Annotated in this window: 42 protein-coding genes and 1 pseudogene (1 of these 43 cut by a window edge); 33 read left to right on the plus strand and 10 right to left on the minus strand. The window is 71.1% G+C overall.

Translation table 11 applies throughout. The features are described 5' to 3' along the window. Window positions 1-191: 191 nt before the first annotated feature. Together ACIBEF_RS17155 and ACIBEF_RS17160 are read right to left on the minus strand one after the other, a co-directional pair. Window positions 192-539 (minus strand): Lsr2 family protein, encoded by a 348-nt coding sequence (locus tag ACIBEF_RS17155; protein ID WP_396794246.1) that lies wholly within the window; start codon window positions 537-539, stop codon window positions 192-194. Between the two features lie 144 nt (window positions 540-683). Further along, entirely contained in the window at window positions 684-1,295 is a 612-nt protein-coding gene (locus tag ACIBEF_RS17160; protein ID WP_396794247.1) for a response regulator, read from the minus strand. 98 nt (window positions 1,296-1,393) lie between these two features. Here ACIBEF_RS17160 and ACIBEF_RS17165 point away from each other — a divergent pair, with 98 nt between their 5' ends. The 5 genes from ACIBEF_RS17165 (at window position 1,394) to ACIBEF_RS17185 (ending at window position 7,263) form a co-directional block, all read left to right on the plus strand. Beyond that, window positions 1,394-2,125 carry a sensor histidine kinase gene (locus ACIBEF_RS17165; protein ID WP_396794248.1) on the plus strand — a complete coding sequence of 244 codons (732 nt, stop codon included), beginning with the start codon at window positions 1,394-1,396 and terminating at the stop codon, window positions 2,123-2,125. Between the two features lie 84 nt (window positions 2,126-2,209). Next, window positions 2,210-3,040 carry a manganese catalase family protein gene (locus ACIBEF_RS17170; RefSeq protein WP_396794249.1) on the plus strand — a complete coding sequence of 277 codons (831 nt, stop codon included), beginning with the start codon at window positions 2,210-2,212 and terminating at the stop codon, window positions 3,038-3,040. Window positions 3,041-3,110: 70 nt separating this feature from the next. Beyond that, window positions 3,111-5,441: an endopeptidase La gene (gene lon, locus ACIBEF_RS17175; protein ID WP_396794250.1), complete on the plus strand. Its 2,331-nt coding sequence runs from the start codon at window positions 3,111-3,113 to the stop codon at window positions 5,439-5,441. A gap of 129 nt (window positions 5,442-5,570) precedes the next feature. Continuing rightward, window positions 5,571-5,975, plus strand: coding sequence for a DoxX family protein (locus ACIBEF_RS17180; protein ID WP_396794251.1), 405 nt, complete (start codon window positions 5,571-5,573; stop codon window positions 5,973-5,975). An 88-nt stretch (window positions 5,976-6,063) separates the two neighbouring features. Then, complete coding sequence (locus ACIBEF_RS17185; protein ID WP_396794252.1) at window positions 6,064-7,263, plus strand: right-handed parallel beta-helix repeat-containing protein; 1,200 nt, start codon at window positions 6,064-6,066, stop codon at window positions 7,261-7,263. Between the two features lie 104 nt (window positions 7,264-7,367). On the opposite strand, the gene ACIBEF_RS17190 is transcribed toward ACIBEF_RS17185, so the two are convergent. Together ACIBEF_RS17190 and ACIBEF_RS17195 are read right to left on the minus strand one after the other, a co-directional pair. After that, window positions 7,368-9,101 (minus strand): DEAD/DEAH box helicase, encoded by a 1,734-nt coding sequence (locus ACIBEF_RS17190; RefSeq protein ID WP_396794253.1) that lies wholly within the window; start codon window positions 9,099-9,101, stop codon window positions 7,368-7,370. A gap of 104 nt (window positions 9,102-9,205) precedes the next feature. Then, complete coding sequence (locus tag ACIBEF_RS17195; RefSeq protein WP_396794254.1) at window positions 9,206-10,135, minus strand: hypothetical protein; 930 nt, start codon at window positions 10,133-10,135, stop codon at window positions 9,206-9,208. Between the two features lie 132 nt (window positions 10,136-10,267). Between ACIBEF_RS17195 and ACIBEF_RS17200 the strand changes: the two genes are divergently transcribed. The 3 genes from ACIBEF_RS17200 (at window position 10,268) to ACIBEF_RS17210 (ending at window position 12,647) form a co-directional block, all read left to right on the plus strand. Beyond that, the gene (locus tag ACIBEF_RS17200; protein ID WP_396794255.1) at window positions 10,268-11,422 is read left to right on the plus strand and encodes a sensor histidine kinase; all 1,155 of its coding nucleotides are present in this window, start codon (window positions 10,268-10,270) and stop codon (window positions 11,420-11,422) included. Next, entirely contained in the window at window positions 11,419-12,024 is a 606-nt protein-coding gene (locus ACIBEF_RS17205) for a DNA-binding response regulator (protein WP_396794256.1), read from the plus strand. Before ACIBEF_RS17200 ends, ACIBEF_RS17205 begins: the two co-directional genes overlap by 4 nt. Before the next feature lie 104 nt (window positions 12,025-12,128). Then, the gene (locus tag ACIBEF_RS17210) at window positions 12,129-12,647 is read left to right on the plus strand and encodes a 2'-5' RNA ligase family protein (RefSeq protein WP_396794257.1); all 519 of its coding nucleotides are present in this window, start codon (window positions 12,129-12,131) and stop codon (window positions 12,645-12,647) included. A 124-nt stretch (window positions 12,648-12,771) separates the two neighbouring features. Here ACIBEF_RS17210 and ACIBEF_RS17215 read toward each other — a convergent pair whose 3' ends face one another. Then, window positions 12,772-14,802, minus strand: coding sequence for a tachylectin-related carbohydrate-binding protein (locus ACIBEF_RS17215; RefSeq protein WP_396794258.1), 2,031 nt, complete (start codon window positions 14,800-14,802; stop codon window positions 12,772-12,774). A gap of 660 nt (window positions 14,803-15,462) precedes the next feature. On the opposite strand from ACIBEF_RS17215, the gene ACIBEF_RS17220 reads away from it, so the two are divergent. The 10 genes from ACIBEF_RS17220 (at window position 15,463) to ACIBEF_RS17265 (ending at window position 36,610) form a co-directional block, all read left to right on the plus strand. After that, window positions 15,463-25,386: a LamG-like jellyroll fold domain-containing protein gene (locus ACIBEF_RS17220; protein WP_396794259.1), complete on the plus strand. Its 9,924-nt coding sequence runs from the start codon at window positions 15,463-15,465 to the stop codon at window positions 25,384-25,386. Continuing rightward, on the plus strand, window positions 25,386-25,685 hold the full coding sequence (locus tag ACIBEF_RS17225; RefSeq protein ID WP_396794260.1) for a hypothetical protein: 300 nt from the start codon (window positions 25,386-25,388) through the stop codon (window positions 25,683-25,685). The genes ACIBEF_RS17220 and ACIBEF_RS17225 overlap by 1 nt, the downstream gene beginning before the upstream one ends. Window positions 25,686-26,029: 344 nt before the next feature. Continuing rightward, on the plus strand, window positions 26,030-28,243 hold the full coding sequence (locus ACIBEF_RS17230) for a hypothetical protein (RefSeq protein WP_396794261.1): 2,214 nt from the start codon (window positions 26,030-26,032) through the stop codon (window positions 28,241-28,243). A gap of 261 nt (window positions 28,244-28,504) precedes the next feature. Then, window positions 28,505-30,802, plus strand: a complete 2,298-nt coding sequence (locus ACIBEF_RS17235; protein ID WP_396794262.1) for a hypothetical protein — start codon at window positions 28,505-28,507, stop codon at window positions 30,800-30,802. Window positions 30,803-30,897: 95 nt separating this feature from the next. Beyond that, complete coding sequence (locus ACIBEF_RS17240; RefSeq protein WP_396794263.1) at window positions 30,898-31,641, plus strand: ArsR/SmtB family transcription factor; 744 nt, start codon at window positions 30,898-30,900, stop codon at window positions 31,639-31,641. Window positions 31,642-31,713: 72 nt separating this feature from the next. Next, entirely contained in the window at window positions 31,714-31,971 is a 258-nt protein-coding gene (locus tag ACIBEF_RS17245; protein WP_396794264.1) for a hypothetical protein, read from the plus strand. A gap of 55 nt (window positions 31,972-32,026) precedes the next feature. Beyond that, the gene (locus tag ACIBEF_RS17250; RefSeq protein WP_396794265.1) at window positions 32,027-32,824 is read left to right on the plus strand and encodes an isocitrate lyase/phosphoenolpyruvate mutase family protein; all 798 of its coding nucleotides are present in this window, start codon (window positions 32,027-32,029) and stop codon (window positions 32,822-32,824) included. A gap of 335 nt (window positions 32,825-33,159) precedes the next feature. After that, the gene (locus ACIBEF_RS17255) at window positions 33,160-34,128 is read left to right on the plus strand and encodes a DUF5715 family protein (protein ID WP_396794266.1); all 969 of its coding nucleotides are present in this window, start codon (window positions 33,160-33,162) and stop codon (window positions 34,126-34,128) included. A gap of 4 nt (window positions 34,129-34,132) precedes the next feature. Next, on the plus strand, window positions 34,133-35,722 hold the full coding sequence (locus ACIBEF_RS17260) for an asparagine synthetase B family protein (RefSeq protein WP_396794267.1): 1,590 nt from the start codon (window positions 34,133-34,135) through the stop codon (window positions 35,720-35,722). A 60-nt stretch (window positions 35,723-35,782) separates the two neighbouring features. Next, complete coding sequence (locus ACIBEF_RS17265; RefSeq protein ID WP_396794268.1) at window positions 35,783-36,610, plus strand: MerR family transcriptional regulator; 828 nt, start codon at window positions 35,783-35,785, stop codon at window positions 36,608-36,610. Between the two features lie 4 nt (window positions 36,611-36,614). On the opposite strand, the gene ACIBEF_RS17270 is transcribed toward ACIBEF_RS17265, so the two are convergent. Both ACIBEF_RS17270 and ACIBEF_RS17275 read right to left on the minus strand, forming a co-directional pair. Continuing rightward, entirely contained in the window at window positions 36,615-37,826 is a 1,212-nt protein-coding gene (locus tag ACIBEF_RS17270) for an SLC13 family permease (protein WP_396794269.1), read from the minus strand. Window positions 37,827-37,972: 146 nt separating this feature from the next. Beyond that, window positions 37,973-39,418 carry an LVIVD repeat-containing protein gene (locus ACIBEF_RS17275; RefSeq protein WP_396794270.1) on the minus strand — a complete coding sequence of 482 codons (1,446 nt, stop codon included), beginning with the start codon at window positions 39,416-39,418 and terminating at the stop codon, window positions 37,973-37,975. A gap of 138 nt (window positions 39,419-39,556) precedes the next feature. On the opposite strand from ACIBEF_RS17275, the gene ACIBEF_RS17280 reads away from it, so the two are divergent. The 4 genes from ACIBEF_RS17280 to ACIBEF_RS17295 all read left to right on the plus strand — a co-directional run bounded on the left by ACIBEF_RS17280 (window position 39,557) and on the right by ACIBEF_RS17295 (window position 44,601). After that, window positions 39,557-40,264, plus strand: coding sequence for a DUF305 domain-containing protein (locus ACIBEF_RS17280; RefSeq protein WP_396794271.1), 708 nt, complete (start codon window positions 39,557-39,559; stop codon window positions 40,262-40,264). A 27-nt stretch (window positions 40,265-40,291) separates the two neighbouring features. Further along, a complete protein-coding gene (locus ACIBEF_RS17285) occupies window positions 40,292-41,512 on the plus strand; it encodes a sensor histidine kinase (RefSeq protein ID WP_396794272.1) in 1,221 nt (406 codons plus the stop codon). After that, window positions 41,509-42,174, plus strand: a complete 666-nt coding sequence (locus ACIBEF_RS17290) for a response regulator transcription factor (RefSeq protein ID WP_357197819.1) — start codon at window positions 41,509-41,511, stop codon at window positions 42,172-42,174. The genes ACIBEF_RS17285 and ACIBEF_RS17290 overlap by 4 nt, the downstream gene beginning before the upstream one ends. A gap of 147 nt (window positions 42,175-42,321) precedes the next feature. Further along, complete coding sequence (locus tag ACIBEF_RS17295) at window positions 42,322-44,601, plus strand: ABC transporter permease (RefSeq protein WP_396794273.1); 2,280 nt, start codon at window positions 42,322-42,324, stop codon at window positions 44,599-44,601. Between the two features lie 106 nt (window positions 44,602-44,707). On the opposite strand, the gene ACIBEF_RS17300 is transcribed toward ACIBEF_RS17295, so the two are convergent. Next, on the minus strand, window positions 44,708-45,970 hold the full coding sequence (locus tag ACIBEF_RS17300; RefSeq protein WP_396794274.1) for a nucleotide sugar dehydrogenase: 1,263 nt from the start codon (window positions 45,968-45,970) through the stop codon (window positions 44,708-44,710). 124 nt (window positions 45,971-46,094) lie between these two features. After that, window positions 46,095-47,462, minus strand: coding sequence for a serine/threonine-protein kinase (locus tag ACIBEF_RS17305; RefSeq protein WP_396794275.1), 1,368 nt, complete (start codon window positions 47,460-47,462; stop codon window positions 46,095-46,097). A gap of 542 nt (window positions 47,463-48,004) precedes the next feature. Here ACIBEF_RS17305 and ACIBEF_RS17310 point away from each other — a divergent pair. The 10 genes and pseudogenes from ACIBEF_RS17310 (at window position 48,005) to ACIBEF_RS17355 (ending at window position 55,754) form a co-directional block, all read left to right on the plus strand. After that, window positions 48,005-48,637 (plus strand): RNA polymerase sigma factor, encoded by a 633-nt coding sequence (locus ACIBEF_RS17310; protein WP_396794276.1) that lies wholly within the window; start codon window positions 48,005-48,007, stop codon window positions 48,635-48,637. Between the two features lie 16 nt (window positions 48,638-48,653). Beyond that, window positions 48,654-49,469, plus strand: coding sequence for a hypothetical protein (locus ACIBEF_RS17315; protein ID WP_396794277.1), 816 nt, complete (start codon window positions 48,654-48,656; stop codon window positions 49,467-49,469). A 157-nt stretch (window positions 49,470-49,626) separates the two neighbouring features. Continuing rightward, window positions 49,627-50,862, plus strand: coding sequence for an ergothioneine biosynthesis glutamate--cysteine ligase EgtA (egtA, locus tag ACIBEF_RS17320; protein ID WP_396794278.1), 1,236 nt, complete (start codon window positions 49,627-49,629; stop codon window positions 50,860-50,862). A gap of 20 nt (window positions 50,863-50,882) precedes the next feature. Next, window positions 50,883-52,220 carry an ergothioneine biosynthesis protein EgtB gene (gene egtB / locus ACIBEF_RS17325; RefSeq protein ID WP_396794289.1) on the plus strand — a complete coding sequence of 446 codons (1,338 nt, stop codon included), beginning with the start codon at window positions 50,883-50,885 and terminating at the stop codon, window positions 52,218-52,220. Window positions 52,221-52,263: 43 nt separating this feature from the next. Further along, window positions 52,264-53,025: an ergothioneine biosynthesis protein EgtC gene (egtC, locus tag ACIBEF_RS17330; RefSeq protein WP_396794279.1), complete on the plus strand. Its 762-nt coding sequence runs from the start codon at window positions 52,264-52,266 to the stop codon at window positions 53,023-53,025. 35 nt (window positions 53,026-53,060) lie between these two features. Beyond that, window positions 53,061-54,026: an L-histidine N(alpha)-methyltransferase gene (gene egtD / locus ACIBEF_RS17335; protein ID WP_396794280.1), complete on the plus strand. Its 966-nt coding sequence runs from the start codon at window positions 53,061-53,063 to the stop codon at window positions 54,024-54,026. 216 nt (window positions 54,027-54,242) lie between these two features. Beyond that, the gene (locus tag ACIBEF_RS17340) at window positions 54,243-54,830 is read left to right on the plus strand and encodes a TMEM165/GDT1 family protein (RefSeq protein ID WP_030338044.1); all 588 of its coding nucleotides are present in this window, start codon (window positions 54,243-54,245) and stop codon (window positions 54,828-54,830) included. A 39-nt stretch (window positions 54,831-54,869) separates the two neighbouring features. Beyond that, window positions 54,870-55,214 (plus strand): annotated as a pseudogene (locus tag ACIBEF_RS17345) (DUF1622 domain-containing protein); the annotation flags it as partial. A gap of 17 nt (window positions 55,215-55,231) precedes the next feature. Beyond that, complete coding sequence (locus tag ACIBEF_RS17350) at window positions 55,232-55,552, plus strand: hypothetical protein (RefSeq protein ID WP_396794290.1); 321 nt, start codon at window positions 55,232-55,234, stop codon at window positions 55,550-55,552. A gap of 4 nt (window positions 55,553-55,556) precedes the next feature. After that, window positions 55,557-55,754 carry a hypothetical protein gene (locus tag ACIBEF_RS17355; protein ID WP_355009870.1) on the plus strand — a complete coding sequence of 66 codons (198 nt, stop codon included), beginning with the start codon at window positions 55,557-55,559 and terminating at the stop codon, window positions 55,752-55,754. A 96-nt stretch (window positions 55,755-55,850) separates the two neighbouring features. Here the strand turns inward: ACIBEF_RS17355 and nhaA are convergent, their stop codons facing one another. Next, the gene (gene nhaA, locus ACIBEF_RS17360) at window positions 55,851-57,209 is read right to left on the minus strand and encodes a Na+/H+ antiporter NhaA (protein WP_396794281.1); all 1,359 of its coding nucleotides are present in this window, start codon (window positions 57,207-57,209) and stop codon (window positions 55,851-55,853) included. A 338-nt stretch (window positions 57,210-57,547) separates the two neighbouring features. On the opposite strand from nhaA, the gene ACIBEF_RS17365 reads away from it, so the two are divergent. After that, window positions 57,548-57,671, plus strand: partial view of a polysaccharide biosynthesis tyrosine autokinase gene (locus tag ACIBEF_RS17365; RefSeq protein ID WP_396794282.1) — the start only. 1,340 nt of this gene lie beyond the right edge of the window; 124 of the gene's 1,464 nt are visible here — the first part of the coding sequence; it begins with the start codon at window positions 57,548-57,550; its stop codon lies beyond the right edge, outside the window.

Genomic DNA, 57,671 nt, shown 5'->3' on the forward strand with positions numbered 1-57,671 from the left:
CCGGCTCGCGTGGGGGGGGCGGCCCACACCCCCCCCCCCCCCGCGGGGGGGGCCCCCCGCCCCCCCCCCCCCCCCGGGGCGGGGGGGGGCCCCCCCCCCGGGCCCCCCGGGGGGGGCCCCCCCCCCCCGCTTCGGGTTCCCGGGCAAACGACGGGGCCCCACCGTTTCCGGCGGGGCCCCGTCGAGTCGCGTCAGCGGCTCTTGTACGCCTCGACGACCTCAACCGGGATCCGGCCGCGCTCGGAAATCTTGTAGCCGTTCTTGACGGCCCATTCCCGGATGGCCCGGTTCTGCTCCCGATCCATTCCCGCGCCGGCGGGTCGCCCCGGCCGCCGGATCGAACGGGCGCTCTCCACCGGGCCGCGCCCGATCCGCCGACCCGCATTGATGTACGGATCGAGCGCCTTGCGCAGGACGCCGGCATTCTCGTCGGAGACGTCGATCGTGTAGGCCACGCCGTCGAGACTGAACTCAACCGTCCGGTCGGCCTTCCCACCGTCGAGGTCGTCGGTCAGGACCGTGATTACTTTTCTCGCCATTGCCGATTACTCCCTGTGTGCGGCGGGATGTGTCCAAAGTCTGACCTATCACCCCGGTAATCCGCAACAATATGCCTTCCATTCATTCGGCGCGTCGCGATTCCGTTACCGAGCAAAACCATGAATCGCTTCGGTGGCGAGGCTTCATTCCCCGAGGATGCCGCTGTGACCGGCGATGGCGGCCGCCTCGGCCCGGTTCGAGACCCGCAACTTGCGCAGCAGCGCGGCGGTCATCCGTTTCACCGTCCGTTCGGAGACGTGCAGTTCTTCGGCGATGTCGACGGTGTTGCGGCCGGCGGCGATCGCCCGCAGCAGCCGCCGTTCCTCGCCATCCAGGTCGACGGGCGCGCAGCGGTTGGGCCCCAGCAGCATGGCGCGCAGCAGTTCGGCCGGCAGCACCGCCCAGCCGTCGAGGATCGCCAGCAGTGGGGGCAGCAGCTCCTCCGGTTCGCTGGTCTTGGGCAGGAACCCCTCGGCACCGGCCCGCAGCGCCTCCACCGCTGGCCCGGGTTCGACGGAACCGGACATCGCGACCACCCGTACCCGTGGGGTGGTCCGCCGGATCGCGGCCACCGCCCGGATGCCGCCGGGCGGCGGCATGTGCAGGTCGACCAGGGCCAGGTCGGGGCGGAAGCTGCTGACCAGGGCCGCCGCCGCGGCGGCGTCGCCGGTCGAGGCGGCCACCTCGACGCGGCCGTTGGTGGTGATCGGGAGCAGCAACTCCAGTCCGCGGACGAAAAGGGGGTGATCGTCCACGACGACGAGTCGCAAGGTGGAGGCTCCCGGCATGTCTGCGCCGTTCCCCAGCGGGTACCGATCATGCGGGATCGCACCGAACGAGAGGACTCGGGTGGATGCGCGTACGCCACGGTTTGCGGGACCTGCTGCGAGGGTTGCGCCCCATTGAGCCGACACCGGGCGAGAAACGACCGACGGCGGCCGATTCGGAGCTGCTGCTGCGGGTGCTGTGTCACGAGTTCCGGACGCCGATCAGCACCCTGACCTCGCTGACCCGCGCGTTGGCCGACGAGCGTCGGGAGCTGACCGGGGACGACCGGCGGGCACTCAGCGCGCTGGCCCGCGACCAGGCCGCCCACCTGCAGAGCCTGCTGCGCGACGCGACCGCCGGCACCGGTGTGCTGACGCCGACTCCGCAGCCGGATCCGGCCGTCGCGCTGGCGGGCATCCTGCGGGAGGCCGCCGCGCTGGTGCCGCTCGCCCGTCGGCGGGCGCGAGCCACCCGGGAAGCGGCCTCCTGCCCGGTGCCGGCCGGACGAACCCGACAGGTACTGGTCAACCTGGTGCAGAACGCGTTGCGGCACGGGCCGCCGGACGGACAGGTCGGGCTCTACGCCACTGTGCGGGGCCCCCACCTGAGCATCCTGGTCACCGACGAGGGCCGGGTCGACGATGCGCTGCTGGTCGCGCTGCGGCGTCCGGCGCCGGCCGTCGGGATGTCCGGTCTGGGCCTGTGGATCGCGCGGCAGCTCGTCGCGACGGACGGGGGAGCGTTGCGGGCACACCGGCTACGGCCGCGTGGAGTGGCGTTGGAGGTGCTGCTGCCGATGGCCCGCCCGGTGCGCTGACCCGGCCGGGACACCGGTTGGCCCGCTCGGGTCATCGGGACGGGAACGACCTCGCTACCTGTTTTCCGGTACCGAGGAGGTTGGATGTTCAGCCACGTGAAGGATCTGCAGTTCGAAGCCAAGCCGGACGGCCCGGATGCGGTGTTCGCCCGCCGCCTGCAGGAGGTGCTGGGCGGCAAGTGGGGCGAGATGACGGTCGCCAACCAGTATCTCTTCCAGGGTTGGAACTGCCGACTGCCCGGCAAGTACAAGGACCTGCTGCTCGACGTCGGCACGGAGGAGATGGGCCACGTCGAGATGATCGTCACGATGATCACCCGGCTGTTGGACAACGCGCCGCTGTCACTGACCGAGGGGATCGCGGAGGATCCCGGAGGTGCCGCGACCTACGCCGGTGAGAATCCGGCGCACTTCATCCACGGCGGAGGTGGCGCCCTGCCCACCGACTCCAACGGGGTGCCCTGGAACGGCGCGTTCATCACCGCCAGCGGCAACCTGTTGGCCGATTTCCAGCTCAACGTCACCGCCGAGGCGCAGGGTCGGCTCCAGGTCGCCCGGTTGTTCCACATGACCGACGACCCGGGCGTCAAGCAGATGCTGCGCTTCCTGCTGGCCCGCGACACGATGCACCAGAACATGTGGCTGGCGGCGATCGAGCAGCTCAAGGAGGACGGCCTGGAGGAGATGCCGGTGCCGGAGGCGTTTCCGGACTCGGGCGAGTTCACCGAGGAGTACGGCTACACCTACCTGGGTTTCTCCTCGGGCACCGACGCCGCCCAGGGGCGCTGGGCGTCCGGGCCCTCGCCGGACGGCAAGGGCGAGTTCCGGTACGACGACAACCCACGGGCGAACGCGCCGGAACCGGTGCTGCCCCCGGGTGACCCTCGCCTGTACGGCACCGCTCCAGTGGCCTAGCTCACACGCCGGAACAAGGGGAACGCTTTGTTACTTGAGTGAGACACGCTCAACTAACGCGAGGTGTTCGATGGCAACTCTTCCGGTACTTCCCCTGACCGACGCCGTGCTGCTGCCCGGCATGGTCATCCCGGTGACCCTCGACCCCACCACCCAGGCCGCGATCGACGCGGCGCGGGCGACCGGCGACCGCAAGCTGCTGGCCGTGCCGCGCATCGACGGCGAGTACGGCCCGGTGGGCGTGGTCGCCACCATCGAGAAGGTCGGCCGCCTGCCCGAGGGCGAGCCCGCCGCCGTCATCCGTGGCCTGTCTCGGGCCCGGATCGGCTCCGGCGTGCCCGGCCCCGGCGCCGCCCTCTGGGTCGAGGCGACCGAACTCGACGAACCCGCCCACGCCGGTCGGGCCCGCGAACTCGCCCGTGAGTACCGCGCCCTGGTGACCTCCGTGCTCCAGCAGCGGGGCGCCTGGCAGGTCATCGACGCGGTGGAGCGGATGACCGACCTCTCCGAACTGGCCGACTCGGCCGGTTACGCGCCCTGGCTGACCCTCGAACAGAAGACCGAGCTGCTCGCCGCGCCGGACGTCACCGCCCGGCTGGAGCTGCTGGTCGGCTGGGTGAAGGACTACCTGGCCGAGCAGGAGGTCACCGAGCAGATCAACAGTGACGTCCGCGAGGGGCTGGAGAAGTCCCAGCGCGAGTTCCTGCTGCGCCAGCAGCTCGCCGCGATCCGCAAGGAGCTGGGCGAGGACGAGCCGGACGGCTCCGCCGACTACCGGTCCCGCGTCGAGTCCGCCGAGCTGCCGGAGAAGGTCCGCGAGGCGGCCATGCGCGAGGTCGGCAAGCTGGAGCGGGCCAGCGACGCCTCCCCGGAGGCGGGCTGGATCCGTACCTGGTTGGACACCGTGCTCGAGATGCCCTGGGGCGCGCGTACCGACGACAACACCGACCTGACCGCGGCCCGCGCGGTGCTCGACGCCGACCACGCCGGCCTGGCCGACGTCAAGGACCGCATCCTGGAGTACCTGGCGGTGCGCAACCGGCGCGCCGAGCGCAACCTCGGTGTGGTGGGCGGTCGCGGCTCCGGCGCGGTGCTCGCCCTCGCCGGTCCTCCCGGAGTGGGTAAGACCAGCCTCGGCGAGTCCGTGGCGCGGGCGCTCGGGCGCAACTTCGTCCGGGTCTCGCTCGGTGGCGTCCGCGACGAGGCGGAGATCCGCGGGCACCGGCGCACCTACGTGGGGGCGCTGCCCGGTCGGATCGTCCGCGCGCTGCGCGAGGCCGGTTCGATGAACCCCGTCGTGCTCCTCGACGAGGTGGACAAGCTGGCCGCCGGCTACGCCGGTGACCCGGCCGCCGCCCTGCTGGAGGTGCTCGACCCGGCCCAGAACCACACCTTCCGGGACCACTACCTGGAGGTCGACCTCGACCTGTCCGACGTGCTCTTCCTGGCCACCGCCAACGTGGTGGAGTCCATCCCCGGCCCCCTGCTGGACCGGATGGAACTGGTCACCCTGGACGGGTACACCGAGGACGAGAAGGTCTCCATCGCCCGTGACCACCTGCTGCCCCGGCAGCGGGAGCGGGCCGGGCTGACCGCCGACGAGGTGGAGATCGCCGACGAGGCGCTGGCGCTGATCGCGGGGGAGTACACCCGGGAGGCCGGGGTCCGGCAGCTCGAACGTGGCCTCGCCAAGATCCTGCGCAAGGTGGCGGTGACGCTGGCGACCGACCCGTCGCCGGTACGCGTCGACACCGACAACCTCACCCGCTACCTGGGGCGGCCGAAGTTCACCCCGGAGTCGGCCGAGCGCACCGCGGTGCCCGGCGTGGCAACCGGCCTCGCCGTCACCGGCGCCGGCGGGGACGTGCTCTTCATCGAGGCGACCAGCATGGAGGGCGAGCCGGGGCTGACCCTGACCGGCCAGCTCGGTGACGTGATGAAGGAGTCGGCGCAGATCGCGCTCTCCTACCTGCGCTCCAACGGGCGGCGGTTCGGCATCGACCCGAACGCTCTCGCGGGACGCCGGATCCACGTCCACTTCCCGGCGGGCGCGGTACCCAAGGACGGTCCGAGCGCCGGCATCACCATGGTCACGGCCCTGGCGTCGCTGGTCACCGGCCGCCCGGTCCGTCCGGAGTTCGGGATGACCGGTGAGGTGACGCTCTCCGGTCGGGTGCTGCCGATCGGTGGGGTGAAGCAGAAGCTGCTCGCCGCGCACCGGGCCGGCCTCACCGAGGTGATCATCCCGGCGCGCAACGAGCCCGACCTGGACGACCTGCCGACCGAGGTGCGCGAGGCGCTGACCGTGCACACCCTGGCCGACGTGGCCGACGTGCTCGCCCTGGCGCTGCGCCCGGCCGACGTGAAGACGCTTGACGGGCCGGCGCTCTTCGCGGTCTGACGCTCCGACGATCCGGGCCCCCGCCGTCTTCCGACGGTGGGGGCCCTTTCGGTACGCGGGGAGGTCTACTGTCTCGTCTGCACCGTCAACCACCTCTCCGCCGCGAGGCGGCCCCTGGAGGAACCCCCCGTGAACGTGGTGCTCTGGATCATTCAGTCCCTGCTCGCCGCCGTCTTCGCCGGCGCCGGGCTGGCCAAGCTGAGCCAGCCCAAGGAGAAGTTGCGCGACGTGATGCGGTGGGTGGACCCCGTCCCACCGTCGCAGGTCAAGTCGCTCGGCGCGGTCGAGCTGCTGGCCGCCGTCGGGCTCGTGCTGCCCGCTGCCACCGGCATCGCCACGGTGCTCACCCCGCTCGCCGCCGTCGGGCTGGTCATCGTCATGATCGGCGGCCTCCTGGTGCACCTGCGCGCCGGCAAGCAGGAGACCACCCAGCAGGGGCGTCGCACCGAGATCCAGGGCGCGGTGACCTGCGCGGTGCTGCTCGTCCTCGCCGCCGTGGTGGCCTGGGGCCGTTTCGGCCCGTACGCCCTCTGATCCGCGTCGGCGAGCACGCGACAATGCACAGTAGAGTCTGCCCGCCGCTCGAGGTGGCACTCAACGGGGGAGAGGCATGGAACCGATCGTGAGCGCACCTGGTGCGGTACCGCCGGCAGCGCCACAACGGTCGGATCCACCGAGCCGACGGTTGGGACGGCGGGTGCTCTTCGCCGGCGGCGCGGGCGCGGCGGTGGCGACCACGGTGGCCACCCTCGCCGGTGCGGAACAGGCGGGATCGCCGCCCGTCACGACCGTGCGGGAGGCCCCGCTCAGCCTCCGGGACCCCCGGGTCGGCTGCCGCCTCGACGGCAGTGACGAGTCGGACAAGGTCACCACGGCGCTGAACCTGCTGCCGGCCGGTGGCGGGGAGATCTTCCAACCGGTGGGCGCGCTCGGTCTCGGATCGGAGGTCCGCTTTCCGACGAGTGTGACCTGGACCGGCGAGAACATCGGCGCCGCGATCATCCAGCCGGCCCCGGGCTACACCGGTCGTCTGGTCTCCAGCGGTAAGTACAACCAGATCTCCAACGTGCACTTCTACGGCATGCGGACCTCCAACGTGCTGTTGACCGTCCGCGGCCCCCGATCGACCTTCCACCACCTGCACTTCGGCAACTCGGGCAGCCACGCGATCGAGTTCCTCGGCAAGGACGCGGACACCAGCGCCCACGCCAACAAGATCACCGATATCAACATCGAGGACTGCCTCGGCGTCGGCATCCTCGTGAACAAGGTCGCGTACGACAACGAGTTCCTCAACGTCTGGGTCGGTGAGTGCCAGACCGGGATACGGCTGCTGGACAGCGCCTGTTTCTTCGACAACCTGCATGTCTGGGGTTGCCGGGGCAACGGGGTGGAAGTGCGCGAACCCGCCCACCGGAACATCTTCCAGAACGTCTACCTGGAGTCGAACGGCACGAGTGGCACCGGCAGCGGCGCCGACCTGCGGCAGGTCTGGGGGACCCAGTTCATCGGCGGGCGGCTCTGGCGCAACGCCAGCAACGGCATCGAGGTCTCCTCATCCGGACGTACCCGGATCATGGGGCTCGACATCCACGACAACGGTGCGAACGGGATTCTCGGCCGCGACGCCGACCTGTGCCAGGTGATCGGCAACCAGTTCTACGACGACGCGACGCCCCGCCGCCAGGACCGACCGATCGTGACGGTCGGCACCAGCAACAACTGGATCGTCACCAACAACGTGATGCGGGCGTACGACCACCGCTCCGGTGGCGCGTCGCTGGCCGGGGCCAACAACGTCGTCGACGGCAACATCGGCTAGCACCGGCGGGGCGGCGGGGCGGCGGGTGCCCATGGTTCTCCCGCCGCCTCGCCGGGCCGGGTCGTCGGCGACCGTCGTACTCCGCCGCCTCGCCGACCGCGTTCTCAGCGCTCGTCGCCGCCGCGGTCGCGGCGCACGGTGGCCTTGCGGCCCTTGATCGTGCTGGAGCGCAAGCCGGAGATGACCTCGTCGGCCACCCCCTGCGGCACCTCCACCAGTGAGAACCGGTCGGCGATCTCGATCGAGCCGATGTCCCGGCCGCGGATACCGGTCTCCCCGGTGATGGCGCCGACCAGATCCTGCGGGCGCACCCCGGCGCGTCGACCCAGGCCGACGAAGACCTGGACGGTGTTGCCGCCGCCGGAGCGTGGCCGGCCCCCGCCGCGCCGGTCGCCGCCCCGGCCGCCGGCCTCCGGTCGGCCCTCGCGCGACCCACGGACCGGAGCCTGCGGGATCTCCTCCTCGTCGTCGGAGCCCGGCGACGTCACCTCGTGGGCCAGCTTCACGGCGGCGAGGGCGACCTCCATCAGGTCGAACTCGTCGGTCAGCGTCTCCACGATCACCCGGAACGGGTCGAGGTCGTCCTCCAGCAGGCTCTCCCGCAGGGCCGCCTGGGTCAGCTCCAGCCGCCGGGTACGCATGTCGGCCACGGTGGGGATCTTGTCGATGGTGATCCGCTGGCCGGTCACCCTCTCGATGGTCTTGAGCATCCGGTGCTCACGCGGCTCGGCGAGGGTGATCGCCACGCCCTCGCGGCCAGCCCGACCCACCCGACCGATCCGGTGCACGTACGACTCCGGGGCGGACGGCACGTCGTAGTTGACCACGTGGGTCAACTGCTCGACGTCCAGCCCACGCGCCGCCACGTCGGTGGCCACCAGCAGGTCGGCGGTGCCCGCCCGCAGCCGGCCCATGACCCGGTCGCGCTGCTCCTGGCTCATCCCACCGTGCAGCGCTTCGGAGCGGTAGCCCCGACCGTTCATCGTCTCGGTCAACCGGTCGACCTCTTCCCGGCTGCGGCAGAACACGATCGCCGCCGTCGGGGATTCCACGTCCAACACCCGTCCCAGCGCGGCCGGCTTGTGCGCCCGGGTCACGATGTACGCGCTCTGCCGCACCCGGGGCGCCTCACCCGCGACCGGCTGCTCCCGGCCGATCTCGATCCGCACCGGTTCGCGCAGGTGCTGGCGGGCCATCCCGTCGATGCGCGAGGGCATGGTCGCCGAGAAGAGCACAGTCTGACGCTGCGCCGGAGCGTGCTCCAGGATCGCCTCGATGTCCTCGGCGAAGCCCATGTCGAGCATCTCGTCGGCCTCGTCGAGCACCACCGTGGCCAACCCGCCGAGGCGCAGGGTGCCCCGGGCGATGTGGTCGAGGGCCCGGCCCGGGGTGGCGACCACCACGTCGACACCGCTGTCCAGTGCCCGCAACTGCCGCCCGATCGGCTGCCCACCGTAGATCGGCAGCACCCGCGCGCCCAGGTCCTTGCCGTAGCGGTGGAACGCCTCGGAGACCTGTACCGCCAGCTCCCGGGTCGGCACCAGCACCAGCGCCACCGGGTCGCCGCCCTGGCGGTGCGCCGTCATGAGGTTCAGCAGCGGCAGCGCGAACGCGGCCGTCTTGCCGGTGCCGGTGGCCGCCTGCCCCAGCAGGTCCCGACCCTCCAGCAGCGGTGGGATAGCCTCCCGCTGGATGGGGGTCGGCTCCTCGTACCCGAGCGCGGCGAGCGCGCCGAGCAGCTCGGCGCGGAGCCCGAGCTCGGCGAAGGCGCTCACCTCGTCGGTGCCGTCGGGGGTGGCGTCGATCGGTGCGTCGTGCTGTGCAGGTGCGGAACTCATGTGCCAAGCCTTTCATCACGCCGTCCGGGCCGTTGCGGCGACCGCCACAAGAGCTGTCCCGAGCCCGTGCTGCGGCTGTTCCGCGAGCCCGCCGGCGGCCCGGATCAGGCGTCGGTGGTCAGGATGGCCAGCACCATCACCGCGGCGAGGGCCGCGTCGAGCACCGCGCAGAACTCGGCGTAGCCGCGCGGCACCACCCGGCGGTTGCGGTGGTGCACGATGTCCCAGCCGGCGTGGGCGAACCACCCGAGGGCCACCAGCCAGGCGGCGGTCCGCCCACCGGCCAGCACCGCGACCAGCGTCAGGGCGACCCAGATGGCCAGACCGGCGAGTTGGGTGGCGAGCACGCCCCGCCCGCCCAGCGTGCGGCGGGCCATGCCGATCACCAGGTAGCCGCCGGGCAGCACCAGCATCGTCCACGGGCTGAGCACGCCCGGGTCGACCCACATGTCCGCGGTCAGCAACAGCGCCAACCCGGCCGGCCAGCGGTGGGCGAGCGCCACCACGACCCGGTTTCGGCGTACCGGCACGGAGGCTTCGTGCCGGTGCCGGAGAGCCACCAGCACCATCGCGGGGATCATCAGCAGGTGACCGCCGAGCATCAGCGCGTCGGCGTCGATCAGCCCGGCCCGAAACGGCACGAGCAGCAGCAGGAACGGGACGTACATCGCCGCGGCCATCTCAGCGACCGCGTGCCAGCGGTGCGCCCGGTAGCGCATCACCACCGTCATCCCGACGGTCATGTTCGTGGCCATCACCAGCGCCGCGACCTCCGGCCGGGCCAGCGTGTCGCCGACGGACAGGGCGACGCCGGCCAGCTCCCACAACGGCCCGAGCAGCAGCATCCCGGCGATCATCGCCAGGGCCATCTCGCCCAGGTGCCACAGCAGCCGCCGCCTGCTGCTCGCCGGTGCCGCGGCGGTCGGTGCCGCCGCACTCGGCGGCGCAGTCGAGGGGGTCGGCTCGTCGGTGGGCAGGGGCGCGGGCGACGGTACGGCGGTGAGGCCGTCCGCGTACAACCGGGTGTCTTCCATGTCTCGACCCTGCCGGTGCGCCCGGTGTGGCCGGCAGACCCGTTCGTCACGGAAAAACCGTGTTGACCGCGCGGCTCGACCGTGACAGTTCGCATGGGTGGACCATGCGCCGGGCGGTCCTAGGATCGGTGCGTGGCGAGCGAGGCGGTGACTACCCGGGCGGACCGGCGGCTGCGTCGCGCCCGACGGGCGACGCTGGTGTCGCTGGCCACCGGCGTGTGGGCGAGCGTCCTGCTGCCGGCGGTCGGCCTGACCCGCGAGCCCGACCGGGGCCGGGTGACGCTCGGCGCGGTCGGCATCCTCGCCTTCGTGATCGCGCAGACCGTCGTCCTGTACGCGGCCGTGACGCCGTGGCTCGACCCGCGCTGGCGGCGTCGGGCCGAGCTGAGCCTGATCGGGGTGGCGGTGCTGACCGTCCCGCTGGTGGGCCCGGTGGCGGCCGGCAGGTGGCCGACCTGGGCCTGGCTCGGCGCGGCGCTGATCGGCATGACGCCGCTGCTGGTGCGGTGGCGGGCCGCGCTGGCGGTCGCGGTCGGCGTCCTGGCGGTGTCGGTCGCGGTGGCCTGGTGGACCGGTGGTTCCGTTGCGCGTCACCTCGCCGTGACCGGCGCAATCGGCGCGGCGGTCGCCGCCGTCAACGGGTTCCAGGTCTGGTTCTGGGACCTGCTCGTGGAGGCCCGGCAGGGCCAGGCCGCCCAGGCCCGGCTGGCCGCCGCCGAGGAACGGCTGCGCTTCGCCCGCGACGTGCACGACGTCCTGGGGCACCACCTCACGGTGATCGCGTTGAAGGCCGAACTCGCCGCCCGGCTCGCACCGGTCGACCCGGAACGGGCCGGGCGGGAGGCCGCCGAGGTGCAACGGTTGGCTGCCTCCGCGCTGGGCGAGGTACGCGAGACCGTACACGGCTATCGGGCCGTCGACCTCGACGAACAGCTCGCCGCGGTGGTGGGGGTGCTGCGCTCCTGCGGGGTGCGGTGCACGGTTCTGCCGCTGCCGGCGGACCTGCCGCAGCCCGCCGCCGTCGAGCTGGCGGCGGTGCTGCGCGAGGCGAGCACCAACGTGTTGCGGCACAGCCGGGCCGACTGGTGCCGGATCCGCATCGACCGGGAGGATGACGTGGCCAGGATGACGGTGGCCAACGACGGCGCCGACGACCGCGGCCCGGACGCGCACAGCCACGGCCTGCGTGGGCTGGCCGACCGGCTCGCCGCCGCCGGGGGCGAGTTGCGGGTACGCCGGGAGGACGCGATCTTCACCCTCGAAGCCACAGTGCCGGTGCCGTCGTGATCCGCGTCCTGCTCGCCGACGACGAGGACCTCATCCGGGTCGCCGTCGCCGCGCTGCTCGCCCTGGAACCGGACATCAAGGTGGTGGCACACGCCGCCGACGGGACGGCAGCCGTCACCGCGGTGCTGGCGCACCGCCCGGACGTGGCAGTGGTGGACCTGGAGATGCCGGGCCTGGACGGCATCGCGGTGGCCGCCGAGCTGACCCGGGTCCGACCCGAGTGCGCGGTGGTCGTGCTGACCGGGCACGGTCGTCCCGGACACCTGCGCCAGGCGTTGACCGCCGGTGCCCGTGGGTTCCTGCCCAAGGGCTCACCGGGTGGGGCGCTCGCCGACGTGATCCGCCGGGTGCACACCGGAGGGCGCTACGTCGACCCGACGCTGGCCGCCGACGCGTTGACCCTGCCCCCGTGCCCGCTGACCCCTCGGGAACTGGAGACGCTGCGGCTGGTGGAGGTCGGCGCCCCGGTCGCGGTGATCGCCCGTCGGGTTCACCTGTCCACCGGGACCGTGCGCAACCACCTCTCCGCTGCCGTGCAGAAGCTCGGTGCCGCCGACCGGGCCGAGGCCGTCCGCACCGCCCGGGACAACGGCTGGCTCTGACCAGCGGTGCCTAGCCTGATCCACTCGGCTCGACGGAAATCGGGGTGTCCGGTGCGTGGGGACACGAGGCGTGAAGGGATGGGCTTCCCCGGTAGCGTGGGCTCGTGCGTACGGTGGAACTGGTCTGCCCGCCCGGCCTGGAGGTCGCGGTCCGGGCGGTCTGGGGCCGCCTGGCCGCCGCCGGGCTGCCCAGCCTGGCCCGCAACATCCACCCCACCAACCGGCCGCACCTCACCCTCGCCGCCGTCGACGAGTTCGCGCCGGGGGTCGAGCACCGCCTGGCCGAGTTGTTCGACGCCGCGCTGCCGGTGCCGGTGACGCTCGACCGGGTCGTCGTCCTGGACGGCAGTGCGCCACTGGTCTGGCTCGTCCGACCCACGCCGGCGCTGACCGCGCTGCACGCCGCCGTCTGGGACGTTCTCGCCGATGCCGACGGACACCGCCCGTGGCACGCGCCCGACGCGTGGGTGCCGCACCTGAGCCTGGCCCTGCGGTTCCGCGACGCCGACCTGCGGTTGGCGCGTGCCGTGGCCGGTGGGCAGCGCCCGACGGGCGACTTCGACGCCGCCCGCAGTTACGACGGCACGGACCGCTCGGTGACCGCGCTGACCCGGCTCCGCTGAGGCCGTCGCGCGCTGAGGCCCGACGTGCCGAAGTGGCATCGCGGCCGCCTTCACGTAGGGGCAGCAGTCAGGCCGAGGCGGCCGTCGGAGCGTGTCGCCCCGACGGCCGCCGGCCCCGTCCTGGTCAGGTGTCGCGCGGCTGCGGGATCTCCTGCCTGGTGAACGGAATACCCGCCGCCGGGGCGGCCCGGGTGGCGAGCGACGCAGCCGACTCGTCGGTGTCGTAGAGCCGAACCGAACCGTTGGCGGTCCGGCTCACGAAACCGAGTCGGATGCCGTTGGAGTTCTGGAAGACGAATGCCGTCGGGTCGGTCGGATAGGTCTCGTCCGGCACCGTCGCCGTGGCCCAGTTGCCCCAGGCGGTGGAGCCCGCGGCGGTCTGTCGGCTGTGCTGGATGGTGTCGTCGGTCGTCCGGGTGAACACCGAGACGCGGCCGGTGTTGGGGCTCAGGACCGCGCTCGGGGAGCCGACCGGCGTGATCCCGCTGGCCCCCACCGCGTTCCAGGTGCCGGGCCAGGTGCCGTCGATGTTCTGCAACTGGCTCTTGACCACTCCGTCGGTGTGGCGGGCGAACACCATCAGGCGACGGCCGGGCAGTGTCACCACGCTCGGCGTGTCCACGAAGCCCGCGCCACCCAGCCCCGTCCAGGCGGAGGACAGCGCGCCACCCCTGTACGTGGCGGCCTGCAGGGTGCCGGCGGCGTTGGCCACCAGAAGTGTGGCGGTGCCGTCAGCGCCCGGCACGGCGACCGGCGTCCCGGTCAGGCCGGTGCCACCGAGCGGCGTCCACGGAAACAGGTCGCCGGCCGTACCGTCCTGCCGCCGGTGCCAGAGTGCACCGTCGGCGTCCAGGGCGAAGAGCACGCGGGTGTCGTCGGAGAGCCGGACGGCGGTCGGCTCCGAGCGCATCGCCCCACCGAGGGCGAGCCACGGGTTCCAGTCCGGCATGGCCGGCGTCTTCTGGGTCAACGAACCCACGTTGCTGGTGGTCTCGTGGGCAACGATGGTGACCCTGTTCTGGGCGTCCGAGACCAGCGACGGCTTGCCGGTGTACGCCTCGGTGCCGGGAACCGGTGACCACTGGATCGAATACAGCGAGTCCGGGTTCGCGCGTCCGTGCCGCAGTTGACCGATGTTGTCGGTGTAGGCGATCTCCAGGCTGCCGAGCGCGGTGCCGGCGGGCGGGGCCTGCACGACCGCCAACGGGGCGTTCTGCCGCGCCGGAGTGACGGGCAGCGCGGGGCTGGTGATCGCCCCCTGCCGGCAGGTGTTGGTGGTGGTGAAGACGTTCGGGAAGCCCTCCCAGCCGTTGCCGATCTGGTCCGCGGTCAGTGCCCAGGACAGGTTGTCCTCGCGGAAGCGGTACTGGAACAGATCACCGTCGGCCTGAATGCCGAAGAGCGTGTCTCCGCCGGCGGAGAAGAGCCCCTTGGTGAACCCCTGCCAGTCGCTCGAACCGACCTGACGGTCCCGCAGGAGCCACCGCTGACTCGCCGGGTCGAACCGGTGTCGGTAGAGCTTGCCGTCGGACGTGCGGCCGTAGAGGGTGCCGGGGGCACCGGCCACGATCAGGTTGTACCGGTCCCAGCCGGAGTCGATGACACGTGCGTCGATGGTCCATTTCCGCGTCGGCTCGTCGAACCGGTACCAGCGCAGTTTGCCCTGGGCGTCGACGGCGTAGAAGTCGCCGATCTGGTCCACAGTGATCTTGTTGCGGAAGGCGGCTGTCGCGTAGTTCGTGAAGCTCGAACTGATGATCAGGTTCTGCTTGCCATCGATGGTCTCCCAGTTGCTGCCTGTCCATCGGTAGCGGTTCAGCCCGGTCGAGTTGATGCCGTAGACCCGGCCGTCCGGCCCACCCAGCAGGCGGCCGAACGTCTGCCAGCCACCGGGGCCGACGGTGGTGGCGGCGGTGAACACGCCGCCGTCGCGGCCCGGGGTGCTGTACTGGCGGCGGGCGAGCGTGCCGGCCGTTGTCGAGTTGAAGAACGCCGCCGCTCCGGTACAGCTGAAGGCGTCGGTTGCCGCCTGCGCGGGAGACGCCGGCAGTGGTGCCACGAGGCCGGCGGCGCCGATGAGCGCTGCGGCGGTCAACGCCAGCGGCCGACGCCGGGAAGGCGTCCGTGGTGTGGATTCTTTGGTGAACTGGGACACGTTTGTGTGATCCTCCCCCGAGAAGAATAAGAATGACCGCAGTGAATTGATTAGTCTGTGGTGATCGCCACATTCACAGATGGTCCACTGTGCGCGGTGAGTGATCCATCGGCCACGGTCGCGGCCCATCATGCACGACCGTGGGTCGCCTGCCAAGCGCGGAAGCTCAGCCCGGCTCGTGGGCTCCGGGAGCATCCATGATGGACATTCGGGGCGGGTCGGAGCAGGGAGTAAACGGACTTAAGGCTCCAAATGGTCGAAGTCTTAACGGAAAGTAGTCTCCCCAGGTCGTAGCGCAAATGAGGACGGTTGCCGCCACTGTGGCTTGACAGCCGATCGAGCGTGCTGCAACCTACAGCGGCATATCGATGAGTAGCAGCACACGGGGGTGTGAAGCTGTGACCGCTGACTTGGCGGCATTCTGCCGTGCCGAGGCGACGCGAATATTGTTGGGCGCTCCGCTCCCGCGTGAATTCCGTCCACCCAAGTTGTCTCTTTCTCTTTTCTGACATTCTCGTCGACCGATGAGTCGACGTCGTAACGCCGTGCCCGTCAAGAGGTAGCGGCGATCGACACCCGGCTTCGTGGGGCCCTCGCAGGTCTCGCGGCCGGCACGTGCCTGTCTCCGCCTCGTAGCCCGTCCTCGATCCAGGGGTGACCATGTCCTTCAGCATTCGCCGTCTGCCCGACCCGCGCGGTCGGCTGACCGATCTGCGTGGTCGGCTGACCGATCTGCGTGGTCGGCTACCCCGGCAACGTTCGATGTTCGGCTCCGGCACCACCCGGTCGGTCCTGGCCGCCGCCCTGGCCGGCGTGCTGATGCTCAACCTGGGCGGCAGCGGGGTGACGGCGTTGCCAGCGGGCGGTGCCCGCGACCGGGACGGTGTCGCCTCCGCCGGTCGGGGTGGCGGCGGCGCGAAGCCGAACCAGGCATGGGGCTCGGCGGCCGGCAAGGCACACGTGACACCCGGGCGCCCCAACCGTGACCTGCCGAAGTCCATGCGCGGGCAGTACCCGCTGCACAAGCTCGCCGACAAGCCCGCCCCGGGGCGCAACAAGGCGTCCGTGGCGGCCGCACCTGTCGACGACACCCCAGGCTTCGACAAGCGAACCAGCCGGGAACGACCGGCCGAGCGCGACGTCAACCAGCGGGTGTTCGACAACGCGGACGGCACCCAGACCACAGAGTTCTCCTCCTCCCCGATCAACTACCGCAAGCCGGACGGCACGTGGGCGCCCATCGACCACACCCTGGTGCCCGCCGCCGACGGATGGGGGACGGCCGCCGACGCGGTCGGCCTGCACCTCGCCGGGAACGGAGCCGCGAGCCAGGTGGCCCGGGTGAGCTTCGACGGTGACACGGAGTTCGGCTTCGGTCTGGCCGAGGCGACCAACGCGCCCGGCCGGGTGAACGGGAACGCCGTCACCTACCCCGGCGTACGCCCCGACGTCGACCTGCGTCTGGAGCCCCGGGCCGGCGGCGTGAAGGAGACCCTGGTCCTGCACTCGGCCAAGGCGCCCGCGTCGTACGTGTTCCCGCTGAACCTGCGCAACCTCACCGCGAAGCTGGTCGACGGTCAGGTCGTTCTCAGCGACCGCGACGGGCGTGAACGCGGCGTGATCCCGGCGGGTTACATGGTGGACGCCGGCACCGGCACGGCCGGTCCCGCCACCTCCACCAAGGTCGCGTACGAACTGGTCACCACCGGTGGGCAGACGGCGCTGAAGGTCACTCCCGACCGGGCGTGGTTGGCCGACCCGGCCCGGCGGTACCCGGTCGAGGTCGACCCGACCGTCGGCCCGCCGGTCGCTGCGATCAACGCCGACAGCAGCATGTACGTGCACGGAGACAGCTCCACGTCCGGCAGCAGCGAGTTGCTCGTCGGTCGCTCCGGCGGGTCCAACGCGGCGGCCTACCTCAAGTTCGGCAACCTGGTCAGCCGACTCCAGAACCACACCATCCACGGGGCGGCGCTCTCCGCTGTCAACTTCGACGCGGCTTCCTGCAAGGCGCGCGCGGTCAGCGTCCACCCGGTCACCGGGTCCTGGTCGGCCGGCACCGGCTACTCGTATCCGGGGCCGGCGGTGGGTGGCGCGCTGGTCAGCCGCTCGTTCGCCCACGGGTACGTCGCTCTCGGCCAGTCCCAGTCCGCCTGCCCGGCAGCCGGGGAGATGTTCGACCTCGGCGTCGGCGGCCGTAACCTCGTGCAGCGCTGGGCCAACGGCCAGCAGGCCAACAACGGTCTCTCGCTGCGCGCGTCCACCACCGACACCTCGGCGTGGAAGAAGTTCGCCGGTACCGGCACGGCGAACCCGCCGGCGCTCTACGTCACGCACAGCCCGTACAACGCCGGGTACGCGATCCCGAAGCCCACTCCGGAGCCGGCCGTCCTGCGTAACCAGGACGGCAAGGTGAAGGTGACGGTCACCAACCTCGGTGCCGAGGCGTGGACGCCGGCGAACTACTACCTCGCGTACCGGGTCTACAACGCGCAGACCGGCGCCGCGGTGACCCAGCAGCGGGCGGCGAACCTGCCCTCCACCCTGGCCCGTGGCGCGAAGGTCACCCTCGACGCGACGGTCAAGCGGTTGGAGCCCGGCTCCTACTTCCTCGACTTCACCATGGTGCGTACCGGTGGAGCGGTCTTCACCGACCACCAGGTGCCACCCGGCCGGATCGTGCTCCAGGTGTTCGACGTTCCGCCGGTCGTGCAGGAGCTCTACCCGGACAACGGGTACCAGGCCCCGACGCTCACCCCACTGCTCTGGGCGCGGGCCGTGGACACCGACGCCGCACCCGGTGCCACCTTGTCCTTCAAGTTCGAGATCTGCGACCAGACCGACGCCGGTGCGGCGACCAACTGCACCAACTCCGGCTACCAGGCCAAGCAGTCCTGGGTGGTGCCCGCCGGCCGGATGGTTTGGGGCAAGAGCTACCTGTGGCGCTCCTTCGTCAAGGACAGCGCCAACGAGGTCATCTCGCCGTACTCGACAATGCTCAGCTCGGTGCCGCAACCGGACCTGTTGTCCCGGATCGCCACGTCGCCCAGCGCCGATCAGGGCCGTGAGTTCGACGCTCAGACCGGCAACTTCGCCACCTCCGCCGTGGACGCCACGGTGGTGACCGTCGGGCCGGAGCTGAACCTGGTCCGCACCTACAACAGCCTCGACCCCCGGACGACCGGCGTCTTCGGCGCCGGCTGGTCCAGCCGGTACGACATGACGTTGGTTCCCGACAACGACGGCACCGGCAACGTGGTGGTCCGCTACCCGGACGGTCAGGAGGTGCGGTTCGGCAAGAACCCGGACGGCACGTACGCCCCGCCGCCGGGCCGGGTCGCGAAGCTCAGCGTCGACAGCAGCAACTGGAAGCTTGTCGACCGTACCGGCAGCACCTACCAGTTCTCCCTGCTCTACAAACTCCAGAAGATCACCGACAACTCCGGGCACTCGGTCAACCTGACCCTCGACCCGATGACCGGCAAGCTCGCCCGGGCCCAGGTCTCCAACAGCCAGAGCAACACCGCCGGCCGTTCGCTGACCTTCACCTGGAACGGCAACCGCATCGCCACGGTCAGCACCGACCAGGTCAACGGCGCGAAGCTGACCTGGAACTACACCTACGAGGGTGACCTGCTGACCAAGGTCTGCGGCCCGGAGTCCGCCTGCACCAACTACGCCTACGCGGCCGGTTCGCACTACCGCACCGCCGTTCTCGACGCCAAGCCCGACTCGTACTACCACCTCGGCGAGGCCGAGGGCACCGGCGCGGCCAGCGACGTGGCGATCAACCTGGGCAAGGACGCCGGCACGTACCGCAACAACGTCACCCTGGGCCAGCCCGGCGTGCTGGAGGGCACCAACGGCACCGCCGCGGCCTTCAACGGCACCTCGGCCTACCTCGAACTGCCCAAGGGGCTGGTCAAGAAGAGCCGCGATGTCTCCGTCGAGCTGTGGTTCAAGATCGGTCTGACGCAGACCGGTGGCCCGCTCATCGGCTACCAGGACAAGGCCGTCGGCACCACGGCGACCAGCGGCGTACCGCTGCTCTACACCGGCACCGACGGAAAGCTGCGCGGCCAGTTCGCCACGGGCACGATCGCACCGATCACCTCGGGCATCACGGTCAACGACAACAAGTGGCACCACGTGGTGCTCTCCGCGATGGCCAACACCCAGACCATGTACCTCGACGGGGTCAAGGTCGGTGACCTGGCCGGGCAACCGATCGAGCACTCGCTGCTGACCTTCAACCAGGTCGGCCTCGCCTCGGCGACCACGCCCAGTTCCTGGCCGGCCTGGGGCGGCACCGCCCAGAGGTACTTTGCCGGCACGATCGACGAGGTCGCCGTCTACTCGCGCCCGATAGGCCTGGAGACGGCCAAGGCGCACTTCCAGTACGCGAAGCCGGCCGCCCAGCAGCTGACCCGGGTCACCCTGCCCAGCGGCCGGGTCGCCACCGAGGTCGAGTACGACACGGCCACCGATCGGGTCAAGGAGTACACCGACGACAACGGCGGCACCTGGAAGGTGGGTCAGCCCACCGTCTACGGCGGCGACACCGACCTGCGGCGCAGCGTCCAGGTCCTCGACCCGGCCAACCGCCCCTACCTGTACGAGTACGACGCGCTCGCCGGTCGACTGCTGCGCTCCGGCACCCCGCTGGGACTGGAGATCCGCGAGGAGGACCGACCCGGGCAGCCCAGCCCGACGCCGAGCCCGCCGCCCACCGAGGTCTGCACCCAGCCCGACCCGAACGACCCGGCCTTCTGCACCGTGATCCCGGGCGACGCCGGTGGACCGATCTTCGTGCGGCACCCGTTGGACGGCATGGCCATCCGCTCGTTCTCCTACAACGCGGACGGCCAGCAGAGCAAGGTCACCAACGAGAACGGTGACACGGTGGAGATGACGTACGACAGCAGGGGGCGTCTCGCCACCCGCAAGAGCTGCCGTACGTCCACCCAGTGCTTCACGAACTACTACACCTATCCGGCTTCCATCACCGACCCGTTCGACCCGCGCATCGACCTGGCGGTGGAGCAGCGCGACGGCCGCTCCAGCGGCCCGACCGACAACAAGTTCCGGACCACCTTCACGTACCGGGACCGCACCGGTCAGCTCCTCACCCAGACCAACCCGGACGGCAGCCTGGTCACCCACACCTACACCAGCGGCGGCGAGGCCGGTGTCAACGGCATCCCTCCGTCCGGGTTGCTGGCCAGCAGCACCACCAACGGGCAGACCAAGCCCACCAGCTACGCGTACTACGCCAACGGTGACCTGTACAAGGTGACCGAGCCGTCCGGGCTGGTGACCGAGTACACCTACGACGCCCTCGGCCGACGGATCACCGAGAAGGTCATCTCCGACACCTATCCCGCGGGCGTCACCACCACGATCACCTACGACGGGCACTCGCGGGTCGCCACCGTCACCGGCCCGGTCACCACCGACGCCGTCACCGGCAAGCAGCACCAGAGCCGAACCGTCAACGAGTACGACGCCGACGGCAACCCCACCAAGGTCACCGCCACCGACCTGCTCGGCGGTGACCCCGAGCGGGTCACCAGCACCGAGTACGACGACGAGGGACGGCCGGTCCGGGTCGTCGACCCGGAGGGCAACGAAACCAGCTACGGGTACGACAGGTTCGGCAACAAGACGACCATGACCGACGCCAACGGCAACCGCTACGACTGGGCGTACACCGCCCAGAACAAGGTGGCCGAGGTGCGGCTGCGGGACTGGCGCAGTGACCCGGCCGGCACCCCCGGCACCGGCACCGGCGACTACCTGGTCCTGCACTCCTACTCGTACGACTTCGCCGGGCGGCTGGCCAGCGACACCGACGCCATGGGCCGGCGACTGGAGTACAAGTACTACCGCGACGACCTGTTGGAAAAGATCACCCTCAAGGACTTCCGCAACCCTGACGGTTCCAAGCGGGACTACGTCGTGGAGGAGAACACCTACGACGGGGCCGGCAACGTGACCCGCAAGGTCGGGGCCAACGGCACCCAGATCACCGACCACACGCCGGACGAGGCCGGCAAGGTGAAGAGCACCGTCCTGGATCCGACGGGGGTGCGTCGGACCAACACCTTCACCTACGACTACAACGGCAACGTCAAGCAGACGGTCCGGACCGGGAACGCGTCGAACCTGAACTGGGAGGTACTGGCCACCTCCGAGGTCGTCGACTACACCTACGACGACGCCGGGAACGTCCTCACCGAGAAGGTCACCGCCGGCAGCAGCACCCGGGTGACCAGCTACACGTACGACAGGCGCGGCCTGCGCACCTCGGTCACCGACCCGCGTGGCAATGTGAGCGGCGCCGACAAGGCGAAGTTCACCAGCACCTTCCGATACGACGAGCTGGGCCGTCAGGTCGGGCAGAGCGGCCCGACCGTCCTGGCCGAGAGCGACGGCAACGCCGCGGTCTCCACCAACCCGACCAGTTCGGTCGGCTACAACACCTTCGGCGAGCAGGTCGCCGTCAAGGACCCGCTCGGGCGGGTCTCCACCTCGGAGTACGACAAACTCGGCCGGGTGGTGCGCAGCCTCGCGCCGATGTACCTCGCGCCCGGTGTGACCCAGCCGGTCACCCCGGAGCACAAGCGCCGCTACGACGCCCTGGGCAACGTGCTGGAGGAGACCGACCCGGCCGGCATCACCAACTACACGTACGACCAGCTCAACCGGTTGACCGTCCGGGACGAACCGTCGAAGACCAACGACGACCGCGCGCTCACCCGCTACACCTACACCCGTACGGGCGAGGTCCTCTCGGTCACCGGCCCGACCGGCGCCCGGGTCGAGTCGACCTACGACGACCTCGACCGGCAGGTCACCCAGACCGTCGTCGAGCGTCGGCCGACCACCCGCAACCTGGTCAGCAGGCTCGCCTACGACGACGCGGGCAACCTGACCTCGTCGGTCTCCCCGACCGGGGCGACCACAGTCAACACCTTCAACGGGGCCGGCGACATCACCCGCAGCACCGCGCCGACCGGCGAGGCCACGATCTTCGGGTACGACTTCGCCGGCCGCGAGGTCCGGGTCTCCGACGGCCTCGGCCGCACCACCCGGGTCGGGTACGACCAGTTCGGTAACCGGACGAGCACCTTGAATCTCAAGGCCGACGGCACGGTCCTGCGCACCCAGAGCTACGGGTACGACGTGGCCGGCAACATGACCTCGTCGAAGGACCCGTACAACACCGTCACCACCTACGAGTACGACGCGGCGGACCAGCTCGTCAAGCAGATCGAGCCGACCGACGCCGACCCGATCACCACCACCTTCGGGTACGACGCCGCCGGTAACCGGACCCGCTACACCGACGGCCGCAACAACTCCACCATCTACACGTACAACACCCTGGGTCTGCCGGAGTCGGCGATCGAGCCGTCCACGGCGAGCCACCCGACAGCCGCGGACCGCACGTGGACGGTCGCGTACGACGCCGACGGCAACGCGGTACGGCTCAGCGCCCCGGGTGGGGTGAGCCGCATGCGGACCTACGACGCGGCTGGCCGCCTGACCGAGGAGACCGGTTCCGGGGGTGACACCCCGACCGCGACCCGGACCCTGGACTACGACCAGGACGGCCGGCTGAAGAGCGTCAACGCTCCCGGTGGCAGCAACACGTACAACTGGAACGACCGGGGTGGGCTGCTGTCCACCGCCGGCCCGTCCGGCACGGCGAGCTTCGACTACAACGACGACGGCCGGGTCACCAGCCGCACCGACCTGACCGGCACGGCCAGCTTCGGCTACGTCAAGGGTCGCCTCGACACGCTCACCGACGGCATCACCGGCCAGCAGCAGAAGCTCGGCTACGACGCCGCCGGTGACGTCAAGACCGTCGACTACGGCGCCGGCCGCGTCCGCACCTTCGGGTACGACGACTACGGGCGGGTCGCCAGCGATGTGCTGCGCAACGCGGGCGGCCAGACGGTGGCCTCGGTCACCTACGGCTTCGACCTCAACGGCCACCTCACCACCAAGAACACCACCGGCACCGCCGGGGCCGGCGCCAACACCTACGACTACGACAAGGCCGGCCGGCTGATCTCCTGGAGCAGCCCGGCCGGGACCGTCACGTACGCCTGGGACGCCAGCGGCAACCGGGTTCGGGCCGGCTCCAAGACCGCGACCTTCGACGAACGCAACCGGCTGCTCTCCGACGGCGACTACACCTACGCGTACACCCCGCGGGGCACCCTTCGGACCCGCACCAGCTCGGGCCTGGCCGAACAGTTCTCGTTCGACGCCTTCGACCGGCTCACGGCGGCGCAGGGCCAGACCTACACCTACGACGGCCTGGACCGGGTCGCGTCTCGCACCGGCAACTCCTTCGTCTACGCAGGTCTGGGCGACGAGGTGGTGCACGACGGGTACGAGTACTACGGTCGCGGCCCGAACGACGAGCTGCTCGCCACCGTCCAGGGCGCCGACAAGCGGCTGTCGCTGACCGACGCCCACGGTGACGTGGTGGCGGCCATCAACCCGGCCGACACCCAACTGTCCACGCTGAACGACTCCACCGCGTACGACCCGTTCGGCAAGAAGGTGACCAGCACCGGCAGCACCGGCCGGCTGGGCTTCCAGGGGGACTGGACCGACCCGGAAACCGGGCAGGTCGACATGGGCGCCCGCTGGTACCAGCCCGGCACCGGCACGTTCACCTCGCGCGACAGCGTCAACTACACCACCGGCGACTCGATCCTGGCCAACCGCTACACCTACGGTGCTGGCGCCCCGCTGGACTTCGACGACCCGGACGGCCACTGGCCGCGCTGGATGAAGCGCGCCGCGAGCGTCGTGAGCAACACCGTCTCCAACGTCGTCAGTGGCGCGTACACGGCGTACAGCTACGCCAGGAACTTCGTGTCCACCGTTGCTCACTACGCCTGGTCCGGGATCAAAGCGGTCGGCCGAGTGATCTCCAGTAGCGCGAAGTGGCTCGGCGAGAAGACGATGAGCGCCGTCCGGTACGTCGGCAGCAAGATCCAGTCCAAACTCAGCCAGGTCGCCCGCGCCGCCGACTGGGCCAGACAACAGGCCAAGATGGTCGCGCAACGCATCTACCAGGCAAAAGTCGCGGTGACAGCCGCCGCGAAGTCGGCTATCAAACAAGCTGTCAAGTTCACCAAGCTGGCGGTGATCCCGGCGCTGACGAAGCCGCTCATCACGCTCGGCAAGGTGGTCTCCACCGGCTTCAAGATGGCGGCGAGTGTCGTCGCGGTCACCACGATGGCCATCCAGGACCCAGCAAAGTTCAAACAGAACCTCTGGTTGGCGGCCGCACAGAAGTTGGCACCGCTCGTCGAGGGCGCCGAAAAGATGTGGGACAAGGCGACCCAGTTCGTCGAGGATCACGCCGCCGAGATCGCCGGCTTCGCCGTCGGAGCCGTCGTCGGCCTGGGCTGCGGCGCGGCCATCGGCTGGACCGGTGTCGGAGCGGTGGCCTGCGGGGCGCTCGCCGGAGCGGTCGGCTCGGCGGTCACCGGTTACATGGACGGCAAGCGTGGCTGGGACCTCGCCGGCGCCACCGCCATGGGCGGCCTCACCGGCGCCCTCGGTGGTGCGCTCGGCTCCATCGGCGGCCAGGCGTTGGGTGCGGGCATCCGCGGGCTGAGCGGCGGACTCCGGTCGGCCGGCAGCAAGGCGCTGAATGCGGGCATGGGCGAGGCCCGCAGCATCGGTCGGGGCCTGCTTGGTAAGTGCGGTAGCAACAGCTTCACGGGCGAAACCCGGGTGCTGATGGCGGACGGCAGTTCCAAGCGCATCGACGAGGTGCAGGTCGGCGAGAAGGTGCTCGCCACAGACCCGACGACTGGCCTCACGGAGGAACGCGCCGTTACCGCCTCGATCATCGGCGCGGGCAACAAGAATCTTGTCGAGATTACTATCGACACCGACGGCAAGGCTGGCAGTCGAACCGAGAAGCTGACCGCTACGGGCGGCCACCCGTTCTGGGTCGCCGATCAAAACCGTTGGGTCGAGGCACAGGATCTGGCCAGTGGCTACGTCTTCGAGACGGCTGACCACCGGCCCGCGTCCGTCGTCGCCATTCGGAAGTGGACAGAGCAGCGCCAGGTCTACAACCTCACCGTCGATGTCCTTCACACGTACTATGTGCTCGACGGCGCAATGGCAGTCCTCGTGCACAATTGTGGTCCTGCCGACCTGAAGGGCTATGCAGACTTTCTCAGACCAAACGCCGGCAAGGGGAAGGTCATATATGCTGCCAAGTACACATCACCGTCGGGTCGCAGCTATTTCGGCTACAACGGTCACGATTTGACTCCGACCCCCGGTGGGGTAATGGACGCGGTAAGTAAGCAGTTGGGTAAGGAGGGGCATGTCGGCTGCGCCGAAACAATGTGTCTGATCCTTGCCGAAAAGGCGGAAGGGGAGGCTGCTTTCGGCGGCATTATGGACGTCATGAAGGTTCGTGGCATCAATTCGACCGGAGGTGCCCACGGAACCGTCGGCTACCCCTGTACGCAGACATGTCGGCCGCGATTGGCTGAACTTGAGATCGAGCACGATATGCCTGGAGGGCCATAATGGGCGGCGACCGTAGTTTCCGTGAAGCAGTACAGGTGGTAGTTGATCTGGTGTTCACGGACGACATGGAGCTTTTCGACTCTCTCCCCGACGAAATTCAAGAGAACCTTGGGCCGGCGCTGTCGGTTCTAGGTGATCCTATTGCAGGCGATGGATCTGACACTGAACAACTGGTATCGGCTGCAATTATTGTTGAAGAGATCGCGGCAAAATATAGAAATGCGCTCCCGTCTGCCTTAAATGGGAGACTTGATGCTATGGCGGCCGAGAGAAGGGCTTTGTGGCCCTCGGGGGCATGATAAAACCGAATGAAAGGTTGCCGATCGCAATTATTGGATTGGCGTGAGGCTTCTGTTCTCGGTATAGGCCTGCTTGATGGACGTTCGCCGCGAGCAAGACCGTCGGACGCCTTTGAATCGTCCTGCGACGGCGAGGTTGCGGCGCTCGACCCTCGGCGAAGTGATGTAGATCCTGGATAGAAGATGAGGAAGAGTTGTCAAGAACATTCGGGCGGCCGACTATTCGGGCCCTCGTGGCGATGCTTCTTATTGTCCTGTCGGCTGGAACCACGCTGAGCAGGCTGGGTTCGCCAGCGCACGCCGACGCCGCCGGCAGGGGTGGTGACTTCGTACCGATCGACAGCGTGCCCCTCCTGGACACTCGCGACGGCACCGGCGGCACCACTGGTGTTCGGGGCGCCAAGTCCGTCACGACGTTCAACGCCGTCGGCATCGCCGGTATCCCGACCAGCGGGGTCAGCGCGTTGATGGTCGACGTGACGGCGATCTACCCGACCGCCAACACGTTCCTGACCATCTACCCGGACCTGACGGACCCGAAGGCCTCGGCCATGAACGCCTCCATCGGCGAGGTCATGACCAACTCGGCGGTGGTCAAGCCCGGTACGAACGGCAAGCTCGCGGTGCGCAACGCGGGCGGCAACGTCCACATCCGCGTGGATGTGGTGGGCTACTTCACCGCCGCCACCGGCAGCACCGGCTCCGGCTTCGTGCCGGTGAACCACACCCGGGTGGTCGACACCCGGACCGGACAGGGGATCACCGCCGGCACCATGCCGACCCGTGGCACGCGTGCCGCGAACATCTCCGGCAGCGGGCTCGTGCCCAGTTCCGCGACGGCCGTCATGTTGGACGTCGTGGTCATCGGTGCGACGGGTAACGGTTGGTTGACCGTCGGGTCGAGCACGGCCGCGGAGACGGGCATCGACTACGCCAAGGGCGCCACCTCGATCGGGATGGTGGTCAAGCTGAACCCCGGCGCCGGCGGCGCAGTGGTATTGGAGAATCGCGGGCAGGCCGTGCACGTCGCCATCACCGTCCAGGGCTACTGGACCGGCAGCCCGACCACCGGCGCCGGCCTGCGCATGGTGCCGGCGACCACCCTGTACGACAGCCGCTTCCCCAGTGGAGCCCAGCCGGTGCCCGCCTACGGCACCATCGATGTCGCGGTCGCGGGCACCAGTGGCCTGCCGACCCGCGGCATCGCCGCCGCCGTCCTCAATGTGCACGCGGTCGCCCCGACTGTTGACGGGTTCTTCAACGTCACGCCCCTGGGCAGCGCCTTGAACGTTGCGTCGACGACGAACTTCCCCGCCGCGCACGTCGCCCGGTCCAGCATCGTGGTGACCAAGCTGGGCACCGAGGGGAAGGTTCGGATCAAGAACGTCAGCAGCGGGACCGTGCACATCGTGGTCGACCTGCAGGGCTGGTACGCCGACCCGCTTCCGTTCCTGCCGACCGAGTCCTTCTCCCGATCGACGGCGTTGCAGGGGGAGGCGAGCGACGGCAGCTCGCTCGGGGTCATCGTCTACGCGCACACCGACAACAACGGTCAGGTGCGGGTCGTCCACCAGCAGAACCCGGACGACTTCAGCAGCGTCCAGCACATCCCCCAGTTCGGTGCGGAGGCGTTCACCGGGCAGCCCGCCTTGAATGTGCAGAGTGGCACCAAGCAGGTGCAGATCAGCGCCCTGCACACCGCCGGCACCGTGTGGACCGGTGCTCAGACGGCGGCGAACGCGGCGACCTGGGCGACGACCGGCACCCTCGGCGGCACCATGGTGGGCCGGCCCGCCACGGTCACGCTCGCCGACGGCACCAGCGTGATCTTCGCAGTGGACGTCGATGGTCTCCTGTGGCACTACCGCCAGACCGGGACGGCTGCGTCGTGGAAGAGCCTCGGTGACGTCGACCTCACCGGCGGCGTCACTCTGGTGAAGGTCGACGCCGGTGTCCGACTGGTTGCCACCACCATGACCGGCACCATCAAGACCGCGCTCTATTCCACCGACGGCACCCTCAGCGCCTGGGTCGACCTGGGCGGGAACGTGACCGGAGTGCCGGCCGTGTTCCTCAACCAGGGCTACCGCACCAGCGTGGTGGCCCGTGCGGCGGACGGTTCGCTGATCACGAAGAAGCAGGAGCTGGGCGGGGCCTGGCCGACCACCTGGCAGACGGTGGGCACGTTCACCGCCGCCGGTTCCCCGGCCGCGATCCTCGACCCGGCCCTGGGGCGGATCGTGGTCGTTGCCCGGGGTGCCGACAATGAGATGTACCGGGTGTTCGAGACCGAGCAGGGCTCCGGCACCTTCGGTGAGTGGCTGCGCCTGTACGAGAACCCGGGCGACCCGACGGCTGCCACCGCCGCCACCGATCCCACCATCGCGGAGATCCGGAATTCCGGTGGGCCCGGCTTCGTGGTGGTCTACCGCAACCGGAACAACACCACCATCGCGCTGGACCGGCGGTTCGCCGCCCCCAGCGGGATGGCGGCAGCGAAGGCCAGCCCGTCGGCGGTCGGCTTCACCGCACACCTGATCCCGACGCCGAAGTCCTGAACCTCGCTACCACCGGCCCGGGGGGTCTTCGTCCGCGTGACGGAGGCCCCCGGGCGTCTGGTCCGCGCTCCCTCCGGAGTTCGCGACGCTTGTCGGAAATCTGGAAAGGAGTCGCCAGAACTTACACCTGGATTGAGGAGAGTTCCGCCCGGTTTCCGACCACCCTCGCCGTTGCATCCTCTATAAGGAATTTGCATGAAAGAATTACTGACTTCACGTTTGCGCACCCGTATCGGTAGTGGATTAGCCACCCTTGGTGTCGTGCTGGCAATGGTTGTCTCGCCGACCCCAGCCCACGCCGACGCCGCCGGCAGGGGCGGTGACTACGTACCGATCGACACTGTCACCCTGCTCGACACCCGCACGGGTGTCGGCAGCACCACCGGCACCCGAGGCGCCGGATCGGTCACGTCGTTCACTGCCCTGGGGATCGGCGGCGTTCCGGCCGCGGGCGTCAGCGCGTTGATGATCGACGTGACGGCGATCAGCCCGACCGCCAACACGTTCCTGTCCGTCTACCCGGACCAGACGAGCCGGACCACCTCGGAGCTGAATGCCGCCGCCGGCGAGGTGATCACCAACTCGACGGTGGTCAAGCCGGGCGCGAACGGCAAGATTGCGGTTTACAACCTGACCGGCAGCCTGAACATCAAAGTGGACGTGGCGGGCTACTACACCACCGCCACGGGCAGCGTCGGCTCCGGCTTCGTGCCGGTGAACCACACGCGGGTGGTCGACAGCCGAATAGGACTGGGGATCGCCACCGGCACCCTCCCCACCAGCGGGTCCCGCACTGCCAACCTCTCCGGTGGCGGGCTGGTGCCCAGCACCGCGAAGGCGGTCCTGCTCGACGTGGTCGTCACAGGTTCGACCGGCAACGGTTGGGTGACGGTCGGGTCGAGCGCGACCGCGAAGGTCGGCATCGACTACGTCAAGGCCACCACGTCCATGGTCATGGCGGTCAAACTCAACTCCGATGGCAGCCGTAACGTGCAACTGGAGGCTCGCGGGCCCGCCGTGCACGTCGCCATCACGGTCCAGGGGTACTGGACCGACAGCCCGACCACCGGCGCGGGTCTGCGTCCGATCCCGGCGACAAGGCTGTACGACAGCCGGTTGCCCACCGGCGCCCAAGCGGTGCCCGCGGGCGGCTCCGTCGACGTCGCGGTGGCGGGCACCAACGGCCTGCCGACTCGCGGCATCGCCGCCGCCGTCCTCAACGTGCACGTGGTGGGTCCCGCGACCGCCGGTTATCTCACCGTCACGCCGCTCGACGGCACTCCGAACCCCACCTCGACTGCCGACTTCCCCGCCGGGCTCAACATCACCCGATCGAGCCTCGTGGTGACCAAGCTGGGCACCGAGGGGAAGGTTCGGATCAAGAACGTCAGCAGCGGTACCGCGCACATCCTGGTCGACCTGCAGGGCTGGTTCGCCGACCCGATGCCGTTCCTGCCGACGGAGTCCTTCTCGCGCTCGACGGCGGTACAGGCCGAGGCGAGCCCCGGTGCCACGCTCGGGCCGATCGTCTACGCGCACACCGACAACATCGGTCAGGTGCGGGTCATCCACCAGCCTCACCCCGACGACTACACCACCGTCCAACACGTCCCCCTGTTCGGCTCGCAGGCCTTCACCGGGCAGCCCTCGCTCAACGTGCTGAGCTCCAGCAACCAGGTGCAGATCAGCGCCCTGCACACCACCGGAATGGTGTGGACCGGCGCCCAGACGACGGCGAACGCCGCGACGTGGGCGTCCAACGGGAGCCTCGGGGGCTCCATGGCCGCCCCGCCGGTCGCGGTCACCCTGCCCAACGGCACCAGCGTGATCTTCGGTGTGGACGTGGATGGTCGCCTGTGGCACTACCGCCAGTCGGGGACGGGTCCGTCGTGGAAGAGCCTGGGTGACGTCGACCTCGCGGGCAGCGTCACCGTCGTCAAGGTCGAGGCCGGCGTCCGGTTGGTGGCGACCACCACCGTCGGCACCATCAAGACCGCGCTCTACTCCAACGACGGCATCCTCGGCGGTTGGACCGACCTGGGCGGGAACGTGACGGGGGTGCCGGCCGCCTTCCTCATCCAGGGTTACCGCACCGGCGTGGTGGCCCGTGCGGCCGACGGTTCGCTGGTCATGAAGCGGCAGGAGCTGGGCGGGGCCTGGCCGACCACCTGGCAGACGGTGGGCACGTTCACCGCCGCCGGTTCCCCGGCCGCGATCGTCGACCCGGCGCTGAGCCGTATCGCCGTCGTTGCTCGGGGCCCCGACAACGAGGTCTACCGGGTGTACGAGACCGCGCAGGGCTCGGGCACCTGGGGCGAGTGGCTGCGCCTGTACGTGAACACGGACGACCCGACCGCTGCCACCGCCGCCACCGATCCCACGATCGCGCCAATCGAAAACTCTGGCGGGCCCGGCTTCGTGGTGGTCTACCGCAACCGGAACAACACCACCATCGCGCTGGACCGGCGGTTCGCCGCCCCCGGTGGGATGGCGGCAGCGAAGGCCAGCCCGTCGGCGGTCGACTTCACCGCACACCTGATCCCGACGCCGAAGTCCTGAACCTCGGCACCACCAGCCCGGGGGTCTTCGTCCACGTGACGGAGGCCCCCGGGTCGTTGTCCACCGCTCGGTGTCTGCCTTCCTAGACTGGGGCGATGAGCGTTGGCACCGACGGTCGGGGGATGGCCGAGCTGGCGGCCCTGCTGGCCGACGGCACCCGCGCCGGGATGTGTCTGGCGCTGCTCGACGGGCGGGCATGGACGGCTGGTGAGCTGGCCCGGCGCGCCGGGGTTGCCCCGTCGACGGCCAGCGACCATCTCACCCGACTCGTCCGCGGTGGGCTGCTCGTCGAGGAACGGCAGGGCCGCCACCGTTACCTGCGGCTGGCCGGGCCGTCGGTGGCCCAGCTCATCGAGGACCTTGCCGGGCACGCCCCGGCCACGCCCACACCGACCGGGTCGCTGCGCGCGGCGACCGCGAGCGCTTCCCTGGCGTACGCCCGGACCTGCTACGACCACCTCGCCGGGCGGCTGGGCGTGCTGATGTACGACGCGTTGCTCAGCGAGCGCCGACTCGACCGGGCCAGTGGCTTGGCGCTCACGCCCGACGGGTGGGCCTGGGCGGCCGGGTTGGGCGTCCCCGTGGACGTGTTGCGCGCCGCCCGCCGCCCGGTGGTCCGCGACTGCCTGGACTGGACCGAACGCCGCCCGCACCTGGCCGGGGCGCTCGGCGCGGCGCTCTGCCGTCGCTTCACCGAGCTGGGCTGGATCAGCCAGGGCATCGGCCGCGCCGTCCGTCTCACTCCCAGCGGCCGCCCCGGCCTGGCCGCGGCCCTGGCCATACCCGAACACAGCCTCGACCCGCCGGTGGTCCCGCCGCCCACGAGCGGTCGCGCCTGACCGGCGCGCAGCGGGTCGCCGTGGCGGGATCGTTCGGTGTGGGGCGAACGGTTCGCGCCCTACGGTCGGGCGGTGACTGACACCTGGCCGCACGTCGCGCCCGCCCCGGGAACACCCTCGTGTGGGCCGCCCTCGTTCGAACCGGAGCGCGGTTGGTGGGTGACCCGGCACGCCGACGTGCGCGCCGCGCTGACCGATCCGGCGTTCCAGGTGCCGGCCGTCGACACCGGTGCCGTCGGGACGGCGGTCGCGGTCGTCGCGGCGGCGTACCACCCGGGGGTGGACCTGGCCCTGACCGCGCGGGCCGACGGGGCGGCCCCACCCCGATGAGTTTCGAACCGCCACCGACCCTGCGGGTGCCGACAACTCTGGAGGTGAGCGTCCGATGAACGAACGTTCTGCCGCGTTCCACGCCCTGCACCGCGCCGGCCGCCCCCTGCTGCTGCCCAACGCGTGGGACCACGCCTCGGCGGCGGCGCTCGCCGCGGTTGGACATCCGGCCATCGGCACCACCAGCCTCGGGGGCGCCGCGACCGCCGGCCTTCCCGACGGCGCTGCGGCCACCGCAACGGAGACCCTCGCCCTGGCTCGCCGGCTGGCTCGGCTGCCGGTGCTGCTCAGCGTGGACGTGGAGGCCGGGTTCAGCGACGACCCGGCCGAGGTCGCCGAGTACGTGGCGGAGTGGGCCGGGCTCGGCGTGGTCGGGATCAACCTGGAGGACGGGCGCGCCGATGGCACCCTCGCCGACACCGAGGTCGCCGCTGCCAAGATTGTGGCGGTGAAGGCGGCGGTGCCGGAGCTGTTCGTCAACGCCCGCACCGACACCTGGTGGCTCGGGGTGCACGACCCGCTGCCGCAGACCCTCGCCCGTGCCCGTGCCTACCGGGTGGCCGGTGCCGACGGGATCTTCGTGCCCGGGACCGCCGACCTGGCCACCCTGCGCGTCCTCGGCGAGCGGATCGACGCTCCGGTGAACGCGCTGTACCAGCCGGGCGGCCCAGGGCTGGCCGAGTTGGGCGGGGCCGGGGTGGCCCGGGTCAGCACCGGCTCGCTGCTGTTCCGGGCCGCGCTGGGCGCCGCGCTCGCCGCCGCCGATGCCGTCCGCCACAACGGGTCCACCATTCCGGTGGGACTGCCGTCGTACGCCGAGGTGCAGGCTCTGGTGCCGACGGGCGGCGACTGACGGTGGCGGCCGGCGCTGGGGGCGGTGAGTGCCGGTCTGAGCGCGGCTCGTGCGCGGCGGCCCGGTCTGCGGTCGTCGGTGGGTGCTGTTGGTCGGATCCTTTGGAGCTGAATCGTTTGTGACATCACGGGCCCGGTTGCGAAGCCGGCGGGCCTTGATTCGTTGACGACATCGGCTCCAAAGCGCCCTACCAAGGATCGCCGCTCCGGCGAGTCCGTCGCCCACGCTCCGTTCGTGGGTAAATAGGAGGAATGTTCGGTCCGTTCCGGTCCCGATGATTACGGTGTGTTTCAGGGCGAACCACCCAGTGTCGTGACCGGAGAGAGGGACCCGTCATGCGAGTGCCCAGCCGTAGCCCGGGACAGCAGCCCGGCTCGCCTCCGTCCCCCACCGCTCCGGCCCGCCGTCGACCGTCCGGCACAACCCCCCGCCGCCTCTCTGCCGCCGAGCCCGACCTGGCCGCTTACCGGGCCGCCGTCGCCGAACTGCTGGTCGAGGTCGGCGCGTTGGCCGACGCGGCGAGCACCCGGGCCCGGCAGGTGCTCATCGACGAGCGGCTGCGGGAGCCGGCGCTCGCCGCGGTCCTCGACGCCACTCCGCAGGGGCTGATCGGCGCGCGCGAGACGTTGCTGCTGGAGATGGCCCGCTACCAACCGAACGAGCGCACCTCGGCGACCGACCTCGGCGCGCTGGTCCGGATCTACCTGCTCTCCCGCATCGACGTGCTGTGGTGGCAGGACGCGCCGACCTTCGTCACCGACGACCAGGTCAACGGCAGCCCCGAGCTGGTCGAACTGGAATGGCTGCGCCGCCGCGACCTGCTGCGCTTCCGTTACCAGGAGCAGCCCGCCACGATACTGGGCCGGGCCGCCCGCGGGCTGCGTCGCCGGCTGCGACCCGACGCCACCCCGCGCACCGCGGGGCTGCTGTTCCGCCGCGCCCGGCGCGAGGTGGTGGCGCTGCTCAACGACATCGGACGGGAGTTCTCCGCCGTCGCGCCGCCGGCCACCCCTCCGCTCTGGGTGACCAGCCTGGTCCGCAGCGCCGAGCATCAGTACCGGCTGCGCCGTCTGGGCTACGCGGCGATGCTGCCCAGCGGGCACTGCCTCGGCTACTCGGCCGACGTCGAGTTGGCCTGGTTCGAGCGTTTCGGCGCGCGCGAGGCCCTGGCGGAGCTGCTGCTGAGTCGGCAGCAGGCCGGGGAGCTGAACGTGATCGACGAGGGGCAGGCCTGGCACCTGTGTCTCGCGCCCACCGCCCGGCGTCGCCTACGCCGGTCCTACGAGGCCGAGATGGGGGTCTGAGCCGGTGTGCGGCATCGCGTTGAGCATCGGCCCCGAGGCCGACCCGGCGACCTTCCGGCGGATGCTCGCCGCCCTGGCCCCGCGTGGTGAGGTCACCGAGACCCGGTCCGAGAGCGGGCTGCTCGCCGGCACCCGGCGGCTGCGGATCGTCGACCGGGACCGGGCGGTGCAGCCGTGGACGTCGACCGACGAGCGGTGGCTGCTCTGCTTCAACGGGGAGATCTTCAACCACCGGGAGTTGCGGGCGCAGCTGACCCGCCTGGGGCAGACCTTCCGCACCGAGAGCGACACCGAGGTGCTGCTCGCCGCGTTTCAGCAGTGGGGCGAGGCGGCGGCGACCCGACTCCGCGGCGAGTACGCCTTCGCGGTCGTCGAGCGGGCCACCGGCCGGGCGTACCTGGCCCGCGACCCGCTCGGGGTCAAGCCGCTGTACTGGTCCCGTCGACCCGGCTGCCTGCACCTCGCCTCCGAGGTCAAGGCGCTCGTCGGGCACGGCGCCCCGATCGCCGAGGTGCCGCCCGGGCACCACGGCTGGGCGGAGGCGGACGGGCACGTGCGACTGAGTCCGTACGTCGATCTGCTCACCATCGCCGACGGCCTGCCGGTCATCGACGACCCGGACGAGGCCGCGCTGCTGGTCCGCGCCGCGCTCAGCGACTCGATCCGGATGCGGGTGGAGACCGACCTGACCGTCGGGGTGGTGCTCTCCGGTGGCCTGGACAGCTCGTTGACCCTGCGGCAGGTCCGCGACATCCACCCGGACTGCGTCGCGGTGACAGTCGGCGTCGCGGACAGCCCCGACGTGGCGTACGCCCGGCGGCTCGCCGCCGACCTCGACGTGCCACATGTGGTGGTCGAGCTGCGCCCGCGCGACATCCGGCTCGCCGACGTCCGCGAGGCCATCCGAGTCTCCGAGCTGACCGAGTACGGCGACATCATCAACGCGGTCGTCTCGGTGCCGATCTTCCGGCGGCTCCGCGATCTGGGCATCAAGGTGGTGCTGACCGGCGACGGCTCCGACGAGCTGTTCGGCGGGTACCCGATGTATCACCAGGTCGCCCCGGCGGCGGCCCGCCGACTGTTCCTGCACCGGATTCGCAACCTGTGCCGCACCGAGTTGCAGCGCGTCGACCGTGCCGCGATGGCGTACGGCGTGGAGGCCCGGGTGCCGTTCCTCGACCTCAGCGTGGTGGAGCTGGCGATGCGGTTGCCGGTGGATCTGAAGCTGCGCCACGGGCAGGAGAAGTGGATCGTCCGGCGGGCGTTCGCCGACGTGCTGCCGGACTACATCCTCCGCCGTCCGAAGAACCCGATGTCGTACTCGTCGGGGTTGCACGAGCGGGTCCGGCTGTACAAGCCGCTCTTCGCCCGGCTGCACCGCTCCTTCGGCTACGACCTGCAGGAGCCGGTCCGTCGCGACTTCGACACCGTGCTGAGCCGCTGCGGCAACGACCTGGACCGGGCCATCGCCGACGGGCTGACCCGACCCGACTACACGGTCCTGGAGCACGCCCGCGACCTGGTCGGCGCGGCCAGGTGGAACGCCGCTCCGATGGTCCGCCGGCTGGTCGGCCCGCGCCCCGCCCGCCACTGACGGCTGCCCCGCACGCCACGCTTGACTCTGACACGGTGTGAGGGACGAGTGTGAGGGGCCATGTTCACCATCGGAGACTTCGCCAGACTCGGCCGGGTGTCGGTGCGGATGCTGCGCCACTACGACAGCATCGGCCTGCTGCCCCCCGCCAGCGTCGACCCGCACACCGGCTACCGCTTCTACCGCGCCGACCAGCTGCGCCGGCTCAACCGGGTGATCGCCCTCAAGGAGTTGGGCCTCACCCTCGAACAGGTGCGCGCCATCGTCGACGACGCCGTCGACGTGGTCGAGCTGCGCGGCATGCTGCGGCTGCGCCGGAGCCAGCTGGCGGAACAGTTGGCCGTCGACACGGCCCGGCTCACGGCCGTCGAGGCGAGGCTTCGAATGATCGAGTCGGAGGGTCGGATGACCACCCAGGACGTCGTCCTGAAGGAGATCGCGCCGGTCCGCGTGGCGGAGCTGACCGCCGTCGCGCCCAGTTACCAGGGTGAGGACATCGGCCCGGTGATCCAGCCGCTCTACCCGGAGTTGTTCCGTCGGCTGGCCGCCGCCGGGATCAGCCCGACGGGGCCGAGCATCGCCTGGTACGAGCCCGTCGACCCGGGCGGCGACGCTGTCGTCGTCCACGCCGGTGTGCTCGTCGACGCCGAGCCGTCCGCGGCGCCCGACGTCACGGTGCGCGACCTGCCGCAGCTGCGCACCGCCGCGACGATCATCCATCACGGGGCGATGGACGACGTCGAGCCGAGCATGCAGGCGCTCGCCCGGTGGATCGAGGAGAACGGCTACTGCACCGACGGCTTCGCCCGGGAGGTCTACCTCGACTACTGCCCGGACACCCCCGAGAAGGGCGTCACCGAGCTTCAGGTCGCCGTGTACCGCGACTGAGCGCTCAGCTCACCAGCAGCAGCGCGCCGACCGCGGCGAGCGTCGCGGTGACCGCGAGCAGGGTGCTGGTCAGCACGAAGCGGGTCACCGGCACCGCGACCCGGGCCGCCCGGCAGCGCTCGAACCACAGCAGGGTGGCCAGTGACGCCCAGGGGGCGGCCAGCGGGCCGACGTTGGTGCCGATCAGTAGGGCCAGCAGGCGGGTGTGGTCGCCGGCCGGCAGCACCGACTCGCCGGCCAGGTAGGCGGGCAGGTTGTTCACGGCGTTGGCGAGCAGCGCTCCGGTGCCGCCGGCGCGCAGGGCGCCCAGGGCGCCCCCGTCGGCGCCGACCAGGGTGCCGACCAGGTCGTCCAGCCCGTGCCGGCCGAGGGTCTGCACCACCAGGAACAGGCCGGTGACGAAGAACAGCAGGCGCACCGGGACCAGCCCCGGGCGCAGCGTGGCGGGGGAGCGGACCAGGAACCCGACCAGCACCAGCGCGAGCCCGACGGTGGAGGCGATCTCGATCTCCACGCCGGCGAGGATGCCGGCGACGAAGATCAGGCAACCGGCGAGCGCCGTACGGTGCAGCACCGGGTCGGCCGGCACGTGCCGGGTCGGCGGGACGAAGCGGCCACCGGCTGGCCGCTCCCGCCGCCACCACCCGAACCAGAGCAGGGCCATGGTGACCGCCACGGCGGCGAGCTGTGGCAACGCCATCCGAGCCGCGTACGTCAGCGGTGCCAGCCCGACCCGGTCGGCGGCGAGCAGGTTGGTCAGGTTGGAGACCGGCAGCAGCAGGCTCGCGGTGTTCGCCAGCCAGACCGTGGTGACGGCGAGCGGGGCGGCGGGGATCCGCAGGTTGCGGGCCAGCGCGAGCAGCACCGGGGTGAGCAGCACGGCTGTGGTGTCGAGGTTGAGTACGAGGGTGGTCAGCGTGGCGAGACCGCCGCAGAGCAGGAACAGCGCGGCCCACCTGCCCCGGGAGGCGATGGCCAGTCGGCTGGCCAGCACGTCGAAGACACCGGCCACCGCGGTCAGCTCGGCGAGCACGATCACGGTGCCGAGGAACAGCAGCAGCGGCAGGATCCGGTGCAGGGTGGCGGTGGTCTCCGCGCGGGGGAGTAGCCCGCTCAGCGCGCAGGCCGCCCCGACCACGGCGAGGACGGCCGCCACCAGGTCCAGCGGGTGGGGCCGCCACCGCGTGGTCGGCTCGGGTGGAGCTGCGAGGGTCACAAGTGTTCACGTTGACACAGGGTCTGACCAGGCGCCCGGCAACCCCACGCCCTGGTGACCAGCCCCACCGTGGCGACCTGCCGCCGGACACGGGCCGGGCCCGGCCCCCGACGATCGGGGATCGGGCCCGGTGTGGTGCGCGGTGCCTACCAGCCCAGGTAGCTGGGCTGGGTCTGCACGTTGAGCTCCTGGTAACGGGTCAGCTTGGCCGACCAGGTGCGCCAGTCGTTGAGCTCCAGGACGTCCAGGCCCTTCACCATGTCGTTCGAGTAGATGTGGCCGTTGTAGTAGTACGCGGACCAGGTGCCGCCGCCGACGAAGGTGTCGGCCGACAGCGGGCCGCGCTCCCAGAAGGCGATCTCCTTCGGGTTGGACGAGTCGGTGAAGTCGAACACCGAGATGCCACCCTGGTACCACGCCTGGACCATGATGTCCTTGCCGAGCACCGGGATGAGCGAGCCGTTGTGCGCCACGCAGTTCTCGGTGTTGGCGTTCGCCCGGGGGATCTTGTAGTAGCTGCGGAAGGTCATCGTCCGGGCGTTGCCGCGGCCGGCGATGTCGTAGATGGCGTCCGCCCCGCGGTTCGGGCCGACGGTCTCGTTGCAGGTCGCCGCCCCGCCACCACCCAGCTCGTCGGTGAAGATCACCTTGGTGCCGGAGTTGTTGAAGGTGGCCGAGTGCCAGAACGCGAAGTTGGTCTCGTCCCGGACCCGGTTGATGACCCGGGGGGCCTCGCGGTTCTTGATGTCGAGCAGGATGCCGTCACCCATGCAGGCGCCGGCGGCCAGGTCCTTCGACGGGTAGGCGGTGATGTCGTGGCAACCGGTGGTCGCCGAGCCGGTCGGGCTGCCGGGGAAGCCACCGTCCGGGAAGAGATTCGGCGTCGCGACCACTGCCGCGTCGGTCGGCTTCTTCAGCGGCACCTTGACGATGGAGATGGAGTCGTGCGGCGGCTGGCAGTCCGGGAATTCGGCCCGCGGGCTGTACGACGAGACGTACAGGTAGACGGCCTTGCGGTCCTTGCCCGGCACCAGGGTGTGGGTGTGGGAGCCGCAGGCGGTCTCGACGGACTTGATGTAGCGCGGGTTGGCCTTGTCCTTGATGTCGAAGACCTTGATGCCCTCCCACGAGCCCTTCACGTCCGCTCCCTGCGTGGTGCTGTTGCAGGAGTCGTCGCTGCGCGACGAGTCGGTGGAGAGGAAGAGCAGGTCGCCGTGGACGGAGATGTCGTTCTGCGACCCCGGGCAGAGCACCCGCGCCTTGACCGTCGGCGCGCTGGGACGCGAGATGTCGTAGATGACGAAGCCGTTGTAGTTGCCGGCGAACGCGTACTTGCCCTGGAAGGCGATGTCGCTGTTCGTCGCGTCCAGTGGGGCGACCTTGGGCAGGTTGGCGATCTGGCGCAGGTTGGGGCTGCTGACGATCTCGTCGACGCCGGGGATCGTGTTGGTGAGCGCGGGGGCCGGGGCCGCCTGCGGCACCGTCTGGGCGCTGCTCGCCGGGGCGACGAGGGCGCTGGCGACGAGGAGGCCGGTCGTGGCGAGCGCCACGACACGCAGTTGTCGTAACCGTGGCTTGTGGAATCTGATCATCGGCGGGGCCCTTCGCAAGGGGGAGACGATGGTTGACACGTTACCGTCCGACGAAGATCGTCGATGTGAGCTGGATCACATGAAAGCGGGTTCTTCAATGGATAGCATCGCGGTGACCTCGACTGCAGGGAGTGGCCCATGACCAACCGGCGCGCACGCATCCTGGCCGTCGTCACATTGGCTCTCGTGTTGCCGCTGGTGGTGTTCATGGTGATCCGCCTCGACGGCGACACCGGTACGAGCGCACCGCAGCCGGTGTCCGCCCCCGCCACGTCCGCCGCGTCGCCGCCGGCCAGCCCCGTTCCCACCGACCTGACCGTCATCGCGCCCGGCCGTCCGGGCGAGACGGCGGCCACCCGCCCGGCGCACGAGGTCCGCGACGCCGGTCCCGCCCCGCACAACTCGCTGGACGTCTGGTTCGTCCGGATGATGATCCCGCACCACGCGCAGGCCCTGGCGATGGCGGAGCTCGCCCCCGACCGGGCCGCCGACCCCGATCTCCGGGCGATCGCCGAGCGCATCCGGGCCAGCCAGGGGCCGGAGATGGGCATGATGCGCGGCTGGCTGCAGACCCGTGGCCTCCCGGCGGAGGCGCAGGGGCACGACCACGGCACCATGCGCGGCATGCAGTCACCGGAGGCGATGCGGCAGCTCGCCGCGGCCCGTGGCGCTGACTTCGACAAACTCTTCGTCCGGATGATGACCGAGCACCACCAGGGCGCCATCGAGATGGCCACCAACCTGCTCACTGTCGGCTCCGACCTGACGCTCAACGAGTTCGCCAACTCCGTCGCTACCGAGCAGACCGTCGAGATCGACCGCATGCGCGAGATCCTCGGCGGCTGAGCCCGAGCGCCCCGGCACGTACGCTGGGTGACCGTGACACGCACCCTGTTCGGTCGCCCGCTGCGCGGCGTCGCCTTCGACGTGGCCGTCGCCGCGCTGGTGGTCCTCGTCGCCCTGGCCGCGGCGGTGAACCAGCCGGGCGGTTGGGCGGCCACGGCGGTCGGCCTGGGGATGGCGGTGGCGCTGCTGTTCCGCCGCACCCACCCGAGCGCGGTGACGGTGGCGGTCGCGGCGCTCGCGCTGATCCAGGTCATCGCCCGCTGGGGTCCACTCATCTACGACGTGGCCGTCCTGATCGCGCTCTACAGCGTGGTGAAGTACGGCCGTCGGCTGCGCGACGGCGTGTTGGCCGGCGCTGTCGCGGCCGTCGGCGTGCTGCTGGCCGCCGCGCAGACCCCCAACGTCATCCAGTGGTGGGTGACCGCGCTGTGGTACGCGCTGGTCACCGGCGCGGTGTGGTTGGTCGCGCTGAACGTGCGGACCCGCCGGCTCTACGTGCTCAGCCTGGAGGAGCGGGCCACCACCCTGGAACGCGAGCGGGAGGCCGAGTCCCGGGCGGCGGTCGCCGAGGAACGCACCCGGATCGCCCGTGAGCTGCACGACGTGGTCGCCCACAGCATGGCCGTGATGATCGTCCAGGCGGACGGGGCCCGGTTCATGCTCGACCGTGACCCCGCCCAGGCGCGCACCGCCGTGAAGGTGGTCGCGGACACCGGCCGGCAGGCCCTCGAGGAGATGCGCCGCCTGGTCGGCGTTCTCCGCGACGCCGGCCCGGCCGGCGCGGACGGGGCCGACGGGCTCGCGGTGGCGGCCGACCCCGAGCACCGACGCCTCGCACTGGCCGAGCTGCCCGACCTGTTGGCCCGGTTCGACGACGCCGGTCTGCACGTCCGCAGCACCGTCACCGGTGTGCCACCGGCCCTGCCGCCGGGCCTGGAGCTGACCGTCTACCGGGTGGTGCAGGAGGCGCTGACCAACGCGCTCAAGCACGCCGGCGTCGGCGCCGGCGTCGAGGTCGTCCTGTCGTACACCGCCGAGGCCGTCGTGGTCCGGGTGGTCGACGACGGTCGCGGCCGCCCGCTGGTCAGCCCGGCGCCGTCCGGCGGTCACGGCCTGCTCGGCATGCGGGAGCGGGTGACGGTGTACGACGGCAGCCTCACCGCCGGTCCCCGGCTGACCGGGGGCTGGCAGGTCGAGGTTCGGCTGCCGCTACCGTCAGAGCCGGCAACGGAGGTGATCGCGGCATGACGGTCCGGGTAGTGATCGTGGACGACCAGGCGCTGGTCCGCGCCGGGTTCCGGATGGTGCTGGAATCCCAGCCCGACCTGGAGGTCGTCGGGGAGGCCATCGACGGTGCCGACGCCCTGCGGGTGCTCGCCCGCACCGAGGCCGACGTGGTCGTGATGGACATCCGAATGCCCACGATGGACGGGGTGGAGGCGACCCGTCGACTCTGCGCCGAGCGGCCTGCGGGTGGCCCTCGGGTGCTGGTGCTGACCACCTTCGACACCGAGGCGGACGCGTTCGCGGCGCTGCAGGCCGGGGCGAGTGGCTTCCTGCTCAAGAATGTCCCGCCGGAGGAGCTGCTGGCCGCGATCCGGGTGGTGGCCCAGGGCGACTCGGTGGTGGCGCCGTCGATCACCCGGCGCCTGCTGGACCGGTTCGCCGGGCAGCTCGGCGCCGCCCCGAGCGCCGACCCTCGACTCGCGCAGCTCACCGAGCGGGAACGGGAGGTGCTGCTGCTGGTCGCCCAGGGGCTGTCCAACGCGGAGATCGCCGCCCGGGTGCACGTGGCCGAGGCGACGGTGAAGACCCACGTCGGGCGGATCCTGGGCAAACTCCAGCTGCGCGACCGGGTCCAGGCGGTGGTCCTGGCGTACGAGAGCGGGCTGGTCACGCCCGGCGGATGACTCCGCGTACGACCTGGGTCGTAGCGGCCGGCGGGCGCACCGCGACCCCTGGCGCACGCAGGTCGAGCGCGCAGGTGGAGATCGACAGACCGGTACCGGCCATAGCGTCGGAGGGGTCCGATCCGCCACCCGCACCGGGAGCCCCGCATGATCCGCCTGACCCTGCGTTCGCTGCGCGCCGAGGCGCTGCGCATGCTGCTCTCGGCGCTCGCCGTCGTACTCGGCGTCGCGTTCGTCGCTGGCACGATGATCTTCGTCGACGGGATGCGGACCGGGGCGTACGAGCGGGCCGGCACCTTCGACCGCCACACCGACCTGGGGGTCTATTCGGCCGGCCGCGAGGTGCTGCCCCCGGCGCTGGTCGACCGGGTGCGGGCGGTCGACGGGGTGGCCGCCGCTGCCGGTGAGCTGACCAACACCGCCGGGATCGTCGGAGCCGACGGTCGGCCGGTGCTCGGCTTCACCATGCTCGTCGCGATCCCCGCCGAGGACGCGCTGCGCTCGTACGACGTGGTGGCCGGCCGGTTGCCCGACCGGGCCGGCGAGGTGGTGCTCGACGCGCCGACGGCGGCCGAGCAGGGCTTCGGGCTCGGCGCCGCGGTCCGGATCGGCGCCACCGGTGGGGCGGCCCGCTCGTACACCCTGGTGGGCACCGTCGACGTGGCCGGCACCGCCCGCGACATCGGCGGTCCGTTCGTCGGCCTGGTCGGGCCGGACGCGTTGACCCTCACCGGCGAGCGGGGCTACGGCCGGATCATGGTGGCGGCCCGACCGGGCACCGACGTCGCCGCGCTCACCGAGAAGGTACGCGCCGTGTCCGGTGCCGAAGCCACGGTGAAGAGCCGCCGGCAGATCCTCGACGAGGCAGTGGAGGACGCGGTGCGCAACGTGGACCAGTTCTGCATGCTGCTGTTGATCTTCGTAGGGGTCGCGATAGTGGTGGCCGGCTTCGTGATCGCCAACACCTTCGCGATCGTGCTGGCCCAGCGCACCCGGCGGACCGCGTTGCTGCGCCTGATCGGCGCCACCCGGGGACAGGTCTTCCGGTCCACACTGCTGGAGTCGGCGGTGCTGGGGCTGGTCGCGTCCGCGCTCGGGGTGCTGCTCGGGGTGGCCCTCGCCGCCGGGTTGCGGCTGGTGCTGTCCCACCTGGACGTGCCGGTCACCGGTGGGCTGACCGTGACCGGTTCGACAGTGCTCGCCGGCCTGCTGCTGGGCACCGGGCTCACCGTGTGCGCCGCCCTCCTGCCGGCCTGGCGGGGGACGCGGATCGCCCCGGTGGCCGCGCTCACCGACGCCGCGGTACAGCCCAGCCGGGGTGCCGGCCGGGTACGGCTGAGCATCGGCGCGGTTGTCCTCGCCGTCGGTGTGGCCGCGCTGGCGGGCGCCGCCAGCGCCGGCCAACTGCTCCTGGTGGCCGTCGGTGGGGTGCTCACCTTCTTCGGGATCGTGCTGTTCGGGCCGGTGCTCGTCCCCGCGCTGGCCCGGGTGTTCGGCTGGCCGGTCCGACGAGTGCTCGGCGCCATCGGCGAACTGGCGGTCAGCAACACGGTGCGCAATCCACGGCGGGTCGCCGCGACCGCCACCGCGCTGGTGATCGGCATTGGACTGGTCTCGGCGTTCATGGTCGGTGCGCGCAGCACCAAGGACGGCATCGAACGCAGCGTGGACGCCCAGATCGGAACGGACTTCGTGGTCAGCGGAATCGGCCAGGACCTGCCGGCCGCGCTCGTCGGTGAGCTGGCCTCCCGCCCCGAGCTGGGTGTGGTGCACGAGCAGCGCAGCACTGTCACCGACGACACCCCGGACGGTGAGGTGCCGGCGGGTCACGTCATCGACCTGTCCGACCAGGACTTCGCCGCGCTCTTCCCCGCCCGACGCGGCTATCTGGCCGAGATCGACCCCGCCGTCGGGGTGAGCGCCGAGCGGGCCCGCGACGCGATCACCGTGGTGCTGGGCCGCTACCCGACGGTGAACCTGATGGACCAGGGCGCCTACAAGAAGATGCTCACCGGCACTGTGGACATGCTGCTCGCCTTCGTCACCGCGCTGCTCGGTCTGGCCGTCGTGATCGCCCTGGTCGGCGTGGCGAACACCCTGAGCCTCTCGGTGGTCGAACGGACCAGGGAGAACGCCGTGCTACGGGCGGTCGCGCTCACCCGAGGGCGGATGCGGGCCGTGCTCGCCGTCGAGGCGGTGCTGATGGCGCTGGTCGGCGCGGTGCTCGGGGTCGGACTCGGCACCGGAGTCAGCGCCTCCACGATGGCCCTGCTGGACCGCCTCGGCGGCGACTTCCACGTGGTGCTGCCGCTCGGCCAGCTCGGGCTGATCCTCGGTGTCGCGGTGCTCGCCGCCCTGCTCGCCTCGGTGCTGCCGGCCCGCCGGGCGCTGTCCCGTCCGGTCGTCGAGGCGCTTGCCGACCAGTGACCCGGCCCCTCCGGACCGGCCGGGTCAGACCCCGATGACCGGACGGACATCCGCCGGCCGGTCCCGCCATCTTCCCCGGCGGCGGGACCGGCCAGCGGTGCCGGGTCTACAGGCGCTCGACCATCGGGCCGACGCACCGGTTGCGGGTGTCGAAGACGTAGCGGGCGTGCCTGACCACGAGGTCGTAGTCGAAGGTGTCATGGTCGGTGACCACCACCACCGCGTCGGCCGCGCGCACCTCACGCTCGCTGAGCCCCACCACTGTGATCCCGGCCGGGATCTGGTGCGCCTCGGCGTACGGCTCGACGGCGTACAACTCGGCGCCGAGGGACTGCAACCGACGGGCCACGTCCACAGCGGGGGAGTCGCGCATGTCGCCGGTGTTCTTCTTGTACGCCAGCCCGAGCAGCAGCAGTCGGGCACCGCTGACGGCCCGACCGTCCCGGTTCAGCCCTCCCATGATCCGCTGCGCGACGTGTTCGGGCATCTCGTGGTTGACGTCGTTGGCCAGCTCGATGAACCGGAACTGCCGCCCGAGGCGGCGCTTGACCTGCCAGGACAGGTAGCACGGGTCGATCGGCAGGCAGTGCCCGCCGACGCCGGGGCCGGGTCGGAACGGCATGAAGCCGAACGGCTTGGTCGAGGCGGCGTCGATCGCCTGCCAGACGTCGATGTCGAGGTGGTGCGAGAGCATGGTCAGCTCGTTGATCAGCGCGATGTTGACCTGGCGGAAGGTGTTCTCGATCAACTTGGTCAGCTCGGCGACGCGGGTGGAGTCCACCGCTACGGTGCGTTCCACGAGGCGCTGGTAGAACCCGTCCACCCGGGCCAGCGCCGCCGAGTCCACACCGGAGACCACCTTCGGGGTGTTCTCCAGGCGCCAGGTCGGGTTGCCCGGGTCGATCCGCTCAGGGCTGTAGCCGAGGTGGAAGTCACCGGGGCTGGTCAGGCCGCTCGCCGACTCCAGCAGCGGGCGCAGCAGCTCCTCGGTCGTGCCCGGGTAGGTGGTCGATTCCAGGATCACCGTGCAGCCCGGGCGTACGTACTTGCCGATACCGATGCCGGCCTGCTCGACGAAGCTCAGGTCCGGGGTCCCGTCGCGCAGCGGGGTCGGCACCGTGATGACGCAGATGTCGAACCCGTCGGCGTCGGTGTACTCGGTGCTGGGGTGGTAGCGGCCGCTGCCCAACGCGCGGCCCAGCCGGTCGGCCGGAATGTCCTCGACGAACGACTCGCCGGAGGCGAGACGCTTCACCCGGTCGGCGTCGACGTCGAGACCGACAACGTGGAGGCCCGCCTCGACGGCCCGCATGGCCAGCGGCAGCCCGACGTACCCCTGACCGATCACGACCAGCTTTTCAGCGCTCACCCAGGCTCCCGCGGCAGATGGTGTAAATAGCCTGCTGAGAGCCTAGAGGCGTCTTCGGCGTCGTAAGTCCGTTTTGGGGATATCGGTGCTGATGGGACTGGCGGGGGTCGGCGCAGCGGTCGGCTCAGCCCTCCGCCGGCACCTCCGGTTCGACCGGCGGGCTGGAGGTGGCGGGTGGATCAGCGGGCGCGCTGGTCGGCGGCGGGGCGGCCGTCGTGGGCGCCGCGCTGGTGGGGGGCGGTGCCGTGGTGACGCCCACCGTCGGCGTCGGCGAGTTGACGGTCTGGCTCGGCTGCGGGGTCGGCGTGGCGGAGACCGACGCCGACGGGGAGTTGCCGGGGACGTGCGGCCGGTCCGGGCGGCCCGGCTCGACGCTGGTGATCTGCTCGTTCGCCGCGGGCAGGTCGACGGGGCCGCTCGGCGCCACCGTCGGCGAGGTGGCCGGCAGCTTGACCGCCGGGTTCTCGCCGACGTCACGCGTCGCGGCCAGCGCCGCGCCGAGCCCGACCAGCGCGACCAGCATGGCCGCCGCCGCGCCGACGAGCGGACCTCGCCGTCGCCGGCGCCCGTCCGCCACCGCCGCCCCGACCGGCACGTCCGTCCGGGTGCCCGGCCCAGCGTCGCGCAGCGCGACCGGCCCGGCCATCGCCGTCGGCGGCTCGCCGCCGGTGACCGCCGTCCGAGCGGCCTCGGCCATCGCCGCTCCGCTCGTGAACCGTTCCAGCGGATCCTTTGCCAGGGCTCGCGACACCAGGGCGCGGACCGCCTCCGGAATGTCGTGCGGCAGCTCCGGCGGCTCGTCGTCCAGGTGCCGCACGGCGACCTGGAGCGGATTGTCGCCGGTGAACGGCGGACTGCCGGTCAGGCAGCAGTAGGTGACCGCGCCCAGGGCGTAGATGTCGGTGGCGCCGCTGACCGGCCTTCCGGCGGCCTGCTCGGGAGCCATGTAGAGGGCGGTGCCCGGCACCGCGTTGGTGCTGGTGATGCTGGTGATGTCGGTGGAGCGGGCCACGCCGAAGTCCACCAGGACGACAGTGCCGTCCTCCTGCACCAGCAGGTTGCTGGGCTTGACGTCGCGGTGCACGATGCCGCCGCGGTGCGCCGCGTTGAGCGCTGCGGCCGCCTGGGCCACGATCGACATCGTCTCGGCCACGTCGAGTCGCCCGGCCGCCTCGATCCGCTTGGACAACGGCTCGCCGGCGACGAACTCCATGACGAGGTAGTCCGCCCGCCCGCCGTCGGGGAGGTCGTCCGCACCGCAGTCGAAGACCTGCACGATGCCGGGGTGCCGCAGCGCCGCCATGATCCGAGCCTCGGCCCGGAACCGGGCGATGAAATCGGGATCGGAGACCAGTGCCGGCAGGAGAACCTTGACCGCCACCTGCCGGCCGAGGATCAGGTCGGAGGCACGCCAAACGTCGCCCATGCCGCCCGTGGCGACACGTTCGTCCAAGCGGTAGCGACCGCTGAGTACGACCTCCGATGACAACACCGCATTACCGTACCTAGAGTGGCGCGGGGCGGCGCACCGCGGCAGGGCCGCCGGGCGGCTGGTTCAGACCGCCTGATCCGGCCTGACCTGTGTGGACGCCAGCCCTTCGTGACGGTGTGGATGTGCACTGTCACGAAAAGCGACTATTTTCGTCGCTCGGGTCGCCAACAGTGGCAAGAAACCGTCTCCAGGCGTGGCTGGCGTCCGTCACGTACTGCCCGTTACGACGACGCGCCGTCGAGTCGGGTTGATAATTGTCACTCTTCCGTGACACGACGCCGACTTGTCGCGTCGTGGGCCCACTCTTAGCGTTAGCCCGGCTCGGGCTCGGGCCCTCCCGGCTACCTCGGCGCGCAGCGCCGACCGACCACCCTGGCGTCGGCCCCCGGACACGCCGCCCCGACAATCGTGGTCGCGGGCACAATCAGAGCGGTGGAGGGCGGTGCGGTACCGGTGCTGATCGGGCGGACGACTCGTGCCGTGTGGTGCGCGCCAGCCCGGCTGGTCGGGCCGACACGCCCCGAACCACGCGTGGACCGCGCATGACCGCCGACCTGTCGGAGGTGGTGATCGCCGCGCAGGCCGGGGACGAGGACGCGTTCCGCTTTCTCTACCGCAGCCTCCAGCCCGGGCTGCTGCGGTACCTGACCGCGCTCGTCGGGGCCGACGCCGAGGACGTCGCCAGCGAGACCTGGCTCCAGATCTCCCGGGACCTGCCCGGCTTCACCGGGGGCGAATTCCGGGCCTGGGCGGTCACCATCGCCCGTAACCGCGCGACGGACCACCTGCGCCGGATGCGCCGCCGCCCCTCGCTCCCGGTCCCGGTGCAGGCGCTCGCCGAGCTCGCCAGCGACGCGGACACCGCCGAGCGAGCCAGCGAGACGCTCGGTACCGAGACCGCCCTCGCGCTGATCGCCACCCTCCCGCCCCGGGAGGCCGAAGCAGTCCTGTTGCGGGCCGTGATCGGGCTGGACGCGGGATCCGCCGGCCGCGTGCTGGGCCGCCGGGCCGGCGCCGTGCGGACCGCCGCCCACCGTGGCCTACGCCGGCTCGCGGCCCTGCTGGAGCGGCAGAGCCCGGCCGAGTCGTCGCTCGGGTTCGAGGGGGTGCCACCGCCGCGTGCGGGGAGCAGCCCTGCCCTGCGGGCATCGCACGTCGAACCGGCGGACGGCTGACGTGAGGGGATTCCCGATGAACCCGTTCCGGCGGGCCGACCACGCCGACACCGAGCGGCTGCTCGACGCGGCCTCTGCCCGGCCGGACGCCACGCCGGATCAGGGCGCCTCCGCCGCAGCGGACGCGACCTCACCTGAGGCGCACCTGGGCACCCGCGACGTGCCCCCGGCCGAGCCGGTGGCCGCGTTGCTCGCCGCGGCGGCCGGCCCCGTCCGCCCTGGCGAGCTGGCCGGGGAGGACGCCGCGGTGGCCGCGTTCCGGGCCGCCCGTGCCAACCCGGCGGCTGTGCCGCAGCGGCCACGCCGTCGCCGGATGACCACCGGCGCGGTGGCCTGGATCGGCGCGGTCGCAGCCACCGCCACCGCGGGAGCCGCCTTCGCCGCGGTCACCCGGGAGCTGGGGCCGGACCCGGTCGCACCGGCACCGTCGCGCCCGTCACCCTCGCCGCACCAGAGCGCGTCCCGGTCGGCCGAGCCCGATCGGTCGGTGGGCCCCGGCGTCGCGTCGCCGACGGGTGCTTCGCCGTCGGTCACCGCCCTGCCGTCGGCCGGTCCCACCCCCGCCGGCCAGGTGCACGGACTGTGCCGGGCGTGGCGGGCGAAAAAGCCCGAGCAGCGGGAGAAGGCACTGCGCACGCCGGGTTTCCACAAGCTGGTGACCGCCGCCGGCGGCCCTGCCGAGGTCGAGGCGTACTGCCAGCGGCTGGTACCCGAGACGAAGCCGTCCGAACCGGCGGAGGTCACGCCCTCCGAGTCCCCGAAGGGCAAGCCGTCCCCTTCGGGGAAAGCCCCGCCGTCACCGCCGGGACCGGGCCACCGCGCCCACGGCTGACCGGTCGGCGGTGGGAGCGGTTTGGTTCCGCCCTGCTTCGGAAATTCCTCTGTTAGACAGAGGTTGGTGGCGCCGTGCACGCCTCCGACGGTGTCGGTGGGTGGGTTTACGGTGGCAAGGTGTGCCGGACCTGGCACACGGAAAGGGGGCCCGACCCTTGGTCACGTCATCCGACCTGGACCGCAGCGCCATCCTGCGCGAGTCCGCAGCCGCAGTCCGACACCTCGCCCGGATCTGCTTCAAGACCGGCCCACCCACCCACACCGGCGTCGAACTGGAATGGACGGTGCACGACGCCGCCGATCCCGTCCGCCCCGTCGACGCGACGCGGCTGCGGGCGGCGCTGGGGCGGCACAGCCCCGCCATGCTGGATGCCACCAGCCCAGCCGAGCCGCTGCGGCACGGCGGCATGGTCACCCTGGAGCCGGGTGGCCAGTTGGAGATCTCCACCCCGCCCCGCCCCTCGGTCGCCGCGTTGATCCGCGCCACCGAGGCCGACATCGCCCAGGTCACCGACCTGCTGGCCGCCGCCGGGCTGGTCCTTGGCAGCAGCGGCATCGACCCCCACCGACGGCCCCGCCCGGTGGTGGAAACTCCCCGTTACCGCGCGATGCGCGGAGCCTTCGACCGCCACGGCCCGGCCGGCCGCACGATGATGTACAGCACCGCCGGCCTGCAGATCTGCCTCGACGCCGGTGAGCCGGACCAGGTCGCTGACCGGTGGGCCGCGGCCCACGCGGTCGGGCCTCCACTGCTCGCGGCGTTCGCCTCCGCCACCCGACACGCCGGGCGGCGCACCGGTTGGGCCTCCGCCCGGATGGCCGCCTGGTTGGCCATCGACCCGGCTCGGACCCGCCCGGTCTGGTCGCCCTCCCGTGCCGAGGACGATCCGATCGACGCCTGGATCAGCTACGTGCTCGCCGCGCCGCTGCTCTGTCTGCGCCGGCACGGCGCCGACTGGGCCGCGCCGCCCGGGGTGACCTTCGCCGACTGGCTCGACGGCGCGCTGCCACGACCGCCCACCACCGATGACCTCGACTACCACGTCAGCACTCTCTTTCCGCCGGTACGGCCGCGCGGCTACCTGGAGCTGCGCTACCTCGACGCCCAACCCGATCGCGACTGGCGGCTGCCACTGGTGGTGCTGACCGCCCTGTTCGCTGACCCGGGCACCGTGCGCGAGGCGTACACGATCGCCACGCCGGTGGCGCACCGCTGGTCGGCCGCCGCCCGACACGGCCTCGCCGACCCGGGGCTGGCCGCTACCGCGGCGGCCCTGCTCGACCTGGCCATGAGCATCATGCCACGACTGGAGCTGCCGGCCAGCACCCACGACGAGATCCGGCGAGGGCTACGCCAGCGGCTGACCGCCGCGGAGAGGAGACACCAGTGAGCGCGAGGAGTAAGCCGGTGGTGCGGGCCCCGCAGGCGGGCCGGGTCGACGGCGAGCGGTTGCGCGACCACATCGCTGCGGAATTGGCGCGGGCCCGCGCCCGCACCGCGCTGCTGACCGAGGCGGTCGACGACGCCGACCTGACGCGTCAACACTCACCGCTGATGTCGCCGTTGGTCTGGGACCTCGCCCACGTCGGTAACCAGGAGGAGCTCTGGCTGGTCCGGGACGTCGGGGGCCGGGAGCCGGTCCGCCGCGACATCGACGAGTTGTACGACGCGTTCAAGCAGCCGCGCAGGGACCGTCCCGCGCTGCCCCTGTTGCCGCCCGCGGAGGCGCGCACCTACCTGGCGACCGTTCGGGACAAGGTGCACGACCTGCTCGACGCGGTGACCTTCACCGAGCGGCCACTGGTCGCCGACGGGTTCGCCTTCGGCATGATCGTGCAGCACGAGCAGCAGCACGACGAGACCATGCTCGCCACCCACCAGCTGCGTTCGGGGCCGGCGGTGCTGCACGCCCCGGCACCGCCCGAGCCGTCGGTCCGGGTCGACGCGGAGGTGCTGGTGCCGGCCGGCGAGTTCACCATGGGCACCGACACCGATCCGTGGGCGTTGGACAACGAACGTCCGGCGCACCAGGTCGACCTCCCGGCGTACGTCATCGACGCCGCTCCGGTGACCAACAGCCAGTACGCCGCCTTCATCGCCGACGGCGGCTACACCGAACAGCGCTGGTGGAGCGCCGCCGGCTGGGAGCATCGGGTTCGGGAGCAGCTGAGCGCCCCGATGCACTGGCGTTCCGACGGCGACGACTGGTCGTATCGGCGCTTCGGTCAGTGGGCGCGCGTCCGCGCCGACGAGCCGGTGGTTCATGTGTGCTGGTACGAGGCGCAGGCGTACGCGGCGTGGGCCGGCAAGCGGCTACCGACCGAGGCGGAGTGGGAGAAGGCAGCCCGCTGGGATCCGACGACCGGGCGGTCGCGTCGTTACCCCTGGGGGGACGACGACCCGACCGAGGCGCACGCCAACCTCGACCAACGCCATCTGTGGCCGGCGCCGGTGGGCGCGTACCCGGGCGGCGCCTCGCCGTTGGGTGTGCACCAGCTCATCGGCGATGTCTGGGAGTGGACCTCGACCGCGTTCGACGGGCATCCGGGGTTCGCCGCGTTCCCCTACCGGGAATACTCGGAGGTCTTCTTCGGCGGCGATCACCGGGTGCTGCGGGGTGGTTCGTTCGGCACCGACCGCTCTGCCTGCCGGGGCACCTTCCGTAACTGGGACTATCCGATCCGCCGGCAGATCTTCAGCGGTTTCCGCTGCGCCCGGGACGCGCGACCGGACGAGTCGTACCGGTGAGTCGCCGCACGACCGGCGGCCCGGCGGCGGGCCGGGGGCGCTGATGTGTCGCCACCTGGCCTACCTGGGGCCGCCGGTCACCCTGGCCGAGTTGTTGTTCGACCCTCCGCACTCACTGGTGCGGCAGTCCTGGGCACCCCGTGACATGCGTGGCGGCGGCACGATCAATGCCGACGGGTTCGGCGTCGGCTGGTACCCGGGTGAGGGTGAGCCGGTGCGGTACCGGCGGGCGCAACCGATCTGGAGCGACCCGACCATCGCCCAACTGGCGGCGGTGACCCGCAGCTCGGCGGTGGTGGCGGCGGTGCGCTCGGCCACGGTCGGGATGGCGGTGCTCGACGGTGCGGCGGCGCCCTTCGCCGAGGGGCGGTGGCTGTTCAGCCACAACGGTGTGGTCCGCGGCTGGCCGGACGCCGTGGTGCCGCTCGCCGCCGGTCTGCCGGTGCGTGACCTGCTCATGCTGGACGCCTCGACCGACTCGGCGCTGCTCTGGGCGCTGGTGAGGCATCGGTTGCGCGCCGGCGCCGACCCGGCGGAGGCGCTCGGGCGGACGGTGACCGAGGTCGCCGCCGCCGCCCCCGGGTCGCGGCTCAACCTGCTGCTCACCGACGGGCATCGGGTGGTGGCCAGCGTGGCGGGGCACGCGTTGTCGGTGCGCGAGTCGCCGGGTTCGGTGCTGCTCGCGTCCGAGCCGCACGACGACGATCCCGGGTGGCGGTCGGTGCCGGAGGGTCATCTCGTCGTCGCCACCGCGGGTGGGGTGCGGGTACGTCCACTGCCGACCCCGGTGAGCGGCGCCGGGTAGGCACGAAACGGCTGATCGAACGAAGGAGCGAACCGATGACAGCGGAACCCCTGGAGATCTACCTCGAAGAGGGCGACCTGGAGCGTGGCCTGCGCGACGACGTCCGGGCCGGGCTGAGCGCCGGGTCGAAGTGGCTGCCGCCGAAGTGGTTCTACGACGCCCGGGGCAGCGAACTCTTCGAGGAGATCACCCGACTGCCCGAGTACTACCCGACCCGGGCCGAGCGGGCCGTGCTGGCCGCGCATGCTCCCGACATCGCGACGTTGACCGGGGCCAAGACGCTCATCGAGTTGGGCTCCGGCTCGTCGGAGAAGACCCGGCTGCTGCTGGACGCCTTCACCCGCCGCGGTGGCCTGGGCACGTTCGTCCCCCTCGACGTGTCGGTCAGTGCGCTGCGCGGGTCCACCGCCCAGATCGCGGCGGACTATCCCCGCCTGCGGGTGCGGGGCATCGTGGGGGACTTCACCCGGCAACTGGACCGGCTGCCCACCGGCGGTCGGCGGTTGGTGGTGTTCCTCGGCGGCACCATCGGCAACCTGTTGCCCGCCGAGCGGGCCGAGTTCCTGACGGCGATGCGCGCCGCTCTGGAGGTCGGCGACTGGTTGTTGCTCGGCACGGACCTGGTGAAGGACCCGTCGGTGATCGTGCCGGCGTACGACGACGCCGCCGGGGTCACCGCCGAGTTCAACCGCAACGTGCTGCACGTGATCAATCGGGAGTTGGGTGCCGATTTCGACCCGGCCGCGTTCGCGCACGTCGCCGTGTGGGATCCCGACCACGAGTGGATCGAGATGCGGTTGCGGGCGACCCGGCCGATGAGCGTGCGGGTGCTGGGGCTGACAGTCGATTTCGCAGCGGGGGAGGAGCTGCGTACCGAGGTCTCGGCGAAGTTCCACCGGGAGGGGATCGCCGCGGAGCTGGCTGCGGCCGGCTTCGCCGCGGCGGAGTTCTGGACCGATCCTGACGCGCTCTTCGGTGTCACGCTGGCGCGGGCGCGGTGAGCCTTTTCACCCGGCTCGGCCGGTCCGGAGGTGATCCGATAGGCTGAGCGCGCGAAGGGGAGTAGCCCCCAATGTCGTGGTCGACATACTGGTGCGTTCCGCATCCGGCCACGCGGCCCCGGTTCTCTCGGGGCGGGCGAGACCTTCGACTCAGGCTGTTGCAGCCGGGTCGAGGGCGCCCCTGTACCTCCTCCCGGCGTGAACGGGAAGGACGTCATGGAGGGATTTTTCGCCGCGCTGGTCGTCAGCTTCGGCGTCATTTTCGTCGCCGAGCTGGGGGACAAGTCCCAGCTGATGGCGCTGACCTTCGCCACGCGGTTCAAACCGATTCCGGTGCTGATCGGCATCACGGTCGCCACCGCTGTGGTGCACCTGGCGTCGGTCGCCATCGGTGCGGGTCTCGGGGCGGTGCTGCCGACCGAGTGGATCTCCCTGGTCGCCGGCGTGGCGTTCCTCGGGTTCGGTGCGTGGACGTTACGCGGGGACAAGCTCACCGAGGAGGAGAAGCGCAAGGCGGAGAAGACCAACAAGACCGCGCTGGTGGCGGTGTCGGTGGCGTTCTTCCTCGCCGAGCTGGGCGACAAGACGATGCTCGCCACGATCACGCTCGCCACCAAGTACGGCTGGTTCGGTGTCTGGCTCGGCTCCACCATCGGCATGGTGGCCGCGGACGCGCTGGCCATCCTGGTCGGCCGGATGCTCGGCCGGCGGTTGCCGGAGAAGACCATCAAGTACGGTGCCGCGATCCTCTTCGCCATCTCCGGTCTCTGGCTGATCCTGGAGGCGGTGAACGAGCTGACCTGAGCGCCGACTAGCTGCCCGGAGGGCGGGTAACGGCCCGGGGTGGAGCCGGCCGAGTTGTTGCGTCAGGGCGACCAGGTGCTGGTTGCCGTGGTCGAGGTGGCCGGCGCGATGGTGATCTTCGTTGGCGCGGTGTGGGCGGCGGTGCGGTTCGTGGTCGAAGGGCTGCGACACCGCAGCGCCGCCCGCTTCACGTCGATCCGGCTGTCGCTGGGCCGCTTTCTGACCCTCGGCCTGGAATTCCAGTTGGCGGCCGACGTGCTGCGTACGGCGGTGTCCCCGTCATTCACGCAGATCGGCCAACTGGCCGCCATCGCGACAATCCGAACAGCGTTGAACTACTTCCTGGGCCGCGAGATCCGTCAGGAGCAGCGTCAGGTGGCCGAGGGGGAGCGTCGAGCGTCATGGGCACCCTGGTCACGGCGGTCACCGCCCTGGCGCTGGTCGCCGGGGTGCTCACCACCCTCACCACCGGGGCGCTGCGCAGCGGCGTCCGGGTACTGCTGGACCTGCTCGTCGCGGCCGGCCTGCTCCGGCTCGCCGGCGAACCGGGTTGGAACGGCCTGGCCGGCGCGGTGGCGATCATCGCCCTGCGTCAGCTGCTCGGGGCAGCGCTCGGCAGCTCACCCCCGTGGTCCGGTCGACAATCAGCGGCGCGCTGCGGCGAGGACGATCACCACCTACCGTTGGCCTCGACAGGTGAAACGGGAAGAGCGGGAGGATGACCAGATGAGCCGGCACGACGAACCGAACGAGTACGGTTACGCCGGCGGTGCCACCGCCCCGGAGCCGCCGCGCGGCGGCAAGCCCGACGAGCAGGATCGCGTCGAGGCGGTGGCGGTGCCGGGCGACGACCTCACCGGGCCGACAGCCGAGGCACTGGTCGAGGAGACCGAGGACCTGCCGCCCGCCGACCGTCGCCACTGAGCGCGAGCGCGCTTGGTTGGTGCGGAGGCGCGGCACGACGGCGAACCCGCGCCGCGCCCCTCGGTGCCATGGTTCCGTCGGGCAGCGACGGCGGGGTCAGCGGGCGTCGGGGTGCTGGTAGACGTCGGGTACGCCGTCCCCGTCGGCGTCCAACCGCTCCCGCTGCGCCACCCTCCGGTACGCCGCGTTGCGGCGGCTGAGCACGGTGGCGGCCAGCCCGGCGGAGATCACCGAGCCGAGCAGCACGGCCGCCTTGACCCGGTCGTCGACCGTGCTGCCCGCCCCGAACGCCAGGTCGCCGATGAGCAGTGAGACGGTGAAGCCGACGCCGGCCAACAGGGCGATCCCGAGCAGGTCGGCCCAGGTGATGTCCTCGTCCAGTTCGGCGCGGGTGAACCGGGCCAGCAGGTAGGTCGAGCCGAAGATGCCGATGCTCTTGCCGAACACCAGGGCGGCGACGATGGCGATCACCATCGGGTCGCTCAGCAGGGCACCCAGGTCGGTGCCGCGCAGTGTGACCCCGGCGGCGAAGAGGGCGAAGATCGGCACCGCGAAGCCGGCGGACACGGGCCGCCAGCGGTGCTCCAGGCGGGCGGCGAGCCCACCCTCGCCCGCCTCCGCGCTGGCGGCGGCCGGCTGGTCGCCGGCCGCCGGTCTGCGGGCGAGCACCGGCACCGTGAAGCCGAGCAGGACACCGGCGACCGTGGCGTGCACGCCCGAGGCGTGCATCAGTGTCCAAGCGGCCACAGCGAGGGGGATCAGCGCCCACCACCAGGTGCGCCCCCGCTGCACCAGCACCGCGAAGAGCGCGATCGGCGCGAAAGCGGCGAGAAGCGGTACGGGCTGAAAATCGGCGGTGTAGAAGATCGCGATGATGGTGATCGCGAACAGGTCGTCGACCACCGCCAGGGTGAGCAGGAATGCGCGTAGCCCCTGGGGCAGATGTGAGCTGACCACCGCGAGGACGGCGAGCGCGAAAGCGATGTCGGTGGCGGTCGGAATGGCCCATCCGCGCAGGCCCTCCCCGCCCCCGCTCAGCACCACCGCCACGTAGATCAGCGCCGGCAGCAGCATCCCGCCGAGCGCGGCCGCCACCGGCAGCGCGGCTCGGCGCGGGTCGCGGAGGTCACCGGCGACGAACTCCCGTTTGAGCTCCAGGCCCACGACGAAGAAGAAGATGGCCAGCAGGCCGTCGGCCGCCCAGGTGGCCAGATTCAGGTCGAGGTGCCAGGGCGCGCCGGGCCAGGGCACGACGTCACCGAGCCGGGTGTACGAGTCGGACCACGGGGAGTTGGCCCAGATCAGCGCGATCAGAGCGCCTGACAGCAGCAGCGCGCCACCGACGGTCTCGGTGCGCAGCACGTCGGCCAGGTGCCGGGCCTGCGGCCAGGACGATCGCGAGAACAGCCGGATCTTTGGCGGACGCGGGCCGGGAGGCGGGGTGGGGGAGGTCAACTTCGGCTCACCTACAGGAGTCGGGACAGCGGGTTTCCACTCGCCGACCAGGCTTCCCGGCACACCACTGTCGACCCTATCCGGCGGCGCGGTCGGCGGCGACCGCTGGGCCGATCGGACGCCGTCGGATCGGCCTTCGACTTTTTTCCCGGTTGTCGCCGCTGCCGAATGGGTGTTTGTCGGGTTGGTCATGGGGGCGCACATCTCGCCGCCGGAATATAGGTAACTCCGGACATAAGCCGTATTAACCGCTTTAATGGTTTCACGAGTTTAGAGACGACCTTGGGGGTTTTTGTGAAGTTCTTTGCCGTAACCGGACCGGCACGGGGGCGCTCCTGATGGACCTGCTCCGCCAATTGCGCCACGTGCGTCGGCACTGGTGGGTCGCGCTGGTCACGGTCATGGTGGCTCTCGGCGTCTCGGCGTTCCTGACCGTACGTGCCCAACCTCGGTACGTCGCCT

The organism is Micromonospora sp. NPDC050795, assembly GCF_044456785.1.
Taxonomy (GTDB): domain Bacteria; phylum Actinomycetota; class Actinomycetes; order Mycobacteriales; family Micromonosporaceae; genus Micromonospora.

Excerpts from the sequence above, each read along its gene's own strand:
- ACIBEF_RS17155 (WP_396794246.1), bottom strand. The coding sequence starts at position 539 with ATGGCGAGAAAAGTAATCACGGTCCTGACCGACGACCTCGACGGTGGG.
- ACIBEF_RS17290 (WP_357197819.1), top strand. The coding sequence starts at position 41,509 with ATGACGGTCCGGGTAGTGATCGTGGACGACCAGGCGCTGGTCCGCGCC.
- ACIBEF_RS17275 (WP_396794270.1), bottom strand. The coding sequence starts at position 39,418 with ATGATCAGATTCCACAAGCCACGGTTACGACAACTGCGTGTCGTGGCG.
- ACIBEF_RS17355 (WP_355009870.1), top strand. The coding sequence starts at position 55,557 with ATGAGCCGGCACGACGAACCGAACGAGTACGGTTACGCCGGCGGTGCC.
- egtC (WP_396794279.1), top strand. The coding sequence starts at position 52,264 with ATGTGTCGCCACCTGGCCTACCTGGGGCCGCCGGTCACCCTGGCCGAG.
- ACIBEF_RS17315 (WP_396794277.1), top strand. The coding sequence starts at position 48,654 with ATGAACCCGTTCCGGCGGGCCGACCACGCCGACACCGAGCGGCTGCTC.
- ACIBEF_RS17195 (WP_396794254.1), bottom strand. The coding sequence starts at position 10,135 with ATGGAAGACACCCGGTTGTACGCGGACGGCCTCACCGCCGTACCGTCG.
- ACIBEF_RS17265 (WP_396794268.1), top strand. The coding sequence starts at position 35,783 with ATGTTCACCATCGGAGACTTCGCCAGACTCGGCCGGGTGTCGGTGCGG.
- ACIBEF_RS17225 (WP_396794260.1), top strand. The coding sequence starts at position 25,386 with ATGGGCGGCGACCGTAGTTTCCGTGAAGCAGTACAGGTGGTAGTTGAT.
- ACIBEF_RS17280 (WP_396794271.1), top strand. The coding sequence starts at position 39,557 with ATGACCAACCGGCGCGCACGCATCCTGGCCGTCGTCACATTGGCTCTC.
- ACIBEF_RS17310 (WP_396794276.1), top strand. The coding sequence starts at position 48,005 with ATGACCGCCGACCTGTCGGAGGTGGTGATCGCCGCGCAGGCCGGGGAC.
- ACIBEF_RS17350 (WP_396794290.1), top strand. The coding sequence starts at position 55,232 with ATGGGCACCCTGGTCACGGCGGTCACCGCCCTGGCGCTGGTCGCCGGG.
- ACIBEF_RS17170 (WP_396794249.1), top strand. The coding sequence starts at position 2,210 with ATGTTCAGCCACGTGAAGGATCTGCAGTTCGAAGCCAAGCCGGACGGC.
- ACIBEF_RS17250 (WP_396794265.1), top strand. The coding sequence starts at position 32,027 with ATGAACGAACGTTCTGCCGCGTTCCACGCCCTGCACCGCGCCGGCCGC.
- ACIBEF_RS17255 (WP_396794266.1), top strand. The coding sequence starts at position 33,160 with ATGCGAGTGCCCAGCCGTAGCCCGGGACAGCAGCCCGGCTCGCCTCCG.
- lon (WP_396794250.1), top strand. The coding sequence starts at position 3,111 with ATGGCAACTCTTCCGGTACTTCCCCTGACCGACGCCGTGCTGCTGCCC.
- ACIBEF_RS17220 (WP_396794259.1), top strand. The coding sequence starts at position 15,463 with ATGTCCTTCAGCATTCGCCGTCTGCCCGACCCGCGCGGTCGGCTGACC.
- ACIBEF_RS17165 (WP_396794248.1), top strand. The coding sequence starts at position 1,394 with ATGCGCGTACGCCACGGTTTGCGGGACCTGCTGCGAGGGTTGCGCCCC.
- egtD (WP_396794280.1), top strand. The coding sequence starts at position 53,061 with ATGACAGCGGAACCCCTGGAGATCTACCTCGAAGAGGGCGACCTGGAG.
- ACIBEF_RS17190 (WP_396794253.1), bottom strand. The coding sequence starts at position 9,101 with ATGAGTTCCGCACCTGCACAGCACGACGCACCGATCGACGCCACCCCC.
- ACIBEF_RS17240 (WP_396794263.1), top strand. The coding sequence starts at position 30,898 with ATGAGCGTTGGCACCGACGGTCGGGGGATGGCCGAGCTGGCGGCCCTG.
- ACIBEF_RS17340 (WP_030338044.1), top strand. The coding sequence starts at position 54,243 with ATGGAGGGATTTTTCGCCGCGCTGGTCGTCAGCTTCGGCGTCATTTTC.
- ACIBEF_RS17295 (WP_396794273.1), top strand. The coding sequence starts at position 42,322 with ATGATCCGCCTGACCCTGCGTTCGCTGCGCGCCGAGGCGCTGCGCATG.